This window comes from [Scytonema hofmanni] UTEX 2349 (genome assembly GCF_000582685.1).
Classification (GTDB): Bacteria; Cyanobacteriota; Cyanobacteriia; order Cyanobacteriales; family Nostocaceae; genus Hassallia; species Hassallia hofmanni.
On sequence record NZ_KK073766.1, the window covers coordinates 110736 to 168406 of the forward strand.

The following is a 57671-nucleotide window of genomic DNA, read 5'->3' on the forward strand; positions in this document are numbered from 1 at the left end:
ACCTGACTCAAAGATTAGAAGTATTTACTCGCGTCTTGAATACACACCAGAACAAATTATTCAAGAGGATCTCCTAATTGAAAAAAGGCGAGCATCTCGTTTGCAAGAAATTATACTTAGAGAGTCACTCACGACAGCAGAGATTTTAGAAAGGGTAAATACCCTTGAAAGAGATTTACCATACAACTGTGAGCATGTAGTTCCACAGTCGTGGTTTAAAGATGTATCACCCAAACCGATGAAAGGCGATTTGCATCATTTGTTCGCGTGTGAGATGGCGTGTAACTCCTTCCGAGGAAGTAGTCCCTTCACTGACTTTGATGACTTTGATAACTTTGAAGAAGCAACTCGTAACAATTGCGGTAAATCTGAAGGTAACAGGTTTGAACCGGGTTTTGGTAAAGGGGAAGCCGCGCGTGCTACTCTTTACTTTTTGTTGCGTTACCCAGGCGTTATCAATAACTTAAATAAGGAGTACAAACCAGAACATTTAAAAACTTTACTTGATTGGCATAAGCAATATCCTGTCACCGAGCATGAGAAACATAGAAATATGGCTATTGCCAGTAAGCAGAAGCAGGGCAACCGTAACCCATTGATTGACTTTCCAGAATGGACAGATTTAATCGATTTTAGCCTAGGCATTGGGTAAATTCTAGACGCAGCAGCATTGGCTCAATGTTTGATAACTGAAGAATGCAAACCACGACTTCCCAAAACTGTTACCAAGCATTGCCCACCCATAAGTGCTTGTAGTAAATCGGTTGCAATGCATGATACGACAAGCACTTTCTTTCTTCTTGATTTCTTGGTACTGAGGCAACATGAAAAGCGCATTGCCTCTTCATGTTGGAATTAATCTATGAACTTGGTAGGGTTTCTGGCGCGGCAACACTCACATCTTGTGTAACATCTTTCTGCTTCTTCTCGAAAATCTGAACCCCGGCATCAACCACTTCAAATCCATTATCTGTTCGTTGACCGAGCTTACCTGACACAGCCCCAGCCCAGTCTGCAAACTCCGAGGTGTTAGTTTCAGCCTTGCGCCAGCTTTTGGCATTGATTATGGCAGTGAAAATTATACCGTTTTGGTCGGTTAGCTCAACTTCGACTTTTTTGTTCGGTGCAGGTTTGGCTGTTGGTAGTGAGCCACTGAATTTGATTGTAATCTCGCTTCTTGCTTCCATAGCTAACCCCTTAATCATCAGAAAATAAGATTTTTCGCTCCTGATTTTATCAAGCTTGGTATTAACGGGAGCATTTTAGCCACAAATAAAGCTCGCATCATTATTGTGCGTGGGTGTGCGATGGCGTAACCGCGATTTCACTTGGGCGATCGCCGCTTTTGTCTTTCTTCGGTCAGCCTGCTATATCTACCCCTGATTGTTTTATTCTTCTAAACTTGGGGTGTTCCCTGTGGCGATCAGACTGCGAGTGTTTAACCTGTGAAAAAGTTCATACTTGGCTTTACTATCGTTTTCTATCAACAAAATATTGACATCTATTTTAGTTTATTCCAAAAGAAGCCTCTCGCTCTAAGTGTATCTGCTTGTTCTCCGATGTTCATTTCCAATGTGTAATTGCTACCCGCATGAATAATTGATACAAACTAAAAAAAAGCACCCTTAGCCAATTAATCCTTTTCACAATCCCAATGACTTTCTTACCTCTGTCACCAGAGAAGTGAGAGTTTGAGGTAAGTTAATGACTTCTTGCAGCAAATCTTGGGGAGTAAAGCCAAAAACCATTAAGATGACGACGATTACAACAAGGGCAACTGCTGTACTTATGAATGTTTTCAGCAGACTCAACAAAGCTCTAAAGACCAGCAATGCAACAATTAATGCAGCTATAAGGACGATTAAATTAGTTGGCATAATTTCATTCAATAGATATCGGCAATTAGCACTAAGGCTCTATTCCTTCATCAATCCAAGCATCAATTGTTGTTTTCACTTCTGATTCGGTGACAGCAGACCACTCTTTTTCGTTAATAATTGTTTGAAATGCCGCCCTTTTCCCGTGACCAACTTTTTCTATTGCGTGTCCGCGATATACATTATTTTTAGGCTTAACCATTTTTATTAACTCTTTTTTTCCAAAATACCATAAGCAAAACTGAACGCAGTGAAGCCACAGTCCTAGAGAAAGCGATCGCTCAAGTGAAATCGCGGGTACGCCATCGCACTTCATGTAGAACTACAGTTCTCACGGGTGAAATTAGCTTTTGATCAACTACGTATGCGTAATTTTATACATTCTGCACAGGCGATCGCTCTCCCGCCAAGAAGTTGCGATACAATTATGCGCCATAAGCGATCGCCCTGTTATCAGGTAAGTCATTGGATTTACTAAGAATGAATAAACTTCCATCGCCTCCACGTCCAATTCTTAAGGTTTCATCCAAGTAAGTAATGTCCAGGGTCGCAATTCTGCCAGTAGGATTATTAGCTGGAACAACCTTAAATGGGTTAAGTTGGGGGGTATCAATGCCAACAATCTTTTCAATTGATAGGTAGCGTTTGTCAAAATAAACGTTAATACGTTGATTTGGTGGAAGTGATGAATCAACTGTTGCTACTTCAAAGCTAGCTGTTACTTTTACATATCCCGATATTAGCCCCAGAGGATGTTTAACTTTAGCTAAATTGAAAAACAATTTATTGGCAACATTAATTACCTGATATACTTTACCCAGCTTTAATCCCAACGGCAGGGAGTCTAAAGAACGGATTTCTCTAGCAGTAGAGTATTGCAATTGCCAAGCCCCCTCTAGTAAAGCAGGGCTGTTTCATCCCCTAAAAGATGTAAAATTACAAGCATCTTGGGGATGAAAAATTATGGGTGCGAATCTGATTGAACAACTGCGGCAAGTTAAAGACTTTCGGACAAAGGATGGGCAAAGACACCAACTGTGGCTGGTATTACTGTTTGTGATTATGGGAACAATGAGCGGGTACGTGGGATATCGTGCATGGGGAGACTTTGTTTCATCGGCATCGTCTTGTACTGATTGATCAATTTGGAATTCAAAAACATGGCGTGCCTTCGTACTCAACGATACGACGAATACTAATGGGAGTAGACTTTGACAATCTTGCCAAAATATTCAATCAGTGGGCAGAACAATATGTGAGTTTAGATACATCTGAGTGGGTTGGAGTTGACGGTAAAAGTATCAAAGGAACTGTAAAAAACTACGCTCATGAGTATCAAAATTTTGTGAGTGTTGTTTCTGTATATGCTGGGAAAAGAGGTCTGGTCTTTGGTTTGGATAAGTTGGAGAATAAGAAAGGTAGCGAAATTACCACAGTTCAAAATTTGATTGCAACACTGGATATCGAGGGTGTTGTGTTTAGCTTGGATGCTTTGCATTGCCAAAAAAAACTTGCAAGTTAATAATTGATGGTGGCAATGATTACGCGATCGCTGTGAAAGCAAACCAAAAAAACTTGCATCGCCAAATTCGACAGACTACGGATAATTCCAAGCCAACAAGTAGGCACATCGCAGTCGAAAGAACACGAAACAGAGTTACAACACGTAGTGTAGAAGTTTTTCATGATTTAACGGGTATCAGCCAAGAATGGACTGGCTTAAAATCATTGATTAAGGTTGAAAGAAGCGGTACTCGTGCGGGTAAAGCATATCACCAAGTTGCATACTACATTAGCAGCCTCGTCAAATCTGCGGCTGATTTTGCTAAGGGGATTCGTGGACATTGGGGGATTGAGAATCGTCTTCATTGGGTTAAGGATGTAATTTTTGATGAAGACCATTCGACCATACGTATGGGTAACGCTCCTGCAAATGTGTCAGTGATGCGAACGATCGCACTCAATATTTTGCGCCGAAATGGTTATTCATCCATTACCCAAGCCCAGAGATTTACCTCTAATGATATTGACAAACTCTTATCCCTTGTGGAATGAAACAGCCCTGCTCTAGTAAAGAAGTAGCATAGAGTAGTGGGTTGGGATTGGGATTGAGGCTTTCTAGTTGAGTCGTCAATTGTTCAATTTCTTGGGCTAAAGCTTTGTCTAGCTTCAAATCGGTAACAGGAGAGCCATCACTTTTAGTTTGAATCTGCTCAAGCGAGGCAAGTAATTTTTCCTTTAATAAGAGTTGATTGTTCAAGGGTCGAATATTTTCCATAACAGAGCCTATAGCTTTTATTAACCCTCATCTCGTTGCTAAGAAGGGCATTAAATTTTTTGGGGGGTTCGGCAGGGCAAACGCCCCAAAACCAAAAAACCCAGTCGGGACGATTGGGCTTTTGATGGGGTTATATTCCCCAAGGGCTATTTATAGAAGTTCTGTATAAGTCGCTGTTCTAATAAGGACTACACCGCCTAGATGGAGAATTCCAGAAACAAGAGTGCCATTGTGCTGTTATCACTCGCTTTGAAACGGCGATCGCCGGACTGCGGGCGGGTACTTCAAAAGCACTTCATAGTGAAATCGCGGGTACTTCAAAAGCACCTTTCCCTCAACTCCCTTTCTCAATCCACTCCCGTCCCGCTTTTTCCGCCGCTTCAGCCGAGTAATAAATCTTGCGTTCTCCAAACACTGCACCGCCAGGACTAATCACCCGAAACTGCCAGCACTGGGCAGAGCGTGTAGAACACCACGCTTAGTAACATTCTGGATGCTGACGACTAAGTGAACTGTGGTTTTAGTCATGGTGCTTGGCAGGATGAATATTTTTCTACTTTTTTTTCTGCTGTTCAAGCTTTTTCTCTTGTTCTTCGCACCAGGCACCAATTAAATCTCTAGCAACACTGCTCATATCCGTTTCTGCTTGTACGCACAGCGACTTAAAACGGATTTTTAATTCTTTGCTAATAACCAGCTTTACAGTGTCTTCGGGTTTTGCCATCCCATCATTCTGGCATGGCATAGGGGGAATATCAGCAATATTCCCATATTCCCATATTCCCCCATTCCCCCCAGTTTGATATAATTTACTTTATACAAGAAAGCGATCGCTCAATTCTTGCCGGAACCAGTGCGATCGCCTTCATGTAGTAAACCCCCCATATCGGGAGATAAAAACAATGATGACACAATCACAAATTCTCTGCGATTCGCTTGCTCTTGCCCAATTGGAACTTGAGTTGTATATAGTTCAACAAGCTTCTTCGACAGCACTCGAAGAGGGCGGAAATTATGCCGTGCAGCCCACAAAGAAAGGCTTTTTACCTGACGCTGATGCTCAAAACGTACCTATCCTCAGCCAGGGAAGTTCTCAAACAGAGCCAAACCGGGAACCACTTAAACACCTGCTGATTGGTACGGCGAGAACTGTAACCAGTACAATACACTACTTACAAGTCATTGGCTATGCAGATGTCGGTGACTGGAGTCCACTGCTGCCTAGTCCTAATCCGGGCGAGGTCATGAGTATTTTAAGCCGCTCAATTTTGGTGCAGTAAAAAACATGATAAAGATAGCAACAATTCGACGCAGTACGAAAATTGACTCCTTGAACAATAATGAAACAATCAACTGCAAGCGCTTTACTAGCAGCGTATAACTCGTTACAAGAAATAGTTGTAAAGCTTTACAACGAATTTCAAAAAGCGATAGAAAATAAAGATGATGCCGATGCTAGCCTACTTGAGGCAAGAGCCGAAATTTTGTTTGAACAAGCAGAGGCAATAATAGCTGTTTTGGAGGAGCAACAAAATGGATAGAGAGCAAGCACTTGCCTTAGCTAACGATGCTAAGGACTTAAGCAGTCAAGGCTTACAGCTAATTCAGCAAGGAAAATATCGTGAAGGACATAGCTTAATCCGTCGGGCTGTTGAAGCTGGTAGACAGTGCCGACAGTTTTTAAAACAGCCAAAAATAGAACGAGGTTTAGCAATGCTCGAACAAATGCATCAGCAGTAGTTGCTGTATTCCTGCAATCACCAAACGCCCCCAACCTGATTGGGGGTTATTTTGTGCCATCCAACATAAGCACTTCTTATAATTCACATCCACTATTATTTGTCAAGCTGTATTGACTATTTGTAACAATATTGTTAAATTTATTTACATAAAGTAACACACACCAAAAAAACCTATGTATACAACAGTTAACGAAGACGGCATTTTAAATAACTACGCAAATGAACCCCAGATGTACTATGCAGAGTACCCAGCAATTTGGGAACAACGCAAATATGTTGTACAGGGTGTGTTCGCCGCTTTGATTGTTACCACTCTAGTTTTGGTTGGCTTGAGCGTTAGCTAAGACTTATTGATTTTGGTATCGGTATCTCATTGACATATGGACTTCTCCCAATCACCTCGGTATTTAACGCCGGGGTTTTTTGTTGTTGATGGGTGCGATCGCGCAACCCCAAAGTTTCGGTCAAACATCCACCAAAAGAAAAAATGTCGTACTACAATATCACTAAGTATTACTTAGTCAAACAGGATTAAAAGTTAATGTAGTTTTTAATTCTCAATATACCAGTATGAGCAAGCCGCAAATCGCCATCAGAATTCCCCCATCTCTCCTAGAAGAACTCAACAGCCACGTTGAGCGAACTGGCACGTCGAAGACAGATGTGATAGTCAGTGCGATCGCCACTTATCTGGGCTGTGGTTCAGATGTGCCATTGAGTCAGAGGGTGGCTGAATTGGAAACTAAAGTTGAAGCCCTGCAAGTATTAATAAAAAAATAAAACTTTTAGAGGTGTAAATGAGCGAAATTCCTCTAGTTAGCATAGTGATTTCATCCCAACTGCCGCCAGATGAAATAGCGTCTTTGGAAACATCACTAACGATGAGTTCAATAAATGTGCAGAAGTCATTAAATCGTGTGTTTGGTGCAGATGACATAGTTTTTGTGGCTACAATACTTGGAGGGGCAGCCGCAACAGCCAATTTGATAGATTACAGTATCAAAGTCGCTAAGGCAATCAATAATTGGCGGCGAGAATTACGAGAAAAAGGGATAGAACCAGAAGGAAAGTTAGAATACCCAAAACGTCCTTCCCTAGACATAAGTAAGGCTACTGATGAGGAGATAGAGGAATGGTTGTCTCAAAAGTAGTTTCAAAAGTTCCCATTAATCCAGGGATAGAAGAAGTTACTAAAAAAGATAATTCCTTCAGTAATCAAATTCTCATCTTGTTCTCAGCCCCTCTACTCAATGAAGACTTATCACCAGTAGAAAATTTATCAATCCAGAAAGAAATTGATGCGATCGCTTCAGTATTAGAGAATATATCTCATCCGATAGCAGTGGAAATAGTGGTTAAAGTAGCCACCTCACAGACTTTACAAGATGTGTTGTCTCATCATGTCAAACCACTGATTATTCATTTTATCGGTCATGGGATGAGAAAGGGGGATAGCACAGCCTTGGTGTTAGAAGATAAAGCGGGAATTACTCGTTATTTTAGTGAAGAAGAACTGGCGATTGCTTTATCAAATCAAAAGCAAGCACCCTGTCAATTAGCATTATTAAATGCCTGTCATTCAGAAAAGTTAACTCAAGCTTTTGTAAAAGCCGGAGTATCTCATGTAATTGCGGTTAACGCTGAAGATAAAATTCTAGATGTGGCAGCCCGATGTTTTTCTCGACGACTTTATCAGGCATTATTCAATCAAGACTCAGTTGTGAATGCTTTTTTATCGGGTCGTAATGCAGTTAAACTTGATGATGATTTAAAAAAGCTGTTTAACTCTCTGACCTTTCAGCAAGGAGTTAATTTCGATGAAGCCTTCAAATTTCGATTACTACCCCAAGCTTCCCATCATCAATCGCTGATTATAGAACCAGCCGATTCTCACTCCTGTATCTATCCCCAGTGGTCAAATACTAATATTCCCCGTGACGATCCAAACTTTGTTGGACGCAGACAAGAAATACATCAGGTAATTAAAGTACTCGTAGAGTCTGATAAACGTTGTATTGCTCTTCATGGTATGGGGGGAATAGGCAAAACTGCCTTAGCTTATGCCATTGGTCAGTGGTTACATGAGCGATCTCGCTATAAAGATGGAGTTTGGTTTATTAGTTTGCGCGATACTGATTCTGTGGGAACGCTGATTACCAAAGTTCAACAGAGTCTTGAATTAAGGAGTTTTGGCTTAGAAAGAGAGTTAAAGAATAGCCGATTGTTGTTGATTTTCGATGATTTGGATAAATTGATTGAGAAAGAATCCAATGAACTAATTGAACTTTTAAACTCAGTTTTAGAACAATGTCCTAATTTAAGACTGTTGTTAACTTCCCGTGATTCTCTGGCAGGGGATATTCTTTATTGCCATCAAGAAGAAGTTTGCAGCATGGGAGCATCAGAAACAAGAGAGATATTTAAAAGGTATGCTCCACCACAAATACAATGGGGGGAGAATGATGATTTACTAGAAAACTTTAATCTTTTAGTCAAGTTTCTTGATGGTTATCCCTTACCTATTAAGCTAGCAGCATCTTATATGGCAGAAACTAAATCTACTCTCAAGATGCTGCGTGAAGACTTGATAGATGAACCACTGTCCGTTCTTGATTCTTATTCTAGTGAACAAAGAAAAGAAAGAAGTCTGCGGATAACTTTAGAGCGTTCTTTTGAGATTCTATCGGTAGAAGGGCAAGATATATTTCCTTTATTGGCTTTTTTTCCTAGTGGGTTGAATCGGGATTTAGCTAAGGCTATTTGGGACAGACGCGGGAATAAAGCTTTGTTAGAATTGTTTAAGTTTTCTATGGCAGAAAAGTCTCCTACTGCATCTGATTGGAGAGTAACTTTACCCGAACCTGCCCGTACTTACGCAGAAAGTAAATTGCAGAAAGGAAGAGGAGTTGACTATCTTGCTCCCCAAGTTTTGGATTTTTATTATATAAATTTCTGTAACACAGTTATCAAGCTTTTTGGTGACAGAGACGATAATAAGGGACGGCAATTGCTTTTGCAAGAAAACTCAAACTTACTCTTGTTTCTGGAATGGGGTTATGAGCATGAATTGAGTTCAGATAAAATCTGTCGCAGTGCTAGGATGACAGCTTCATTAAGTCCTTATTGGCGTTGGATTGAAGCAAATAAAGACCCTTTGGCTAGATTGGATTTAGCAATACAGGCAGCCCAAAGAAACCAAGATCCAGTGGGAGAAGATTTAGTTAGAAGTGCGTTAGCTGCTCTTTCTTCTAAAGAAGAATTTAAAGATGTTCAATCTTTGGGACGCTCCCGTGATGAACTAAAGCCTTTTGAGTTTGAAACCGTCACCGTCAACCGTGTCAACCGTCGCGGCGAAATCATCGAGCGAGAAACAATACTTGCCCAATACTTTAACGAAGATTTGGGTGAGGGTATCACCTTACAAATGGTCGTTATTCCCGGTGGTACTTTTATGATGGGTTCGCCTGAAGGGGAAGGATATAACTTAGAAAAGCCCCAGCACGAAGTAACTGTTCCACCTTTCTTCATGGGCAAGTACCCCGTCACTCAGGTACAATGGCGGACTGTAGCCGCTTTAGAACAAGTAAACCGCCCACTTGACCCCGATCCATCACGCTTTAAAGGGGATAATCTACCAGTAGTGCAAATTTCTTGGTATGAAGCGGTAGAGTTTTGTGCTAGACTATCAGAACATACCGGACAACACTACCGGCTTCCTAGCGAAGCGGAGTGGGAGTATGCTTGTAGAGCAAGCACGACAACTCGATTTCACTTTGGCGAAACTATCACATCGGATTTAGCAAACTACAATGCTGAATACAATTACGGTGATGCCCCAAAAGGTCAGTGTAGGAAACAAACAACACCAGTAGGCACTTTTAAAGTAGCTAATGTATTTGGGTTGTATGATATGCACGGTAATGTCTGGGAATGGTGCGCTGACCACTGGCACGGTGATTACAAAGGCGCTCCTACAGACGGTAATGCTTGGATAGATGAAGCTATTGATCCTAATGAGAATGAGAATCAAAAAATTCGTGTGGTGCGCGGTGGCTCCTGGAACAACGCTCCGAGGAATTGCCGTTCAGCGTGTCGTGGCTACTACGAGCAGAACCACTGGTACTACCTCATCGGGTTTCGGGTTGTGGTTTCCGCCGCGAGGACTTAATTCTTTACACTCTTGCGCTTTAGCCCTCTAAGGTTTTTCTTTTTCCCTTATCCCCGCCGAACGCGGTCGATTTTTTAATATTTAGCACGAATATAATATACTATCCAAGAAGTGGTAGATTTTGTCAAGGGGGTTGTGCAGACTAAAAATTTATTTTTGACCAAATGCAAGATTTACCAATTATTCAAAAAACCTATGACCTGATTAAATGGTACGTGCCTATTTTAAATCGTCTGCCTAGAAAACATAAATTTGCTTTAGGGGACAGGACGATAGCCGGACTTTACGACCTGCTGGAAGGCTTAATATTAGCACGGTACGCTCAAGAAAAGTTGGCTCAGTTAGAACTATTAAATGCTAAGTTAAATATTCTGCGTCATCAAACCAGATTGTTATTTGATTTTCAGCAAACAGCTGCCCAATTCTACAAACAAATTGCCAGCAATCTGGCATTGCATAGAGATATTTCTAAGTGCGTAGGCGCAGCCCGTCGTAGACATCGCCTTTATGTGGATCTTACAGCAATTTTCAAGCGAGGAAAAAGCGGTTTGGGGGTGCGATCGCCTTTATGTTTAAGTCAAGCGATCGCATCTGCACCCAACTAACAATTTTCAAGCGAGGAAAAAGCGGTTTGGGGGTGCGATCGCCTTTATGTTGAAGTTCATGGGAAGCGATCGCTCAACTTTTCTCCTGAGTTTAGACACGACTTTTTAAAGGCAGATGAAATTTGCATGGATGGAACCATCAATTTTAATAACCCTTGAGACAGCCAATAAGTCTTGTAGTTGCAACACTTTTGTTGCGTCCCCCACTGCTACATCTATTGTGTATGTGCTTTACGCTATATGTAGTTTTAAAAATGCCAGTTGTATAAAGTCACTCCCTCCGATAAAATAACCGCTTAATTATTGCATTAACTTCACTTCAAAAATTGTGAGCCAAACCCGCATCATTGCGTTATTCAACCAAAGTGGCGGCGTTGCCAAAACTACACTCACCCAAAATTTGGGCTATCATCTGGCACAAAAAAAGAAAAATCGCGTGCTGCTGGTGGATATCGACCCACAGGCTAGCTTAACTACTTTTATGGGACTCGAACCCGACGAACTAGAGACAAGCATCCACGCTTCTATTGTTGAAGGCAAACCATTGCCCGTAATGCCCGAACTGATTCACGGCATGGCGTTAGTGCCGGCTGATATCAACCTTGCCGCAAGTGAAATGCAACTAGCGGGTGCGATCGCACGGGAATATCGACTAAAAAATGCCCTTGTGACAGTCCAAGAAAATTACGATTTTATTTTGATTGATTGTCCGCCATCGTTGGGGTTACTCAGCATTATTAGCCTCACCGCTGCCACACACATTTTAGTTCCCGTCCAGTGTCAATTTAAATCGTTTAAGGGGACAGAGTTATTGCTTAATACCGTCGCCCAAATCCACCAAAATACTAACCCCGCATTACAATTTGCTGGCTTTATCCCGACAATGTTCGACGGTCGCACGGCACAAGAATCTCGCACTGTTAAAGCAGTCCAAGAACAACTGTCATCTATTGCCACCGTTTTTCCACCAATCCCTAAAACCATTGCTTTCGCCGATGCATCAGAGCGTAGGCTACCATTAGCACTATTCGACAAAAATCACCCCGCCGTTAGTATCCTTAAAAAAATAGCGAGTAGTCTAGAAAAACTGGAAGTCAAACCGTGAGTAGTAAAAAAGACGCACCCTACACCGCTATTAAAAAGCCCGTCTCTTTGTTGTTTGGAACTCAACCAACTGCGACTGCCGAAATCGAACAGCCAGCATTGTCTATTGCGATCGCTCAAATTAAGCTGCCCAACTCTCAACCGAGGCGCTACTTTGACGAACACAAACTAGAAGAACTCTCGCGATCGATTAAAGAATTGGGTATACTTGAACCCTTGTTAGTCCGCCCCCTAAGTGGTGGTGATTATGAACTCGTCGCGGGGGAACGTCGTTTAAGAGCTGCCCAACTAGCCAAACTAACTGACGTGCCTGTTGTCATCCGCGAGATGGATGATACCGTTACGGCGACTGTGCGTTTGGTCGAAAATCTCCAACGCGAAGACCTTAACCCCATCGAGGAAACTGAGGGTATTTTAGAACTGCTGGCAATGCGTCTGGAGATAACTACCCAGAAAGTAATCAGCCACCTTAACAAAATGCGTAACGTATGCGATCGCTATAAAGAGGAAAATTCTGAGTTGAGACATAACGTTATGTCTCACGAACATACTCGTGTAATTGAAGAATTGTTTAGCTCGTTGGGGCGGATGTGTTGGGAGTCGTTTGTTAAGAACCGCTTGCCACTGCTTAATCTTCCTGTTGATGTGTTAGAAGTACTGCGTTCTGGGAAACTTGAATACACTAAAGCGCGGGCGATCGCTCGCATGAAAGATGAGCAAGAGCGAAAGGAACTGACAGAAGTAGCAATTGCAGAAAACTTGTCTCTTTCTCAGATTAGCGATCGCATTAAAGCAACCAAAGAATTAGCAGCAACAGAAAATTCGCTCAAAGAGCGCTACAAGCAAGCACTGCCAAGGTTGCAAAAGTCGCAAGTGTGGGACAATCCCAAAAAGCAGAAAATGCTGGAAAAATTACTTGCAACTATTGAAACGCTGATAGAGGAAGTGACATAGAAAGATAGTTTTAATCGCTTTTCTCTCCAAAAGTCGTTGCCCGGATTTCACCTTAACTGATTTTAAGACCCAACCACCTCAAATGCGATCGCCATTGCTGCCAGTTTCTTGACATCAATACCACGAACTCCGCTTGGCAGTGCTATCCCTTCAATATTATTATTGCTACGAGTCCCTGCATCCAAATCATCAAGCAGACTGTTCGTAACGTCCAAAACCTCATCTGTAACAGCAATTGGAGTATTGCGATTTCCAACACCTCTCGACTTGGCAATTTGTTGCAATGCTTTGAGAGAAGTTCGCAGAGGTGTTGTACTAGTAATAATTAACGCTTCTGAAAATCCCAAGGGTTTGCCGATAGTCAGTTTGAATCCATCATCAGCTTGCGGAATCACACGCTTCTGCTTTGCCTCTATCAATGCAGCATTTTCTGAACCTGACCAATTATTCGGAAAGATTACCGTCATTTCTCCTTCGGCATCAATCACCAAAATGCTAACGTAGAGAGGTTGAGACTCGTTATTTTGAACTTGAAAAGTAATTTCAGTCGATAGGGGTAATTGAATCACGCCAGAGTTAGAAAACTTTACAGACGAAGCTGGTGCTTGATTAGACCCAACAGTATTTTTGATTGTACCACGAATTGGGAAAGTTTCACCAACTACTTCTTTGTTGCCAGCAATATTCATCGAAACACGCAGATTTATCTGTGATGAATTAGTATTACCCAGCACCTGATTGACAATTCTCGCTGCGAGTAAAGACTTGAGCTTAGGTTGCAAACGCTTCACCGCAGCACTCACCGTTTCCCCACTATTACCAAAAGATGCGGGGATTATTTGCTCTAAACTAGGTAAAAATAAACCAAAACTATTCACCGCTGGCAGATTCGATATCTTTTGTTTCTGTAATTTCTGATATCTATCTTCAGTCATGCGACCAAAAATATATTGTACCTCAACAGTTCCCAACGGTTTGGGTTCGATGCGATTGAGTGCTTGTAAAGCTTGTGTTGCAAGCTTTGCGGTGTTATTATCAAAGGCATTATCAACACCAATTTTTAAACTTAGATTATTGGGAATACTGCGAACCCGTTCTTGTAATAGCGTTCCTGGCTGTAGTTGTACTCGTTGAGTTGGAGTATTTTGTAGCGTCCCTTTGCCAATTAATCCAGTACGAGATTCTAGTTTCACAAGTCCTCTTTCACCACCTTTTGCATCCACAACTGTGAAAATGGCATCTTTATCGAAGGCTTCCAGAGTTTGTGAATCTAGCCCACCCAACCATAATTCTACTTGATTGCCTGTAACTTGAGTTATGACAGCTTCAGCAGAAAGAGCAGGCGATCGCGTAAAATAAATAGGTGAGTTGTCATTTTCTTTGCTAAACCTAACTTCTATTTCTGGTTCTTGAGTGTTTCCCCTCTGTCTAGCTACCTCTTTAGTATTTCGACCAACATTAGCGATCGCTGTAGTTACAGGTTCATCCGCAGTTTGCTGCCAAAGATATTGCGTCAACTCATAAGTAAAAGCACCTGCATAAAATTTACTAAAAGATGCATCGGATGCAAGCTGTTCCCGTTTGGCAGCAGCGATAACAACTCCTTTCGCAACACCTTTTCTACGAAGTTCGATAAACTTTTCTTTTGAAAGTCCTAGTCGTCCCAGCCATTGTTTTTGATACTCAAGTTCCTCATTACTGGGTTGCAGAATGGAACCACCTTCAAGGGAACGCACTCGAAAATTTCCTCGTGTACCACCCCCAGAATGACAACTATCTAACACCACAGTAACATTATCTGTCTTCAACGCATACATGAGTAAAAACAGCGTATGTCCCATAATATGTTGTACGGGACCACCAGTAACAGGAAATCCTGGGGGAAACTGGCTATCTATAGGAACAAAAGTACTGTTAAGTCCATCTGGTGAATCGCGATCTGGATCTACAACTCGTGAACCATGTCCACTGAAGTGGAACACAACTACATCCCCACGTTTGGCTTGTTTGATTAAATGGTCTTCAAAAGCTGTGAGAATACCTTTGCGGGTAGCTTGCTTGTCGGTCAAAGTGAGAATATCATTATCTTTAAAACCAAAGCGGTGAATTAATAACTCTTTTTGTAACCTGACATCATTTACACAACCTTTTAAAGCCAAGTTGCCAGGATATTCATTGATTCCCACCAATAGCGCTAGTTTGCGGGGTGCATTTTGTGCCAGCACTTGCCCATAGCGCTTACCTTGTGAGATAATATCAAATTGGTTTAAACCCACTGTTGCGAGAGTTGAAGCAGAAAATTGCAGAAATTGACGGCGTTTGATAAAAGACATAGGATTTTATATCTTGGCTGAAGTCGCTTTAAAGGATTATATTTCTAGGCTTGGTGAGGTTATGCAAAAACAATGTAAGTTTTTCCACCTCAAAATTGAAGCGATCGCATTTCTGGTGCGAAACTTTGCGCTTACCTCAGCGTCACGAGTGCGTTAAAAATACATATCACTGGGGAAGGCTAAGTACAGCATGAGTGTAAAAGCATAGCGTTTTTTTAACGCAGAGGAGCGCAAAGGTAAGCGCAGAGTGACGCAGAGTTTTTGTGATAAATTTTCGTCAGGGATTTATGCTCTTGTTGTACTAAGTACAGCATGAGCGTAAAAGCGTAGCGTTTTTAAATGCAGGGGGTTGCGATCGCATTATAGGGTTTCCTAGTCTGCTGAGGTACAAATTTATCAAACAGAATACAGGAGTCAGGAGCCAGAATTCAGTATGAATTCTGTGCGACTGGCGGATGAATAAACGGGTTTAAAACCCCCTCCAAATCGTAGATTTGGTGGTCAACTTTCGTAGTGGCGGGTCTGAATCCCCTACTTTCTTGTTCTGACTCCTGACTCCTGACTTCTGGATTCTTCTTCAACTGCGTCCATCGGCGTTTATCTATCGGACGAAGCGGTTAATTCTTTTTTTCTGTACCCCATGAATGTGAGAATCGCTATAATATCAATACAAGCGAATTTACTTGAGTTTTATGACTGTTGCTCAGTCAGCGAAACCTTCCAGCAGCAATATTACGGTGACATTGAAGCGGCTCGTTGCTCTTTTAGAAGAGGATGAGACGGATGAGTACGGGATTTTACAACCAAGTCAATCCGCCTTTAAGCTGGCGATGCGATTGGTCGTAGATGCCTATGAAGCAATGGGCGATCGCTTTCCGAGGGCATCGGCTTCGACGGATGAGCAAGGCAGCATACGACTAACATGGAGCAAACAGTCACCGGAACGTGAAGTCCGGTTGATTTGCCCAGCGGAGGCTGAACAACAAGCTTATCTATACCATGAATTGGGAGACAATTACGCTGTCGAACGGGATGTGACAGCATCTATCTTGGTGCAGTGGTTGGAGTGGCTGAACTAAGCATGAGTCAGTTTGAGCCATTACCAGAGGATGCAATTGTTTATCGGGCATTGCTGCGTAAACAGTGGATCGATGAGGACACAGGGAAGGTGAAAGCAGATGCCTATTTCCTGCGAACTAATGAGCCTGGGCTTTCGGTCAATTTGGCTAGTGTGTGTTCTCCAGAACAGTGTGCCGGGTTGTTTCGCAAGTGTTATGGAGTTGCCAGTCTTGAGGTTGAGCGTATTCGGGAAATTGGGTTGGATGTAGAACAGGATTCAGTAAACCATGCCAATATTGTTGGTTTACCTCATCGAGAAGATGATTTAGCTTTATCAGAACGATTGGCGGGATTATTGGCAAAGCGATCGCACATCGTATGGCAACCAAATTAATAATAAAATGCTTTCAGAGGGTTGCAAGTTTAGGGTTGCAAGTTTAAAAACGTGGGATTGAAGCAATGACGCTTTGTCGGAACGCGGCACTTTCCGCTCGATACAATTCTTTTTTTTTAAACTGAGCTTTGAACTCACAAAGTAAGTTTTTTCTTTCTTCTTTTCTACACCCCACACCCCACACCCTACACCCTTTTCTTTGTAATCCCTGTGTACAAAATTCACTCCGCTTCCCCAATGAGAGTAAAAGCTGCCCAATCAACGGGATTCGGACTTTTTTTCATCGTCGTCAGCATTGCCTGTCGCAGTGCTTGCGCCTTATCCTTGCTCTTTTGAAGATTTTGATAAAACTCCGTCATTAACTGTGCTGTAGGCGCATCTGGAACCGACCAGAGCGATACTAAGACACTGGGTACACCAGCACTAATTAAGGAACGCGATAAACCAATTACCCCATCCCCAGTTAAGCGTCCACGTCCAGTGTCGCAAGCGCTTAAAACGACTAATTCGGCATTTAGCTTCAGGTCGAGGATTTCCGAGGCAGTTAATAAACCGTCACTTTTATCAGATGGTGCGAGGGCAATACTGCTATTTAATCCTTGGATATCATCAAATATGCCGTGGGTTGCTAAATGAATAAATCGCGCTTGGGGTAAACGTTGGAGTACTGCGATTTTTGTTGCTTGGTTGCCGATGAGGGGTTGGGTTTTTAGGAGGGATGCGATCGCATTTGCTTCTTTTTCCGCACCGGGTAAAGGTTGTAACTGTTGCGGAGTATCGCCGATTTTTGGTGCGACAAAAGGCATCGTCGGATTACCCACAATTAATATTCCCCCCTTCTCCCCCCTTCTCCCCCTCTCCCTTTGCCGACGGGTTAAATCTAAAACCTGAATTGATGGGGATGTGAGAATAGTGTGTTTTTCAATCAGGTATTTACCGTTTGCGTCTTGTAGTGCGGGGAAGGGAACGAGGAATAAACTACTTTGGGGAATGAAGATAACTCTGTCGCTGGGGTTTTTGGGCAATAAGTCAGCGATGGGGTTGATTAATAATTCATGTAAACGTTTCAGCTTGTTTGTTGCTTTGGGTGCATCGGGGTTGTAAACTACATTGATGCCGCGAAAAGCCGCACCTCTTGCACCGATAGAGTTACGACTGGTGGTAACGAAGTCGTTTAAAGTTGTATTTTCTTTTTGCCACAGGGGTTTCAGGTCAGTTTTGCGGAATGTGACTTCACCTGTGGGTTTAATTACCCAAATATAGAGTTCTGATTCCTTTGCTTCTTGTTTACTCTGAATCTTGAAGCCATCATTAATAATCGAATATTCAACGAAAGTCGCATTTTGCTCTTTAGCGGTTTGTTGCAGTAGCGATAGTGTCGGTTTAGCAACAGTAGGTTCTGGGGTTTGACCTGTAGTTTTGCTCTCCAAGCGTGAAGTTAATAACTCTACAAATGCCCTACTACGTCCACGTTCAGAAATTTCTAAAGCTAATGAAGTTTTATTCTGAGCAATTAGGACTTCTTGCAGTATGTGGTAAGTACGAGCTTGTTGTTCAAAAATTGAAACTTTGTAGCTATCATTATTACCCAATAATTCCCTGAGAGATTCCCATGTTTCAATGCCAGTGCGGAGAATTTTTTCAGCTTCTGCAAGATTACCAGATTTATAGAGAGCTAATCCTAAATTATTTAGGCTTATTCCTTCTCCATTGAGGTCTTTAATTTTTCTTGCTATAGCTAAACTCTGTTGCTGGTATTCAATGGCTTTAACATAGTTTCCTAAAGATTGGTAAGCATTTCCCAAATTTGCAAGAGATCGACCCTCACCATTACGGTCTTTAATTTCGCGTGCTATAGCTAAACTCTGTTGCTGGTATTCAATGGCTTTAACATAGTTTCCCAAAGAATCGTAAGCATTTCCCAAATTTCCAAAAGCTGTACTCTCTCCTAAACGGTCTTTAATTTCTCGTGCGATCGCTAAACTTGAGGAGTGGTATTCAATGGCTTTAACATAGTTTCCTAAAGAAAAGTAAGCAACTCCCAAATTTGCAAGAGCTGCACCCTCCATATAACGGTTTTTAATTTCTCGTGCTATAGCTAAACTCTGTTGTTGGTATTCAATGGCTTTAATATAGTTTCCCAAAGAAAAGTAAGCAGCTCCCAAATTTACAAGAGATGCACCCTCACCTTGACGGTCTTTAATTTCGCGTGCGATAGCTAAACTCTGTTGTTGGTAATCAATGGCTTTAACATAGTTTCCTAAAGAATCGTAAGCATTTCCCAAATTTCCAAGAGATTGACCCTCACTATAACGGTCTTTAATTTCGCGTGCGATAGCTAAACTCTGTTGTTGGTAATCAATGGCTTTAACATAGTTTCCCAAAGATTTGTAAGCAATTCCCAAACTTCTTAGAGCATTACCCTCCCCATTACGGTCTTTAATTTCGCGTGCGATAGCTAAACTCTGTTGTTGGTAATCAATGGCTTTAACATAGTTTCCTAAAGATTTGTAAGCAATTCCCAAACTTCTTAGAGCATTACCCTCTCCTTGACGGTCTTTAATTTCTCGATAGATAATTAATGCTTGTTCCCAAGATTTTAATGCAGCTTCAAATTGACTTGTTTGATACTGCTCATAACCTTGCTGCAACAGTCTATCTGCTTCGGCTTTGCGGGGATTACTTTGATTTTGAGCTAACTGTAGATATTCCTGAGCAATTTTCTCCAAATCCTGATTATTGATTTCCTTGGCAATGACTAAACCTTGATTTAAAGAAGCGATCCCGCGAACTTTATCTTCCAATCCAATGTAAGCAACACCTTGAAGCATTAAAGTACGTGCCTCACCATTACGGTCCTTGATTTCACGATAGATAATTAGCGCTTTTTGGCAAGATTTTAATGCAGCTTCAAATTGACTTGTTTTAGCCTGCTCAATACCTTGCTTCAACAGTCTATCTGCTTCAGCTTTCCGTGCATCTGTTGTTTGTGCTAACACTTGCGATGCTGTAAAAACCATCGACAAATTAGTAACAGAAGAAGTCGAGAAAACAACCAACAGACAAACAAACGCACTCAATCCAAATTTGCGGAAACGCATAGTTAAAACTCCATTAGATTATAGTTAATCAGCATCAAAGCAGCCGATAAAAAAACAGTTCGTTCCAAGTACATGATTTATTAATAAAATAAATCATGTAGAAAACTGGAGGAAAATTGTGGCTTTCGATAACGTTTGTAAAATATTAGCTGAAAAATATCCTGTTGAATTTGCTCGTTGGCTGTTACCAGTAGAACCACAAAAAATCAAAGTCTTAAAAACTGAATTAAGCATAGAACCAATTCGGGCAGATTCGGTTACATTTTTGCAAACAGAAAATCGGATTTTACATATCGAATTTCAAACCCTAACAAAATCTCATCCTCCAATTCCCTTCCGCATGTTGGATTATTCTGTCAGACTCAAGCGGCAATATGACGTTCCTGTAACGCAAGTAGTCATTTTCTTACAACAAACAGACGACGAAATTGCCTTCACCGAAGAGTATGTAGACGAAACTACAATCCATCGCTATCGAGTCATCCGAATGTGGGAGCAAGATTCAGCGCTATTTCTCAATAATGAAGCATTACTTGCATTGGCACCATTAACACAAACAACCTCACCGCAAGCGTTGTTATTCCAGGTTGCCCAAAGGGTTGCTACAATTTCAGATAGAGATACAAAGCAGAATATTGCCGGATATACAGAGATATTAGCAGGTTTGCGGTTTGAGAAAAACCTGATTCGTCGATTATTAAGTGAGGACATTATGCAAGAGTCAGTCATTTATCAAGATATATTACAGAAGGGCAACAAACAAGGTGAAGAACGGGTGATTATACTTCAGCTTAATGGAAGATTCAACCCAATAGATGAATCATTGATTGAACGAGTGCGGGGATTATCTACTGAACAGTTAGAAAATTTAGCACAAGCATTGTTAGATTTTACAGAAGTTGCTGATTTAGAAAAGTGGTTGAATCAGCAAGAAAATAATTAGGAGATATTAAAACTGTTTAGTCGGAGTTATAGCGTTTCCTAGTCTGCTGAGGTACAAATTTATCTGCGTTCATCAGCGTTTATCTATCTTCATCTGCGGTTAATTCAATGTGGAAATCGCTATAAGCGTAAGGTACAGCGATTACCTCACCCCGATAAAGCTGCGCTTTATCTCCCCTCTCCTTACCAAGGAGAGGGGTTGGGGGTGAGGTTTTGAGTACCGCTATATACCCCTTCCCCCATCTCCTTTATCGCTTTTGTTTCACCGCTTTCACTGCTGCATCCGCATTTACCAAACCATTCCCGAAAAAGTACTGTTTATCCTTCGCTAAATCTGACTTCGCACCCTTTGAACGGTATGATTTAGCATCTTCATCAGAAATATTCAACCCTTCGTAACTCGCTGTAGATTTAAGAATACTAACCAAACCTTCTCGATTTAACTTGGAATTTTCCCCTTTCATCAAAGCAACTACCCCCGCTACAGCCGGTGAAGCAAAGGAAGTCCCCTGCACCCACCAATATTTACCTCTAGGGTCAACCACAGAAGACCAGCGCGAGGTAGGATTTGATACACCCTGCCAAAAGGCATCTCGCCAAGTGCCGCCTGTAGTGGGGATTCCACCCACCATTCCCGGTGTATTTAAATCGCCTCCGGGTGCAACTAAATCTAATCCTTTACCGTAGTTGCTGTAAGGCGCACGATCGCCCATAATATTGATTGCACCCACTGCAACCACTCCTGGATAAGCAGCAGGAAACGCTACTTGCTTAGAGTTTTCATTGCCAGCAGCAGCCACAATTACTAACTTCGGATGTGCTTTGAGAACGGATGCGATCGCTTCTTCTTCTCCCTCACTTGGTAAACTTGAACCCAAGCTGAGATTAATCACATCAGCACCCCGATCTGCCGCATAACCTATAGCTTCGATATAAGCAGAGGTAACTATACTACCATCTAACCCGAACACCCGCACAGGTAAAATTTGAGCATTAGGAGCCACACCTACGACTCCTTGACCATTTTCCGGTTTAGCAGCAATTACCCCACTCACCCAAGTACCGTGAAATTCTCCACCTATTTTATGACGAATATAGCCACGTAAAGCATTAGCGATTTCTTCGAGTGAGTAATCTGGATTTTTTTTCTTGATTTTGATCGCATATGTGGAATATTGCTCGACTAATTTCGCGTCAGATAGTTGGAAAGTATCCTGAAATTTTGAACCCAAAATCGCCAGTTCCAAGGTCGAAATCCGAGTATCTGCATCACCATTTTCGCATGGATTGGCGCTATCACCACCAGCGGAAAAATCCCAACCGTGAACTTCTCCCGGACATTTATCAGCAGCTTTCACAGTATACAAACTATTCGCCAAATCGGGATGCTCCCATTCAATTAAGCTATCTATAACTGCCACAACTACACCGCGTCCGCCGTTGCTACGTTTCCAGGCATCTGTTACTCTGATATCTGTGCGGGATGGAGTCGATTTTGTCGCTTTTGCTTGTTGCAGGCAGCTTTGTAATGTTTCTAAATTAAATACTGATTGTTGCAGACATTGTTTTAGTGGTATGCTATTTAATTGCCACGCCAATCCTAATAAGTTGGATTTCGGCGAAATGCTTCTGGTGGATTGAGTCGCCATATTGCCTTGAGTGAAGTTGGCAAATGGTTGGGAGTTTTTCAAACTTGCTTGTTTGGCAGTTGTTTGGAGATTTTGGTGAGTAACAGTTTGAATGAAATTGGGTGCAGCAGAAGTTACACCTTTCACTTGATTTAACTGGTTAGAAATGCTGAGAATTTTGGTGCCGTCAGCAGATGTGGATTTGACGATATAGCGATCGCGATTAAAGCGCAACGGACGCACCATCGCTAAATTATTTTGCTGCAAAATCGTTTGTCTCTGGCTCTCGTCAAGTTGCGGCTCAAAGCTGATAATAATTTCGTTGGGTAAAACGATAACTTCTTGACGTTCGCTGCGACTCAGTACTGGTAAAGTAGTTTGGACGTAAGGTTGCTGTTGGATTTGAGAAACAAAAGCATTGCCCACATCTCGAACTCCCGATGGTAGACTAACTAAAGCATAATTTGCACCCAAAGGACTGACCTTTGGTGGAGTAGTTCCACGAGTACCACCTTGTAAAGCTTGCTGGAGTTGCAGGTAAAGCGGTTGAGCTGTGCGATCGCGTGTCCCACCAACTTTTTTAAAGGCAACAGCGATCGCATCCGGTCGTTGATTTAAGGGAATGCGTTGTCCTTTATACAGGTAAAATAAATCGCTATTTTCTTGAGTTTGAGCGATCGCGCTCGTGTTTGTTACTAGGGGGACGCTGCTTAATGACCAAATACCAGCAGCTAATAAAATGGAGAAGATACGTTTCATGATGTTGACTCCAATAGTTTTCTAGTTGAATTTACGTAAGAATTGTAGATTTTGACCTCTCTCCAAACCTCTCCCCTACAAGGCTACGGTGTATACACAAGTCCAACTACCCCCCTTAATCCCCCCTTGGAAAGGGGGGAAACAAGAGATTCTTGTCCCCTCCCCTTTACAAGGGGAGGGTTAGGGTGGGGTAATTCGAGGACTGGTAGTGATTCGATAACTTGTGTGTACACCGTAGCTTCCCTGCGAGGGAAGGGGGTTGGGGGGTTAGGTCACTCCGATTCTCCAATCAGGGTGAAAGCTGCCCAATCTCTAGGACTGGGGTGGGTTTTCATCGTCGTTAACATCGCTTGACGCAAGGCTTGTGCTTTATCCATGCGGCGTTGTTGCAGATTGGTGTAAAATTGAGACATTAACTCTGCGGTGGGGGAATCGGGAACTGACCATAGAGACACCAAGACGCTGGGAACTCCCGCAGAGATGAGCGATCGCGATAAACCAATTACCCCATCCCCGGTAATTTTTCCCCTACCAGTGTCGCAAGCGCTGAGGACGACTAACTCAGCTTGCAGTTTCAGATCCAGGATTTCTTCAGCTGTAAGTAAACCGTTGATTTCCCCTGGTTTTGGGGAAAATGATGCATCGGGAGCAAGAGCGATCGCACTCCCCAATCCTCGGTTATCATCGAATATGCCATGTGTCGCTAGATGAATGATTCTTGCAGAAGGCATTTTTTGGACAACAGATGCTTTTGTACCCTGAGAACCTATAATTGGTTTGGTGTTGAGTAGGGATGCGATCGCTCTTGCTTCTTTTTCTGCACCTGGTAATGATGCTAACTGCTCCGGTTTCTCTCCTGGCTCCGGTGGTACACTAGGCATCGTCGGATTACCTACAATTAATATTCCCCCCTTCTCCTTGTCCCCCCCTCTCCCCCTCTCCCTTTGCTGGTGGGTTAAATCTAATACTTGAATCGATGGTGCAGTGAGGATAGTGTGTTTTTCAATCAGGTATTTACCGTTTGCGTCTTGTAGTGCGGGGAAGGGAACGAGGAATAATGCATCTTGAGGAATGAAGATAACTCTGTCGCTAGGGTTTTTGGGTAATAAGTCAGCGATCGGGTTGATTAATAATTCGTGTAAACGCTTTAATTGGTTTTTTGGTTTAGCTGCATTAGGATTTTCGCTAACTACAATACCACCTGCTCTAACACCAATAGAATCACGGCTGATACTAACGAGTTTTGCTAAATTTGTATTTTCTTTTTGCCACAGGGGTTTCAGGTCGATTTTGCGGAATGTAACTTCACCTGTGGGTTTGATGACCCAAATATAAAGTTCTGATTCCTTAGCTTCTTGTTTACCCTGAATCTTGAAGTCATTATAAACAATCGAATACTCAACAAATGTTGCATTTTGCTCTTTAGCGATTTGTTGCAGCAGCGATAGTGTCGGTTTAGCAACAGTAGGTTCTGGGGTTTGACCTGTAGTTTTGCTCTCCAAGCGTGAAGTTAATAACTCTACAAACGCTCTACTACGTCCCCGCTCAGAAATTTCTAGAGCCAATGAAGGTTTATTCTGAGCAATCAGGACTTCTTGCAGTATGCGGTAAATATTAGCTTGTTGTTCAAAAATTGAAACTTTGTAGCTATCATTATTACCCAATAATTCTCTGAGAGATTCATATCTCTCAATGCCAGTGCGGAGAATTTTTTCAGCTTCTGCAAGCTTGCCAGATTTATAGAGAGCTAATCCTAAATTATTTAGGCTTTGCCCTTCTCCATTGAGGTCTTTAATTTCGCGTGCTATGGCTAATGTCTGTTCCAGGTAATCAATGGCTTTAGCGTAGTTTCCTAAAGAAAAGTAAGCATTTCCCAAATTTCCTAAAGATTGACTCTCTCCTAAACGGTCTTTAATTTCCCGTTTAATAGCTAAACTCTGTTCGTAGTATTCAATGGCTTTAGCATAGTTTCCCAAAGCACGGTAAGCAATTCCCAAATTTCCTAGAGCTTTACCCTCACCATTACGGTCTTTAATTTCCCGTGCGATCGCTAAATACTGTTCGTAGTATTCAATGGCTTTAACATAGTTTCCTAAAAAATTGTAAGCAAGTCCCAAATTTCCTAGAGATTCACCCTCACCATTACGGTCTTTAATTTTCCGTGCTATAGCTAAACTCTGTTCTTGGTATTCAATGGCTTTAACATAGTTTCCCAAAAGAAAGTAAGCATTTCCCAAATTTCCTAGAGATGCACCCTCCCCTAAACGGTCTTTAATTTGCCGTGCTATAGCTAAACCCTGTTGGTAGTATTCAATGGCTTTAACATAGTTTCCCAAAGATTTGTAAGCAACTCCCAAATTTCCTAGAGCATTACCCTCACCATTACGGTCTTTAATTTCCCGTGCGATGGCTAAACTCTGTTGCTGGTAATCAATGGCTTTAACATAGTTTCCTAAAAAAAAGTAAGCATTTCCCAAATTTCCAAGAGCTGCACCCTCACCTTTACGGTCTTTAATTTCGCGTAATATAGCTAATGTCTGTTCCAAGTAATCAATGGCTTTAACGTAATTTCCCAAAGAAGAGTAAGCATTTCCCAAATTTCCTAGAGATTGACCCTCACCTTGACGGTCTTTAATTTCTCGATAAATAATTAATGCTTGTTCCCAAGATTTGAATGCAGCTTCAAATTGGCTTGTTTTATACTGCTCAATACCTTGCTGCAACAGTCTATCTGCTTCGGTTTTCCGTGCATCTGGTGTTTGCGCTACTACCGCAGATTCCCCAAATGTTAACGGATTTAGCCAAACAGACTGTAAACCGGTAAGTAGCAAAGTGCTAAATACTATCAGTAAAAATTTATTGATTCGCATATTCGTTGCCATAACTATAACTATTTTCCATATATTTCTGACGACTAAGAGCTTATGCAAAAAACGCCGCAGTGTACACACAAGTATGACCAGCATAGGTTTCAACTCTTCTAGTAGTTTCGTAGTAGCGCGTTTTAGCGAGATATCCTGCATTCGGTGTAGATTGGGTTTGGTTACGTCAACCCAACCCACACTTTTTTTGCTACATATTATACCAAGTCATGATAATTAGTTATGATTCCCAAAGTCACTGCACCCCACCCCTTAATCCCCTCCCCGCTTGCGGGGAGGGGAGACAAAGCATAGCTTTGGCGGGGTGGGGTTCTGCGGAGAAGCGTAAGTAATCTACCGGTGATATTAGTCTAGACACCCCAGTATGGTGCGTTATCGACAAGCCGAATTCAATAAACGGCTTCCCGAATTCAATAAACGGACTCCCGAATTCAATAAACGGACGCCCGAATTCAATAAACGGACGCCCGAATTCAATAAACGGACTCCCGAATTCAATAAACGGACTCCCGAATTCAATAAACGGCTTCCCGAATTCAATAAACGGCTTCCCGAATTCAATAAACGGCTTCCCGAATTCAATAATTTAGCTTTGGGGTGCATCCCAGTTTTTATTATTCGATGAAAAATAAAAATTAATATGTCATTGCGTTCACGTTGACGGAAGATTGTTAGATTTTGCATTAGTATCATGTCCGGTTGATTACTTAATGCGGTGTGCAACTTTCTCTCAAACCTAACCCCCAACCCCTTCCCTACGAGGGAAGGGGAGCAAGAGTCCCTCTCCGCGTCGGAGAGGGACAGCTTTGAACACAGTTCAAAGCAGGGAGAGGTTTCCCGAAATCGTGAAAGGGCAATGTTAAAGCGCACCAATCAGGGTAAAACCCGCCCAATCAAAAGGATTTGGATACTTTTTCATCGTTGTTAACATCGCTTGACGCAAGGCATAAGCTTTATCCGGCTTTTTACTTAGATTCTCATAAAACGTAGTCATGAGCAACACAATTTTTTCATCCCACGGACTCCACAAAGTACCAACCACGCTAGGCACCCCTGCGGCAAAGAAAGACCGAGATAATCCAATCACACCATCCCCCGTAATTCTCCCTAAAGCTGTATCATCACTACTTAAAACAACTAGCTCTGCATTCAAATTCAAATTCATCACTTCTTCCGATTTCAGCCAACCATCATCTTGACTCGACGGTGCAAAAGCCAGTTGACCAGGGATATTCATTCCCTCAAACTCAAGACAACCCTGTGTTGCAAAGTGAATAATTCTGGCTTGAGACATTCGCTGCTTAACTGTGGTTTCCGTTGCTACATCACCCGTGAACGCTTGAGTATTGAAAAGACGAGCAATTTCCTTTGCTTCTTTTTCCGCACCCGGTAGCGAAGGTAGTTGCTGCGGCTTTTCTCCAGGTTTCGCCGATACGCTAGGCATAGTAGGATTACCGACTATCAAAATATCCTTGGCTACCCCTTTAATTTGCTGCTGTCGTTGATAAAGTAAATCCAGCACTTGAATCGAAGGAGCGGTAGAAATGGTATGCTTTTCAATTAGGTATTTACCATTTGCATCGGGTAACGCCACGAAGGGAACAAGAAACAGCGAACCTTGAGGGATAAAAACTATTTTATCATCCGGTTGAGTCGGTAAAGTGTCTGCAATGGGTTGAATTAACAGTTGATGTAATTTCTGTAATTTTTCTTTTGAGTTAGACTTTCCTGTTGGTTTTACCTTAATCATGCCTTTAACATTTCCACCCCTAGCACCAATCGACTGACGACTCTGGGAAATTAAATCAGTCAAAGATGTCTTTTCTTTCTGCCACAGTGCTTTTAAGTCAACGCTGCGAAATGTAATTTCACCTGTCGGTTTAATCACCCAAATATACAATTCTGATTCCTTAGCTTCCCGTTTCCCCTCAACATTAAACTCATCCGTTATAATTGAATATTCTACAAGTGTGACATTTTGTTGTTTCGCAACTTGTTTAATCTTATCAATCGATAAAGGAACGGATAAATCATCTTTTGTCGATAAGCGCTTTGCCAATAAATCCACCAATGCACGGGTACGTCCTCGTTCAGAAATTACGAGCGCTGCTTCCGTTGGATTCTGAGCGATGAGGTTTTTTTGTAATTGCTGGGAAGTTTGCGCTAATACTTTATTTGCCTTAAATAAATTTAAAGGCATTGAGATAGTAGCCACAATCATAAAAGTCAAAGCAACCGTCGTAGAGACGTTCCACCGGAACGTCTGGACATAGTGTAAAAGGTTCATTTTTGAATTAATTTTTGTGGTAGTTTGTGCCGTTTTTCTACGAAGATGCATATAATCAGCCTGCGAAGGCAGGCTTTGTTCGTGTAGCCCCAGGCTTCCAGCCTGAGGGCTGTTTTCGGAAGAGTCACAAACCCGACTTATCAAATAAGTCGGGTTTCTATCTAACATTTAGCCCTCTTGTATCTTCTGAATAACGGTATCTGTTTTTTGCGCTAAGTCCTGCTTTCCTTCTTTTTTAAACAGCGTGGATGCTTTGCGTAAATCAGCGAGCGCACTCGGTTTATCTTTCAAAAAATAGCTGGTTAAACCCCGAAAATAATAGGCATAAGCTATATCAGGAGTAATTTCTATAGCTTTGTCAAAATCTGTCTTCGCTACTTGATATTGATCTAATGAATAATTGGCTATTCCTCTACCAAAGTAAGCATAAGCATTGTTAGGTTCAATTTTCAATACTTGGTTAAAAACTTCAATTGCTCCTTTATAATCGTCCTTCTCAATCCGCTTAAATCCTTGTTCTAAGTAGGTATTAGCATCGTTTGTAGTCTCCTTCTCTGAGTTGGGAACTTGCGCTATTACTTGCGATGTGGATACTTGTTGAGCGTTAAATAAGCTTTTTGCATCAGCTTTAGGGCTAATGACGATTGTTCCTAATGCTAAGATTGCTACGGCTAGTTTTAGACCTTTCATTGTTCCGTCTCCTAAAATTTATTTGCTTGCTTACGTATATATATTTCTGAGGGGGTAGGAGGTTATGCAAAAATTCGGCAAGAATTATTTTTTTTGTTAGAGGATATTTGTAAAGTCTCAATTCATACCAGCCCTGGCGAATATAAGTCGCGGCTATACAAGCAAAACCCGCCTACGCGCGTTTAAAAACGCTGATTTTTCATTAGTCCGCGTAGGCGGACTTTGTTTGTGTAGCCGCGATTTTAATCGTCGGGGCTTCTTAACGACTTCGAGAATTACTACCTACCATTTGTTCTTGATTACACAGCTTATCGGGAATATCTTTAAGAATCTGAGCCAATTCTCTAGAGGGGTTTTCCACAGAGTAAGCTTGCTGCAAGGCATCTGACCACAACTGATTTTGGATGAAGTAATTGGCTTTGGCAAGAGCGATCGCTTCACTGTTAGCTTTTTTTGCTTTGATTAAATTATTCAAATCACTGGTAATGCGTTTACTTTGTTGTGCATCCATGACCTGAAACGGAACAAATTTACTAGGAAACTCACCAATAAACACCAGCCATTCATAGGTTTGACCTGGTTGTAGCGCCATACCAGTATAATTTGCATTCTGCGCTCCAGCTACATTTTGACTCCATAAGTATTCATTACTACCTCTTGTCCGCACGGCTATTTTCTGCACCGCACCTTTCCAGATAAATATAGGGCGATCGCTCCAAACAATTCTGCGTACACTTGGAGCATCTGGAGAAATCATGCAGATATCATCAGTAGGTAGCCGGGAACCACCTTTGCGTGGTCGTATGGGAGGTTTCTTGCTAAACAAAGCCTGAGAAATATTTATCCAAGAAAAGCCTTGCATTGTCGCAGTTTTTTTAGCACTTTGAGCTTGATTCGGTAAAATAGGCAAAGTACTTAATGAAGCTGATAACACTAAAATAGGCAGTAAAAATTTATTCATGAACTTTTCTCCTCAACATAGATGGTAGAACATAAATCCACAAGATTGCAGACGGTAAAAACCAAGGTAAAAGCACCGCAGTTGATGAAATGTAAATCTGTAAACTAATCAAGCCGTAAATAGTTGTGATTATACTTACTAGTATTAAACCTGAAAAGCGATGATGTTTTCTTTGTCGCAACAAATACATCGTTTTCCCCAACAATATCGCTAACCCAATCATCCACAAATCCGGAATCGGCACAACCAATCTTTTATTCAGTAAATGATGTACCATGTATGCATGATATTCACCACCAGTAAAAACTTCATTCTGGTTAACAGGATTTTCTTGACTTCGCCAATAAGCAACTGCTGCTGGTAACTCAAAATTGTCTTCATCATCTTTTGACACACCTGCTTCACCATATCCCCCAGGTGCAACAATTACAACTTGTTTTTCCAAGCTTTGAGGAAAAAAACAACTGCGACTACCATAAACACAAAAAGAATTACCCTTACTTGTCCCCCTTGTCTCCCTTGTCCCCCTTGTCTCCTTGTCCCCTTGTCCCCCCCTCTCCCCCTCCCCCTCCAACAACTGCCAAGCGGGAATGGAACTATACACCCGATTAGGGGGAATGGAAAAGTCTATAATTGGGTGCAACCACATTTGACCAATCCAATAACTCAAAGCTGTAAGTGGTTGAACATGGGTTTCCTGAGATGTTAAAATCGTTTTATTATTTTTGTTACTTTCGAGAAAAGAGGTCATCTGTTGTAACAAATCGCTCTGACTGTTCAATTGCGGTTGTGGTGAATTGGGTAATTGCTGTAACTCCTGGGAAATAGCCAGCACGGTAGAGAAAAATAAAGGTTCAGAATCGGACTTGACAACCGGCAACAGTTGCATATATCCAGGTAAAACATCGATTTCCCCTTGCAAACTCCAGTTTAAACTGGCAATATTGGGTAAAGTATCTAGCCGTTCCTTAGTTTTAGTGAGAGTTGTAGCGAATACAAATGTTGTCGGGTTTGGACTTTTTACCGCTGTTTGCAGAGATTGTGCAAGGATTTTGTCGCTTTCTCCTTGATATCGATCTAAAGAATAATCTATACCAACTACCCTAGCTTTTGCAGCAGTAAGTTTATCCACCAGACGCGCTAAATATTTGCGCTCCATTGGCTTGGGATTCGATATCTTGGCATCTTTAATTGACTTTTCATCGATTTGCACCAACAAGACTGGGGGAGTTGCTGTTTTATCAATTTGACCCGTAACTTGACGATATATAGCTTGTGTGAGCGATCGCCTTTCTAATAAAAATTGCTGCACGGGTAGTTGTAAACTAATTAATATCAGAGATGAGAGAGCGATCGCTTCAGTCCGACTTGGTATCAACTTTTTGAGTTTTTGCTTGATTCCAAAAGGTTCGAGACGAAATAATCCCGCTTCTGGATGCCGAAACAAAGAAGGTATTAAGTAAGAACTTGGATAAGTCAGATTTTTTTCTAACTTGAGATATTCGCAAGCAGCTAATATTGATTCGTGAACATCTTTATATTGTGTCAAAGCTTGCAAAAACAAAACGAAAAATTCTTCAGCAACGCGATTGTGAATTGGTTCTCGCATAACTGCAACTTGACTTAAACCCAAGTCAATCAGTTTATTTGCGATACTCAAACCGCTGCAAGAATTGAATATTGCAAACTGCAATCCGCGTTCTTTGGCAACAGTCAAAGATGGGACTATTTCGCTGAGTGATAAAACTACATTTGGGGCTATAGATAATTCTCCTCCTGTTAAACTAGTTTCATTACTATGTCCAGCAAAAAATAAAATATCCCATCCGCTTTTCGATGCGATCGCTTCAACTATTTCCCTTTTTAATTCAGCAATATCTTTTCCGGGTTGCCAACCGATAAATTTAACTTCGGCGATTTTTTCTAAAGAACGAATTGCAGACTTTTCCGAATTAAAATTTAAACCAGTATCATCACCTAAAATAGCCAAAACTCTCGCTTGACGATTACAGGGATGATTTGATGTCACCTTTTCGCGGATATTCAGAGGTGCGCGGACAATATGAATTTTATCAGCAGCAAATTCCGTATTAATTTCCCAAGCTTCCCAAGGTAAACGCGCTAAATCTAAAGGACTGCAACTAAGAAAGACTTCAATCGCTGGTGATGTTGTTGCTAATTCCCTATTTTGATTGGCAATGACTGCCCGAATTTCATATAATTCACCACTGCGTAACCAATTATGAAACTCATATAATAGTTGTGCTTCCGCTTGCACTAATTTTGCGTGCCAATCAAGCGTTGGTGCAGCTATAATTCCAGCATCTGCGACTCTTCCCCGCAAGTAAGTTTTATAAAAATTTAAATAAGTTCGCTGCCATTCTTGATATAGTAAAGTGATTTTTTCAGGATAGGGAAGTGTCGCATTAATTTGTTGTCCTTTTCCCCATGAAAGTTCAAATAAACAAACTTTGTCGATTTGTTGAACTTTGAGATATAAAGCAGAAGCGTTCATTAATTTATTGTTCTCCTATTATTCCTCGTTTGTTAATTATAGAAATGGTATAACGATTCCCACATTCATGAGGTACAGAATATTGAATTAACCGCTTCGGAAGATAGATAAACGCAGATGGACGCAGATAAATTTGTACCTCAGCAGACTAGGAAACGCTATAAACGCACCCTACAATACTTAAATTTTTTCATAAATCAAATATGATTCCTATATTATTCCTCATTTGTTAATTATTTCGTCTCACCAATTAACGTGAACGCTGCCCAATATATCGGACTGGAATGTTTCTTCATTGTGTTCAGCATCGCTTGACGCAATGCAACAGCTTTATCGGGATTTTGCTGCAACCTGCCATAAAAATCGCTCATTAATTCTGATGTGGAAGAATCGGGAATCGACCACAGTGAGACAATTACACTAGACGCACCAGCAGTAATTAAAGAACGAGATAAACCAACTACACCATCACCAGTAATTTTACCTCTGCCGGTGTCGCAAGCGCTTAAAACAACTAATTCTGCATTAATTTGTAAATTGATAATTTCCGCAGGAGTGAGTAAACCGTCATCGTTGCCAGATGGTGCCAGAGCGATCGCATTCGGTATACTTTTATCAGCGTCATCTAACAACCCATGCGTTGCGAGATGAATAATCCTGGCAGATGGTAATTTTTGTTTGAAAGCTGCTTTAGTTGCGTTGCTACCGATGATTGCTGTAGTATTTTCCAGCTTGGCAATTTCCTTCGCTTCCATCTCTGCATATTCAAGTTGACGTAGTTGCACCGGTGGAACACCGACACTCGGCATTGTCGGGTTGCCCATAACTAACACATCTTTGCCTCTAGTTTTTTGACGCTGTTGATGCGTCAGTTCTAATACCTGAATTGCCGGGGAAGTTAGAATAGTGTGTTTTTCAATGAGGTATTTGCCGTCTTTGTCTTGCAGCGCAACAAAGGGAACTAAGAACAAAGATTCATGGGGGATGAAGATGACGTGTGCATCTGGGTTGCTGGGTAGAAGGGATGCGATCGGTTCAATTAATACTTGATAGAGTTTTTGGAAGTTTTCTTTTTGAACGGGTTTACCTGTGGGTTCCACGTTAATACCCCGACCACCTGCACCGATGGATAGACGGCTTTTGTCTACTAAGTCTTTTAGTGGTGTGTTTAAAGATTTGAGGTCTACTTGTTTAAATGCAATTTCCCCAGTGGGTTTGACTACCCATATATAGAGTTGAGATTCAATAATTGAATATTCCACAAAGGTGGCATTTTGCTGTTTGGCTATTTGCTTAATTTGCTCGATACTCGGTGGTTTAATATTGATTTGATTGTTGAAGTTAGGGGATTGTTTTGAGGCTAATAACTCAACAAAAGCTCTAGCTCTACCCCTTTCCGAAACTTCCAAAGCTTTGTCATTTTTATTCTGAGCGATTAAGGCTATTTGTAGGAAGCGATAAGTAAAAGTTTGCTGTTCAAAGATAGAAATTTTATCAGCATCTTTTAAGTCAACTCGTAGAGACTCCCAAACTTTAATTGCATCTAATAAAGTGGTTTCCGCTTTGGGATATTGACCCAGACTGATGTAAACTGCCCCAATATTATTGAGAGTTCTTCCTTCCCCTGCTTTGTCACCGATTTGTTTACGAATAACTAAAGATTGTTGATAGAATTCTAAGGCTTTGGGATATTGACCCAGGTTGCGGTAAACTGCCCCAATATTATTGAGAGTTCTTCCTTCCTGTGCTTTGTCACCGATTTGTTTACTAATAACTAAAGATTGTTGATAGAATTCCAAGGCTTTGGGATATTGACCCAGGTTGCGGTAAACTGCCCCAATATTATTGAGAGTTCTTCCTTCCTGTGCTTTGTCACCGATTTGTTTACTAATAACTAAAGATTGTTGATAGAATTCCAAGGCTTTGGGATATTGACCCAGACTGATGTAAACTGCCCCAATATTATTGAGAGTTCTTCCTTCGGTTGCTTTGTCACCGATTTGTTTACTAATAACTAAAGATTGTTGATAGAATTCCAAGGCTTTGGGATATTGACCCAGGTTGCGGTATACTTCCCCAATATTATTGAGAGTTATTCCTTCGGTTGCTTTGTCGCTGATTTCTTTACGAATAACTAAAGATTGTTGATAGAATTCCAAGGCTTTGGGGTACTGCCCTAGATTATTGTAAACTGCCCCAATATTATTGAGAATTGTTCCTTCCCCTGCTTTGTCACCGATTTCTTTACGAATAACTAAAGATAGTTGATAGAATTCCAAGGCTTTGGGATATTGACCCAGGTTGTCGTAAACTCCCCCAATATTAGTGAGAGTTGTCCCTTCCCCTGCTTTGTCGTTGATTTGTTTATGAATGACTAAAGATTGTTGATAGAATTCCAATGCTTTGGGATACTCACCCAGATTGTTGTAAACTAACCCAATATTGTTGAGAGTTGTCCCTTCCCCTGCTTTGTCGTTGATTTGTTTAACAATGGCTAAAGATTGTTGAAATGTCTCTAACGCTTCTCGAAATTGACCTTTCTCAAGCTGCTGAAGACCAACTTTGTTCAGACGAATTGCCTCGTCTCTTCGTTGTTGTGTGGTTTGCGTCTGTGCAGTCCGAGGTACTTGCACAATCTCCCCTGTCCTCGATTCGGCAGCACCTATCGGCAATATCAGTGAAAACACTAGAGTCGCAAGGGTGAGAGATTTGAGACGGTAGAACATTGGCAACTCCTCCAGATGGGTACAAGTAGATTGACGCTTCAATCTCTTATATTTCTGAGGGTAAATAGGTTATGCAAAAATTTGCCTTTAAATAAATACACCTCAGCGCATTTACGTATTGTAAGGCTTTAGTACACTTCGTCGTGTGTACCGACATCAAGCAGCACAATAATTTCCTGCTCGGTTTCTTCGTCTTTCTCTATCGAAAACACAATCCTACAATCGTAACCACACGAACAAGCTCTTAAACCAACTAATTTTCCTTCGAGCTTATGTGTACCCAAGTCAGCAGCAAACACATCTAACTGCATTTGTACCAAGGTTTCTTCAATGCGCTCCTGTAAATTGCTATTGCGCTTGACAAATTTCCGATAAGCTCTTTTAAATTTGGGACTGAGAACTAGTTCTCTCATTCTTCCGTCGCTGTATCTATTGACTGACGCAATTCTGATATAATTTCTTCTACAGGTTGCGGTTTCAATTTGCCAGCATGAAAAGACGCGATCGCTTCACGAGCATCTCTAGCAATTTCCTCACGACGACTTTCAATATGACGCTTGTGGATAATATCAATCAGCATCTCTCGTTGTTCGAGAGGCAGTTGCATCACAATGTCCAGAGCTTGTTCAAGAGTAACCATTTCAATTATTGTTGTAGAAAGTTCTTTAACTTGAGCAAGATTGCAAAATTATTCTTTAGCCTCGCAATGACGGAAATACGTAGTCCGTGCGTAAGTCCTGCTTATATTTAAAATTATAGATGAATAAAATAGACGTTTATCTTCCCAAATCAAACGCAAACGGTGGCAAAGTCACCTCAACCCCATCCATTAATCTCACACTCACAAGAAACTTCTCATCCCAATTACCAATTACACGAGTGAAAATATAAACATCTCCATTTTCTGGCTCTAATCCTCGTTCCACTAAAATGCCTGTTTGGTCACTGACGCGAAGTTTCACATTATGCGGTAAACTATTTGAATTAGGTGCGCCTAAAATTAACAACAAAGTCCATTCAGAGCGATTTGATTCTGATACTAAATGCCATGTTACAGCATACAATCGTAGTTGAATTCCTGCCAACAACAAATCTTTAAAAGCTGCACGCGCTTCTAGAGGAATTTCTGAATCTGTTTGCTGTAGTTGTGTAATAATTGCGGCAAATTCTTCGGTGGGACTTCGCATTTCTCCAATCGGTGCAAAACCCGGTAACAGCACCCAAGAAAGTTCCTGCGCTAAATTATCCAATTCATCCCACAACCAACGTCCCACATTTAAAGCAGGTTGTGTCAATAATTTGAATAAATCTGATAAATGGGGAATTGATAATTGTTGGATTTGCAAATTATATACCCAATTGAGTAATTCTGGACTGGTGAGAATTGCTGTTCCTTGTTCCCAATTTAAAACTTGCCATAATTCGCGTTCAGGTGAATGCAATTGGGGTAATAATGCTGTTAATTCATTTTGCATTCCGGAAAGATTATAAGCCCGTGGCGGTACAGCGGGTAAAGGAATTGCCTGTGGTTCTAAGCAACGCAGATATAGCAATAAACGGTCTGAATTATCTTCAAACCAAGTTAAAGGTAGCTGATATGTCCAATCTTCTTCAGCTACTAAGTTACTATTTGCCAATCTTTCTGTTAGTTGCTGATAAGATAAAAATCCCTGAATAACAGCACATTCTTGTTCTTCTAAAACTTCTACTAATATGTAAAAATGAGCTACATATTCTGCTATATCTACAACTGCTCTAGATAAAGTTACTTCTTCATCCGTCAGGCTACCAGTGGCAATCAAACATAGTTTAAATTCCCCAACTTGCAAATTGCTAACACTATAAATTGCATTGGCAACTGCTGGCTGAAAAAGTGTACATTTTTCTCGATTAATAGTTAGCGATGTATCTCGTGATTCTAACCATTCTTCCAAGGCAAATAAAGCTAAACTATTCAAATAAACTTGCCATTGCCGATTTGTATTGATGATTTGATTGCTAAGTTCTATTGCTTGATTAATTTGGTCAGGTGATAAAGTAATTGCTGATGTCGGCAATCGTTCAAAGTCAAACCACGTTGGTTGAGGATTAATTGATAAATTAGTCATAGTAAGTGATAAAATAGTGGTGATTAATTGTCGTAGACATTAGCCCGACAAATTAGAGATTTTTAACTGCTTGCAAAGTCTTTCTGTAAAATGGCTTTGAGAAGATGTCTTTTTCGGACTTTGAGCTTCGGCTTCTGCTTGGGAAATTAAGCTGGTAATTTGTTCATTAAGAGCGAGTGTAATTTCACCTTCTAAAGTGGCAAGACGTTCTGTGGTAGAATAATTTTTGGCTAATTCTATGACACGCGATCGCAATATCACTAAAAGCTTCTGTTGAACATCAGTGCGAAATTCCTTAAGTTTCAGCAAGCGAGTGACTGCATCTTGTGCCCGTAGTCCTAAAAACTTGGCGATTTCAGACATTGATATTTTCTCACAGTGAGATAAGTGCAGTGCTGTTAGGAACATTCTTGCCTTTTCTTCGCTCTTACGTTGTAGTTGTCTCACTCGCGATGAAATCACCATCGTCAATGCTCGATCTAAAGAAGCTTGAAACTGCGGACGATAAAACTGTAAAAACTCAGCTTGTTCCTCTTGTTCCCCCAGGTGAGAATCAGGAGTAATTAAGTTATTATACTCCTTGACAGCATCCAAAGATTTTGTAGGCAAAGAACCACCCCGGACATGAATCCGGTACTGTCGCAGACGGTTAGCGAGGTTTTGCAGTTGTCGCATAACATCATTTAAGAGCATCTGGTTAGTTTTACCTTCAACACGCTGGCAGATTTGTTGTAGTTGTTGAGTTGTGGGTGTAATACATTGTCCTCGATTGCGTTTTTCTAGGCGATCGCTACGGTAGATAGCGTGATATGCTTCTAAAAGTTGTTGCGATCGCTTAATTTCCCCAGGTGTAAGAAAGTGAAATTCCCCCAAAATTCGCTGTAGCTGTTTTGGTTGAGTATCGTTGAGAATTGCCCAATCACTGATGAGATAAACTCCGCACTCCAATAAAAACCGATTTAGTGCTGGATGCTGTTTTACTTTTCTGCTTGTCCAAGTTGTGAGACTGCTTTGTTGTGGGTCAAAATCCTGTAAAATTTCTCTAGAAAAGCAATTATAGGATGTTAGCGGTTGTAAACTACCATCATCATCAAGGACATATGGCAGTAAGTCCCGACAAGTGAACCCATGAACAGCACCAAACTGGGTTTCTAGTTGCAGACAGACTTGCTCAATTTGCCAAGAAATAAAGCAAAGTAAACAACGTTGTGCGAGTAAGCGTCTTTCATTATTGCTAGCATCCCTTAACCATGTTAATAGCTGCTGCTGGATATTGGCAGAAGACACGTCATTATATGGGATCTCGGTGAACGAATTAGCGAAAAAAGTCATAGCTGGTGCAATTTCCAAGATTTGACGATTTCCCGCTGCATCGATTCTCACGCATTTCCAGTATTTTGATTTAGTCATTAACTTTGGATAAATGACTCATTCCTTGTGACACAACGAGAAGTTGGGGGGAAATGTTCTTCCCTCAAACTTTGGTTCAAATTTTTTACCTCCTACTATGGTCTGAATTCCTCATTATCTTTTAAATCTAGACTAATTGAGCTTATGCAATTTTTAGTATTCATTTCAGCATCCCCATAATTTCTTTGAATAGCCGCTCATATTCTCGTGCTGACTCAGCAGCCAATCGCCCTGGTAAATCCCAAATTGTCGCAGCCTGACCGAACGTGTCAGCAATTACCTGCTTCTCAACCCCAAAAGGGGGTGAAGGGCTGCCCCCCTTCACCCCCGATCTGGTAATCCGGTGTTTGTATTAAAATCTTTATTCAACAAGCATTTAAGCAATTTGCAAGAGAGAGTTTGATAGATTTGTATTCATTTTGTAGCAACAAATGAAAATTATCTGATTAATTTCCCTGGTATACGCGTGAAAAGAGTGATATATAAGCTTTTTTGGGAAATTGGGTTGAAGAAGAGTGTGTATTCAATTTGTACCAAATCAGTCGTACAAAACACAAAATATTGGTTATGTCAATAGTATTAGGGTGTATCACTGTATGGCTGGACGTTTTGAAGGACTGAGTGACGAAGAAATGGAAGTTGTTTGAAGATATATTTTCTGAGGAGGCATCCAAACGTGGGTCATGTATGCCTCATGCACCATGAGGCTAAAAACTCCAATAAGGAGCGAAAAAGTCAGCGTGGGTAAGCATAATTCCTCATGTTTACCAGCTGGCACGAGCCAAGCTTTTAAATTTAGTAAATTGGCTATCAAACAGTAGTTTTATTGTTCCCGTCGGACCGTCGCGGTGTTTAGCTATAATTACTTCGCATATACCTCGCTCTGGTGAATCTAAGTTGTAGTAGTCATCGCGGTATAGCATCAGCACCTTGTCCCCGTCTTGCTCAATTGAGCCGCTGTCTCTCAAATCTGAAAGTATGGGGCGTTTATTCGGACGTGTCTCAACTGCACGCGAAAGCTGGGATAAACAAATTACGGGTACAGAAAGCTTCATTGCCAGTCGTTTCAACCCCCGTGTAATTGCGCCTATCTCGTTGTTGCGGTTGCCGCCATCACCGTCCATCAATTGCAAATAATCAATTACCACAAGCCCTAAATCGCAGCGCTCGGTTGCCATAACTTTGCGGCATTCAGCTTCAAAATAACTTAGGGATGGTGTAGCGCACTCGTTAAGATATATCGGTAGTGTTGATATATCTGATACTGCTTGCGCTAATGGTTGCCATTGACTATCGCTAATGCGCCCAGTTTTGAGAAAGCCGCTTTCAATATTTGCCTCTGCACAAAGCATCCGCATCGCAATTTGAGTTTTACTCATCTCCAAACTAAACAAAACCACTGGCAGATTTTGCAATTGGGCAACATTGAAGGCAATTTGAGCAGCGATCGCCGACTTTCCCATTGATGGGCGACCGGCAATAACAATCAACTCACCGCGATTTATACCACCGCTCATTAATGCGTCAAGGTCATAAAATCCGGTCGGGATACTGGGTAAAGTTAACCCCAAATTGCACGACTCTATCTGTTGGTAGGTATCAATCATCACAAGAGATATATGGCTTGTGTTATGCGCGGGGTTTTGTCCAAGTTGCAAATTGTAAATCTGGGTTTGTAACTGTTCAAATGCCTGTTCTAGTGGTACTTCGTCGTCTGATTTGTGTTGCAATTCCATTGCAATAGTACCCAGTCGCCCTAGTTCGCGGCGCTTCCACTTGCTTATAACCAAATCAGCTAGCGCGTCAATGTTGACCGCGCTAACGCATTTTTCCAGCAAATTAAATAGCTTGGTGCGACCGCCTACAATTTGCAGTAAATTGTTATCCGATAAATAGGACGTAACCACAAGCATATCTGTAGGTTTTTCAAGGGCATTAAGCCTAATCGCTGCTTGATAAATATCCCGGTGGGCGCTGATATAAAAGTGGTGCGCTTTCAATTGGTCACGCACGCGCATTATTGCATTAGGGTCGAGCATTATGCCCCCTAGTATCGCCTCTTCAGCTTCTAAGCACTGCGGTGGTATCTTGCTTGCAGCCGAGGCAAATTGAAGCACGTTATCTTGGTTTGCGTACATAAGTTTATGAAAGTATAAATTTTGGCAGCAGAGTCAGTGTTTATGATTTTTGTCACTCAGGAACTTCGATAAACCTTTCTGGATGTTTGGCTCTAGCCCACTCATACCAAGCTTTGGAAATGGCGTTTTCACAAAACTTAACTAAACCAAGATTCATCAATGTGTGGTATTGCCCCTCATGAGTGCTGCCATCCCAACTTTCAAAGTTCTGTACATTTGTACTACCCGCCGCCCCGCAATGTGTTGGTGCATTTGTACTATTGTGTTTTTCCCACTGCGACCGCAACTCTTCAAAATGGACTTCAATCCATTTGAGGGGTAATTGCACTGGGGGGTTTTTAAGTTCTTCTGCTTTCTTGTTACCAAATTCTAAAAAACTCTCTCTCTCGCCTTCTGAGAGAGTCTTTATTAAGTCTGAATAAGTCTGAATAGTCTGAGGAGTGCTGGAATCGTTATTTGGCAAGGGTTCCGGCTCATCAGGTGTCATCTTTTTTCGACACGGTGTCGATTTTTTTTGACACGGTGTCATCTTTTTTCGACACCTGGTGTCATCTTTTTTCGACACCTGGTGTCATCTTTTTTCGACACCGTGTCATCTTTTTTCGACACCTGTCGATTTTTTTTGACACCTTCTGAATCCGAAACACCATAGCCTTTGAGATTTCTGCCTTTCCATTTGTCAGCCCAAAAATCCCAAAGACCGGCGGCTTGAATTTCAGCGGCAGCGATATTAATAGCTTGTCTAGATACGCCCAAGCGTATGCCTAATTCTGTTTGACTTGGTAATTCAACATCACAATCGCCAAATGGATAGTTAGCAGACAAGTAAATCCAGAGGCGGTAAGCTGTTTTGGATAAGTCAGCGTCAATAGCTTCTAACGCAGTACCATAAGGAAGCCTAAAAAACTTTTCTTTATTTGAATCTAAAACCTTTGATTCCACAACTTGAAATCTTGTTTTGACGGATTCTATTTTTTCTTGACTTGGCTTTTTAGCAGGCATGGCTACTGCACCCCTTCAAAGGCAGCTTGAGCCAACGCCAGTCTTGCGTGGGCAAAACCCTTGGGAATTGACAAAAGCTTTCCCTGAATCTTTGTGTCTGTCATAATGGAATTAAAATGAGTTTCTGTTCTTAGAGTGCATATGCAAGCAAGGTTAGTCTTTTGTTGTAAAGTTGCTAAAACTTCACAAAACTGTCACCCCAACGTCACCAAGCAAGTGTGATTCTTTGCTAGATTGTATTTCCGGGATACATTTGATAATATTCAATAACTTGAAAGAAAGCAAGTAGTTTCAATATGGATAAGCATCAAGAAATATTAATTACAGCAATTAATGACAGTGGTCTAACAGCAAGAGAGATTTCTGTTAGAGCTGGTGTTCATGAGAGTACTATCAGTAAGTTTCTTGATGGCAAAAACGACCTAAAAGCTGGCAATTACTTCAAAATCCTTCATGCCCTGCCAGAAAGTTGTAGAATTCCGGCACTAGCGAGAATAGGAGTGGTTGAGTTAACGCCTATTCAATTAATTGAATCTGCAACACCCAAAGAAAAGGCTGAGATACTGCAAGCGATCGCAGCATGGGTATTACAACCAGGAGCCATGTCCAGGAAAAACACGGATAATAGTGACCTGCAAGTAGCCGTATGATTGCCTAAGAAACTTGTTAATATACGGTTAGGCGCTTATTGTGGTAGATAAAGGTGAGGTTGATTTAGGAAAATTGCGATCGCTTGGATGCTGAGGGAAAAGCCAAATTAATCAAGCATCTGTTGGGCGGATCTGGATTACAAGTGGTGATAGGTAGTAATCAAGTTCATGCTACGACTGTATATCAAGTGAGTTTATCTAGCCCTGACCAGATATCAACAATATTGGATGCGATCGCCAAAAAATTTCCTCCCAAGATTCTTCTGAAGAACCTTAGAGCAAGACACATGGAGCGACTTTCAGAAATATTGCAGGCGATACCTGCGGCACACGAGTACGCTGATAAAATTTCCTCGCTTGTATTCTTGAGATAAAAGCGAGGAAAAGTAAACGGCAATGCCAACTCGCCCCGCATATCGATCACCAGGTGGACAAGCTCAGTGCATAGCGATCGCATCCCGTGCTGGGGTGTGGTCAAGTCCAAATTTAGACTTATCCGTGGGAATATAGACGTAGATACAAGTAGCCAAATTTAGCTTCATGCGGCGCAGTGATTACAGCGGATATCGACCGCTTTATCGACTTCTATACTGATGTATTCGAGATGCCAGTAATCTTTCAAGAGACGACCCCAGCCTTTCGTCACGCACTTCTACGGGCTGGACCACAGAGCGTGCTTCATGCAGCAGAGATGCCTGATAATGTCCATAGTTCTGGGTCTAAGGACATGTTTGGACGGGGACACATCGACCACTTAGCTTTGAATGTCCCAACAGAATCGGCATTTCAGATTATCCGTCGCTTTCCTTATAGATCGGGGTGTGAGTGATGGCGCGATCGCCGTATCCTCGCTTATCGCAGATTTTTAATGGAAACCTGGATCAGCGATCGCGTTTAGCTGAACGGCGCGAGCCTGGTTTCTTCGTACCAGATTTCTGACCACCGACTACGGTTCGCGCTGCCGATTTTTTAGCCGATGTTTGTGGTGACGATTTCGCACTTATTAGAGCGGTTTGTTGATTACGTCCGGTTTTTGGTCTGTGTTTACTTATATCTTGAATTGGTTCGGACGATTCGGGTGGGTTGGGTCTAAAGCCTGCGATCGTTTCTCTCGGCAACCTAATAGCAATCAGTTTTTCAATATCCGCCAATATTTGATATTCATCAACGCACACCAGCGATACAGCTTCACCTAAAGCACCAGCACGACCAGTGCGACCAATACGATGAACATAATCCTCCGGTACATTGGGCAGATCGAAGTTGACCACATGGGGCAACCCAGTGATGTCAAGACCCCGCGCAGCAATGTCTGTTGCCACCAGTACCTGTAAAGTACCATTCTTGAACTTTGTTAGAGCGAAGGTACGTGCCGATTGGCTCTTATTGCCATGAATTGCCAGCGCTTGAATGCGGTCTTGTGTCAACTGCTTAACCAAACGGTCAGCCCCATGCTTAGTGCGGGTAAACACCAGCACTTGATACCACTTATCTTGCTTAATCAGATGAGCAAGTAATTGGGGCTTCTTGCCGTACTCCACCTGGTATACTTTCTGTGCTACCGTGTCGGCTGTAACGTTGCGGCGTGCCACCTCGATCATTGTCGGGCGATCGAGCAGCCCTGCGGCAAGTGCCTTAATTTTGTCCGAGAATGTGGCGAAAAATAGCAAATTCTGCCGCTGTTTGGGCAGGAGCGAAACTATGCGACGTATATCACGAATAAAGCCCATGTCTAGCATTCGGTCAGCTTCATCTAACACCAAAACCTCAATACCTGACAGGTTCACTGTACCCTGCTGCACATGGTCTAGAAGCCGTCCTGGCGTAGCAACCAGAATATCTACGCCATTTCTCAAACGCTGTTTTTGCGGATTAATGCTGACACCACCGAACATCGCCATCGATCTCAACTTCAGGTATTTACCATACTCATACACACTTTCGTGTACCTGTGCGGCGAGTTCGCGAGTTGGGGTCAGAATTAGCGCCCGGATCGGTGCGTATCCACTCTTGTTGTTTTTGAAGCTATTGTCGGACGACGACAACTGATGCAGGAGCGGCAGGGTAAAACTCGCAGTTTTTCCAGTACCCGTTTGGGCACCAGCTAGTAGATCGCCACCTGATAATACAGCAGGAATTGCCTGCACCTGGATTGGCGTGGGTTTGGTGTATCCCCGCTCGGTGACAGCACGGATAATTTCATTGGACAAGCCGAGTGTAGAAAAAGACATAGGACTCCAGAAATAACATCAGCCTGTCGCTAATGGCGGCATCAGTCTGAGGCGGACGCTTGCATGTTTGAAGGGCTGGATAGGCAGTAACGCAAAGACAGTTCAGCGAATGCCGCAGTTCTGAATCATAACAAAGTTCAGTCCGTTATGCTGTTAAAGTTCCTTTGTTGAGAATCAAACGGGAATTTAGGCGATCGCACAATTTCAAGCAGACAGGGTGCGATCGCACCTTTATTCTGGGTGGAGTCAGTCAACTATTCGGTCAAACGGCATTTGAGCAAAGTGGTCTTGGAGCAGTTTATGGATGAAGCGATAGCGACCACCGACACGTTGAAGGAATAAGCGATCAGTGCAGTAGTCGAGGAAGCGGGCGTAGTTCCAAGGGATGTAGCCTTTACTTTTTAGGAGGATACGAAGTGCTAAATGTTGAATACAAGCTTTACCACCACCATTTAATCCAGCCCTGTGTCCAGTATCTAGTCCAAAGAACAAACCAGCTATCAGACCATTAATTAGCGCACCAATTAACGCGCCAATTAACGCACCAATTAACGTACTCATAACCCCATAACTTAACCAGATAGTTCCGTAGTTTATTGCTGATTTCCAAATACCTTGATTTGGAATAACCTTGTTTTCAATATCTCTTCCATCAAGCGCCTCAATCAACGCTGCACTCAACCCCTCTGTCAACCAAATATACATCCATGTTCCTACAATTGGTAATGAAATCAGGAGCAAATTTGGGTCTAACACAGAAAATGGTAATAATAGCAATAAAAAAAATAGCCCAATTTTTGCCACACTAATTAACTTTTTAATTAACTTTTTCCAAGACCATTGAAGAATTTCTATCGGTTGAATTTTTTCTTCCAGTCCCACAAGTAAGTAAATAAGTATACCAAGACTTGACCAGAAGATAATCAGAGCAAGACTCAGCCAAAAGATTGATGAGATATCTAGTATAATTCCCCAGGTTTGGAGAAAGCCAAGACTGGATATCAGCAACCAATTCAGCCCAGCAAGCAACCCAGTGAGTAGTCCAGCGATCAGCGCAGCAAGCTGCTTAGATTTAGTTGTCAGTAGCCAAGTAGATTGTATTTCTTCCAGGGCAAATTCTGTTTTTGACTCTTTTCCTAACTGCGATGCCAAAAATATCAACCAATTCTGCGTTTGTCTTTTACTTGGAACCTGGTGTTTCTTATAAGCTCGACTCTCTACCTTCGGCTTCAACATTTGCCGTATATAGGCATTCAGTAAGCCTTCCAATCGATTTTCTCTAGACACCAGTTTCCAGTTCTTGAATGATAGCTCTTGCTCTGATAGCACTAAAATATTTAACCAAAAAGGTGTTTTACACAAATCCAATAATGTTTCATCATCTTGTAAAACCTTCCATAAGTCCTCACGGTTTATTTGCAACAAGTAATTCTGTACGTGTTTATCATCTAAATTCCACAGGCAAATTGCTCTAGATAATTGCAGCTTCGTCTGATAGTTACTGTACTCTTCCTGCCGACAACAAACTACTAAGTACTGCGGACGAGACTCGCTCTGCAACAATTGATTAATCGCTTGCACACAAGCTTCCTGTCGCCTACTCTCCAACTCATCCAACCCATCTAACAAGGGCAGGAGTTGATAATTTCTTATCCACTCTTTCCCTAAATTAACCCAAATGCCATATTTAGATTTCAGTTCAACTACCAACCACTCACTCATTGATTGCTGATCGCTCTTCCAAGAAGATAAGTTGAACAACACCGGGATGGGGTAATTGGGGTCATCTTCAGCACGGCTAACTAATACTTGAGCAAGTTCGAGCATGGTAGTTGTTTTACCAGAACCGGGCGCACCAAGGATGAGTAATTTGCCTGCGATCACACTATCGTCAAAAACATCTTTAATGCTGGTGGTTTCTGCAAGTGATTCGGGTGGTTTTAATCCTATTTTGATTTCTGCATCCCAAGGGCGCTTTACTTGTTGCGGTTGTGACTCCTTCCCTAAATTAATCAGTACGGCATTATGTAGAGATTGCCTTAACCGTGCTGTTACTTCTAACTTGACTGCGGCTAGTAGTATCCGTTGATTCTTTGGTCGAGCCGGGTTACCTACTGGTGCTGCTTGTTGCCCCAAGAAAAAATTCCAAATGTCGCCGCCTATACGTTGGGCGTTAACGTTCTCAGCATTTATAAACCCACCACCAAATTGGGCATTCCGTAAGTCGTTATTAGAAACTTTTTTGGGGTCGTCTGACTCTGGCATGGGCTTAATCGGGGTGTTCTTGGTTGTCTGTATTATAAATGTCTCCCCCAATCTGCTGGCTTTGAACTGCTCGGCATCCACAATCCCACCAGCTATCTGGAATCCATGACTTGTGGAAGTTTTTTTGATACAGCAAATAATTCAACATAAGGCGTAAATTGCTAAAAGGGAAAGGAATTTGGCTCGAGAAAGCGAACGTTTACACTCCTTCCTGCCAGACAAAAATTGCTAAAACTGGGGGTTTTCTGCAAATCAACTTTGATTCGCACTGTCGCTACCCGTATTGGTAGCTGACGGCGGGCAATTTCTGGCGGTGGTTCTACAACATATTGCCCAACTTGAATGCGACCTGTACCAGCTCTAATTGTCTCTACTCGTCCTTTCCATTGAGTATTACTTAACCCACTAAAAACAACTTCTGCTGCTTGTCCAATAACAAGTTTATTCGCATCCGTCTCCGAAACAAATGCTTCTACCCAAAGATTATTACAGTTAAGTAACTGAATAATTGATTTGTTAGCTTCAACTTTCTCCTGTGGCTGAGTATCAATTGACCAAATCACACCTGTTGTCGGTGCTAACACTGAGACTATTTGCTGAACCTGTAATTCTTTACTAGTACTGACGAGTTGTGATTGAATGCTTTGCAGTTGTTTTTCTAGGTTTTTTTCTTGTTGCTTAAGGTCTGTCAACTCTACCTCAAGCTCGTAAACGCGCGTTTCAGGATAACTTAAGGTGCGAGTTCCCTCTAATTGAAGTCCGGCTTTCGTTGCCTCTAAAGCAAGTTTGGCTTGTTCAATTTGTGATTGAATTTCCTTGACTTTACCTTCGGCTTGCTTTGCTGTTGCGGTTTCGCTTTCAGCCCTGCTCCCGGAAACTGCCCCCTCTTTACTTAAGAAAGTATAGCGTTTAGCTTCAGCAAGCGCTAGTTTTTCTACAGCTTGTGATTGAATCTGTTGCCCTTCATACTGCTTTATCTGTTGACGAGCATAGTTACGCTGAAGATTTTTTTGGATGTTAGTTTGTTGTTTAAACAACTTCATCAATTTCAAACGATTCCTAATTTGCTGTTTTACACCAGAGATTTGCTGTTGAACATCCTGTAGGCGAGTTTTCAATTGTGAAGAGTCAATTTTAAGGACTGATACTCGTGGATTTTCGACACTAGATTTAATTGTACCGATTAGTGCACCTTTCTCAAGTTGGTTGCTCAACTTAATTTTCTCACTTTTCAACTCTAGCTCACCTGGAATGGCTGCCCGCACAAAAATGATTTCACCGTTAACAAAAGCTTGTACACTACGAATTTGAGAAAAGTTGCGTCTCAGCCTAACTCCAATAACAGCTACACAGCTGAGAACTAGAATTGAAAGGATAATTTTCTGTGAAGATGTTTTAATTAATTTCATGAAAAACGTAATTTCATGTCTTAAGCAGCAAACTATTCTTGCGGCAGCTTTATGAATCCCATGTAGCTCCATAAGCTGGAATACCTTTCCCCAAACAAGTCTTGACCACCTTTTCAGTAACCGCTTTGTTGGATACACAAAATACAGCTTGCGCCCTAAAATCTCGAACGGCGTCAAGAGCTAGCTGCTCTACATTTGGTCTACCATGTATTGCTGTATCGAAAATATTGCACCTCGGATGAGAGTCAAGCAAAGACCAAATCTTTTTGCCGTAAGTTTGTTCATGTTCGTTAGCAATCCACACAATACAAAGTTTATGACCATTTTTTATAACATGAGGTATTACTGGTGCAATTCCGGCACCAGTTGCGATTACAACTACTCGTGAATAAGCGTTAATTGAGAACATAAAACCGGGAGGCTTAACTCGACGAACCCATAACCGTTTGGGCAAATTTCCTTTTTCAACTTGCCGAATCAAATTTTTAGTCCAGTCGCCTACCGCACCGATTATTAAATTAATTTCTAATTTGCCCGTTTGTTTGCTCTTACTCGTTTCTGCTACAGAAAAGGAATGCCATTCAACACCATCTAGACTAATTCGAGCAAATGTCCCTACATCAGCGCTTCCTGGAAAAGTTACAACTAAAACCCCTTCAGAAGGATAATGCATCTTAAAATTATGGAAACACTGTACGCTTATCCAGGGCAAAAATATACTGAAGACCATCACCGCTACCATGAGTAAAACTGGATTAATTAATAAAGTTTCTAAAGGATAAGCTTGGTTGAGAGCGATGATAAATTGAAATCTAATTTGATGAAAGACAAGAATCGATAAACAAGACCATCCAAGATAGCGATGGTTTATTTCAAACGTGTCATGGAACTTATGGCGGAATGGGGGGGTAGCGGTGAGGATAATAATAAATAAAAGTGTTAACAATATACTAGATGTAGCGATTGATATGGGGTCGCTCTCTGTTGCAATTGATAGAGGGTCGCTTGGGTTTCCCAACTGCTGGAATTGATCAACAAGTAGCCATATAAAACCCCAAGTAGCGCATGAGGCGTGAATGCCACCGATGTAATGAACGCTACTATTAAAATAGTATTTGCCATAAACAATCTTTACCGAAGTCCATACTGCCAAACGATATAAGAAATGTAGAATTAGTTCATTACGGACTATAACCGCTACTAGTATATTGCTGACACTAAAAATTGCCGTTGAAATATCAGTCAAATATATTGTGTCATAAAAAGTAACCAAAAATAAAATATTGACGCTAGAAACTAAAATCCACCAAAAAAGATGCATTGCTTAATTTTTGCTTGAACATAATTCAAAATAATCTTACATAACCTGCCATCAAAAATTTCGTTGAAGAGAGCAATTATTATAAAAATATCTCTAAAGATAGATTATGAAATTTTGATTTTTACTGAATTAAATTAATATATATGGGTGTGTAAAGAAGCTACTTATGCAGTTTGCGCGCAAATCTTTAACAAATTTTAAATTCTATCTCTAACCTACCGAGCGTCATCGTGTCGCACCCAAAACGGGAAGATTGTACGCTAAGGCTGAAAGCATTGCCCAACAAGCATCTTAAACATTCATTTTTCAAGAGTACCCGCTCTGTGGCTGTTTACCCTCAGTTGCTTGTGTTTCAACCTCATACACAGTCTCCAACACGCTCAACAGCTTTTCTTCCAGCGGTGTTAAATATGGGCGTTTAATCTGACCAATATGTTGTAAAACGCTCATCGCCGCCTCTTCCAACTTGCCGCTGTTACGCAGTTTGGCATTTGCGATCGCACACCGAATTCATTAGACCTGTCCAAAATATAATCTAGGCACAAAAAAGTGGTAAAAATTAAAATTGGAAATCTACCACTCTGATTTAAAATGTGTATTGTCTTCGATTATATCCAAAAATACCCATCGAGAACAAAACAGATTTTGGGCATTAGTTACGAACAGTTTCAAGCGTTACTTCAATCAGCTTTAAAAGAACATCTTCAAATCCAGAAGGAAAAAGAAAAGCAAAAAGTCAGGATTAATTATCCTGGGGGAGGCCGGAAAGAAATATTATCAATTTCCGAGCAAATATGTCTATGCCTGTTTTATTTAAGACAGATACCCACCTTTGAAATACTAGGGATGTTGTTTGGTGTATCTAAAAGTGAAGCTCATGTTACTTTTCATTACTGGATAAAAATCATCCGAGAAATTCTGCCATCAAGTTTACTAGAACAGATGGAGGATTCAGAAGGAGATTTCATGATTGTACAAGAAATATTGACAAATTTTCAACTCTTAGTAGATAGCTTAGAACAGCCTATTGATAGACCGTCTGACAATGAAGAACAAAAAAAGTTTTATTCAGGGAAGAAAAAACAACATACTTTAAAAAGTCAATTAGTAGGTCTGCCAAATGGCAAAGATATTGTTGATGTAGCAGTAGGATTTCCTGGGCCAACATCAGACATCAATTTATTTAGGGAACAACAGAAAAAATTTGATTATGAACAAAAATTTGAGGGGGATAAAGGATATCAAGGTGGTAAAAATATTACGACTCCCCATAAGAAAAAACGAAAACAGCAACTAACCGAGCAACAAAAAACAGAAAATAAAATTCTGTCAAGCAAACGGATATTTATAGAACATTTAATCAGGCTTGTGAGAATTTTTAAAATAACTTCACAAAAATTTTGCCTGCACTCAAATATCTATAAAGAAATAATTTTAACAGTTTGCGGTTTGGTTAGGCTACGAATTGGTACTTTAGTTTTAACGAGGTAATTATCATTAATAACAATTAGCGATCGCCTCGAATGCATAACTTCATTTTTTGGCTCTAAACTATCAGTAACGATATCAAACCCTAATTGTTACGTTTAAAGAGAATCTGCAAGGATTGGTCTCAAAGCCTTGTAAATATTGGCTTGCAAGTTTTAGGACGGGTCTAGTGCCAAACTACAACAGCACCCCAAGTTAATCGAGGCGATCGCCCTTCGTGGCGAAGTGGCGTGGCTGGAAACTTGCGAGCATACCGTGGAGTAACAGCTATTGGGAAGGCATTGGGCGTAACTCGACCTTCATTGCCTGCCTTATTGCAGCTCCCATCGCTCTTACTCAGTTGCAATGGTCATCTACAGCAGCGCAGATTATGGAGAAATTCGCGCTCGTATTAATGAAACGCTGTACTTAGTGCAACGTTTTATTACAAAATTTCTTCAAAATTGCATAAGTTACGGTGACTTAGAACTACATACATTATTTGATTAATTGAATATCATAAAATTTGTTATCTATCTTTAGATAGAACTTTTATAGCTTTTACTTTTTTTTGGTAGATTTTGATAATAAATTATGCAAGAATTTAAACGTCAAGTGAGAGACTCGCAACCTAATAATGTACTAATCAAAATTAATATTACTCTTCTTAATTGTGAAAAAAACATCTACACAACAAAAAACAGCGATAATTAAGTATCTCGGCACAATTAATTTTCGGCGTATAGTTAGAGAGTCAAGAGCCATTAAACCTCTTGTTGGGTATAGCTTATTCTTCTATCTTGCATTAGGAGTTGTGGCTTCTCCTAAAGCCAATGCGAGAGCATTTTGTACACTAAATTCTGGTAAAAGTGCTGCTATATTTAATCATTTAGGACAAACGATTGCGATAGTTAACGGTCCCCGAGATATTGATCTCGAGGAGGAGGGTGACATATCTCCGAGAATAAAAGTGTACCGAATATATATCCGAAGAGATGCGTGGCTTACAGTGTATAGGATAGAGAATACTGACTATTATATTGATATAAATACCTTTAGGAATCCCTTTACTTGTAAGCAGGTATCACCCCAAGCCGGACCAAACGACATCATAAGAAGACCTCGTAATAGGTAAGCTAATTGGCGATAAACTTGCATAATAAGAAGATATAGCTGTTTAAAAGCAATTATGCCTCTACCAGCCAAAAACTCTTTAACGCCGTCACAAATCGCCCAGCTACAGAAAGCAACTAGGACAGGTCGAAATGGCAGGAACACCGCAATATGACCTATTCATTTCTTATGCCCAAGCAGACTACGAATGGGTCGAAGGTTATTTGCAAAATGCGCTGCTCCAATCGGGTGTGCATTTTCATTCTGAACGAGCATTTGCGCTGGGGGTTCCTCGAATCAAGGAATTTGAAAACGCAATTCAACGCAGTCATCGTACGCTGTTAGTCATTTCTCCAGCATATTTGTTAGATGGTTTTAATCTGTTCGTGGATTTATTAAGTCAGTCGTATGGATTAGAATCACAGACCTGGCCTGTGATTCCACTTGTGTACCAGTCGGTTCAATTGCCACCACGATTGAATGCATTGGTAAAGCTGGATGCAACGAATCCAGACCAATGGGAATCAGTAATCGTGCGCCTTTGCACCGATTTGCAACACCCAGTACCAACAGTTTCAACTAAGCCAGCCTGCCCTTATCCAGGTATGGTGCCTTTCTCTGAAGCAGATGGGGATCGCTTCTTTGGACGAGATCAGGAAATTGAAGAACTTTTAGACAAACTTCGACTACAAGGCTTTGTCACAGTTATTGGACCATCTGGCAGCGGCAAATCTTCCCTCGTGTTTGCTGGGCTAGTTCCGGCGCTGTACCGAACTGGGCTATTTAACTCCGACATCTGGAAAATCTGCTCAATACGTCCTGGCGAAACTCCTCTAACTCAACTAAAAACCCTTCTAAACACTGACCTAGAGAATCCTGCCCAAGCGCTATCGCAAGCACTAGCAACTCAAGCTAACGCCAAACGGTTACTACTGATTGTAGACCAATTTGAGGAAGTGTTCACTTTTACTAGTGCTGAAGCAATTCAATTCCAGCAAGCCCTGCTTAAACTTGCTGGAATTCCCGATATTTATCTAATTTTGACCGTTCGAGCAGACTTTTATGCTGATTTGATGACATCACCCCTTTGGCGCAAAATTCAGACTAACCGAGTAGAGGTAACACCTCTAGATGAAGTCAGGTTGCGGCAAGCCATCCTAAAACCAGCCGAAAATGTCGGAGTCTTAGTGGAACCTGCTTTATTAGAACGGCTAGTGACAGATGCCGTTGGAGAACCGGGCGTATTGCCATTAGTGCAGGAGACCCTTGTACTGTTGTGGGAACGGGTAGAACGCCGCTTTTTGCCGCTGAGAGCCTACGAAGCTCTGATGCTAACGCGGAAAGCTTATGGTACATTGGGAAGTGGCCGCCGGACGGGATTACAGGTAGCGATCGCTCGCCGAGCTGATGCTGCTCTAGCTAATCTAGATGTCGATCCAGAAAACATTCCCCGCCGTATCTTTCTGCGATTGATCCAGTTCGGAGAAGGACGGGCGGATACTCGCCGTCAGCAACCTGTAGAAGCCTTACGTATAACTAACGATGATCCAACGCTGTTTAACAATATTTTGAATCATCTGGCAGAGTGCCGTCTATTGACATTAACCAGTGATGAGAAAAAACAGACCGTCCAGGTAGACATTGCCCATGAAGCCTTGATTAGTGGCTGGCCAACCTTGCAGCAGTGGATTGCTGAGCGCAAAGAGGCAGAACAAACTCGTCGTCGCCTAGAAGCCAAAGCTCAGGATTGGATTAAGCTTAATAAGAAAGGAGGATTGTTAGATACAGCAGAGCTAGAAGAGGTTAAACGACTCAAGAGTTCTAATGCTACCGAATTTGAACTTAGTTTACCCTCATATGAATTAATAAAAGCTAGTCGGCAAGCGGCTCAAGTAAGAAAAATAATTTTAGGGGCTTACATAGTATTTATAACTGGATTTGCAATCATTGCTGGGGTTCAGTGGAGAAATGCAGAAATTGGTCAAATTAAAGCTTTGAGCGAATCTTCAAAAGCAAAATTTACGTCAAATCGGTTTTCTTTTGACGCGCTGCTTGATGCGTTAAAAGCTAGTACACGTTTGAAGCACCCACTTTTACAGGTAGGATTGCCTTGGAGCAACGCAGAGACCCAACTTAAGGCTGACGTCATGACGGCTTTGACTGAGTCAGTATTCTGGGTCAAGGAAAAAAATCGCTTAGAGGGGCATGATGGCGTGATAAGTAGCCTCAGCTTTAGTCCCGATCAACAGACAATTGCCTCAGCCGGTGGGGATGGCACTATTAAGCTTTGGAAGCATGATGGTGAACTAATTGGCACATTATTGGAAGGTCATAAAGATACTGTACGCAGTGTTAGCTTTAATAGCGATGGGCAAATTTTAGCTTCTGGCGGCAATGACGGGATAGTGAGACTCTGGAAAAAAAAAGATGGTACTTGGAAGGAAGATGAAAATTGGCGAAAAACCTTGAGTGTTTCTAAAGAAAAAGTTAAACAAGTGTTCGTCGTTAGCTTCAGTCGAGATGGTAAACTTCTTGCGGCGGCTGGTGAGGGTGGTACTGTGAAGATCTGGCAGTTAGATGGCGAATTAATAGCCAGCCTAACTGATCCTAACGACCCCTATGAAGTTTATAGCATCAGTTTTAACCCTATTAGTCCAATTATTGCCACAAGCTATGGCAGAAAGGTTAAACTGTGGCGGTGGAAAGATGGTAAAGGCGAAGTAATCCAAGTTTTTGATGAACATAAGGATGAAGTTACTAGCGTTGACTTCAGTCCTGATGGTCAAATTTTAGCTTCTGGTAGCCTCGACGGAACAGTTAAACTTTGGCAACTAAATGGCAATCAAAAAGCTTTAATAACAACGTTAACGGATGAGCTTTGTGATGAACAGAATCAAAATGTATGTGGGGTTAGAAGTGTTAGCTTCAGTCGAGATGGTAACCTTGCCTCTGGTGGTCAGAACAACACCGTAAAACTTTGGCAACATGATGGCGATTGGAAGAAGAAAAAGTCACCAACGACATTAGTTGGACATAGCAACTATGTTACGAGCGTTACCTTTAGTAAAGATGGGCAAACTCTTGGCTCGGCTAGCAATGATAATACTATCAAGCTCTGGGAATTAAAAAACCAACGGTTGACTGTCTTAAATAACGATACCCCAACCAATAGTGTCAGTTTTTGTCCTAATATTAATACTCCGATACTTGCTGCTGCTAACAGCGATACTGTAAAGCTTTGGAGACTAGATCAGTCGCTGATGAATACTTTGTCTGTAAAGGAAAAGAAGGGGCATCCTCAAAGTACAATCCAAAAAGTCACCTTTAGCCAAGAAGAAAATTGTCGATTACTTGCCTCTGCCAGTTCCAATGAAGATCAAACAGGTGAGATTAATGTCTGGCAATTAAATGAGGATGGCACGCCTCTCCCCTCCCCCCCAATTTTCGGAAAAGGAGAAAAAGATTTTACGGATGTCAGTTTTAGTCCAAATAACTCGATGATTGCGACCGCTGATCGTGATGAAATAAAACTCTGGCAACTAGATCGTAATCGACTAAAGGCCACTCTAATAACAGAACCAATGCTCAAGCGACACAAGGGAATTGCTTATGCCGTTAGCTTTAGTCCAAACGGGCAGATGCTTGCTAGTAGTGGTATTGATGGCTTTGTGAACCTCTATAAAACAGATGGGACTCTGATTAAATTCTTTAAAGAACTTCAAGAAAATCCTTATCCCCTTCTTGATGTAAAATTTAGCCCTGATAATAAAATGATTGCTGCTACTAGTAAAGACGGTTCAGTGAAGCTTTGGAAGATTGATGGAACCTCAGTAAAATTAATAAAAAGCCTAAGTCAAAATAGCTCTCCAGTTACTAAGGTAAGCTTTAACCCCAAGAAGTCATATCTTGCCTCTGGTAATGAGAGAGGTCAAATATTCCTCTGGAAGCTAGATGGAACATTCATTTCTGAACTTCCTGGACACAGTAAATATGTAATGAGCTTGAGTTTCAGTCCCAATGGCACAATTTTGGCATCTGGTAGTGACGATAACAGCACAATTCTCTGGAACCTAGACGATCCGAGTGACGATGATCTGAGCTTAGATCACTGGCTGACATTAGGCTGTAATTGGATGCAGGATTATCTAAAAACTCATCCCCATACCCCAGATACAAGCGATTTGCATATCTGTAGAGAGTAACGCGATTTTCTGAAGTCGGACAAAAACGAGTGATAATGCTCCGACCTGCGGGAGGCGATCGCCTGTTTTATCAGTTGTTCTAGTTGCTCATACTTTACACCTACTAATCGCTGTGTTTCTTGGGCGTTGTTTTGAATGTAACGCGCGTATGTCAGTCATATTCTTGTGATAAAAAAGATAATTTTATACTCTTTTACCACAGAACGTTTCTATTTTGGAGATGTCTAATAAATAGGTCATACTCTTTGTTCATGGTGGTTCTCGATTACATCTGCGGTAATGATTCGCCTAATGCATGGATTAATCGTTCAAATTCACGCTCAGCTCGACGAGGATGAGCAAGATCAAGAGTTGTCAGCATACTCAAACGTGTAGGTAACTGACTGGAATCAAATGGTAGGGCTTTTACAGGCAGCAGACGGTAAGTTCCTTCTTGAATCCCAATGGTTTGCCCAAGGATGTTTTCAAACGTCGCTTCGTAGTTCGCTAAATATGCCGGAGACAAAACAATAATTGTTCGCTTCGCTTGCCTAATTCCCTGCTCAATATTGACGACACGAGCCACACCGGGGCTTTCTATATCACCAGATACTGCAATTCGTAAGTTAGCCTGCTCTAAACGAGGTAGTAATACATCCCAAACCCAAGTAGTATCAGGCTTTTGATCTACATAGCTGATATAGATATCATATTGAAAATTTTTCTGGTTTTGGTCGGGTACGTTTTGTCGATGATTTACTTCGTCAAACCGAGGGGCTAATTCCTCAGTTTTATATTTAAGAACTGGTATGGAAGATTCTGGAATACCCTGCAAATCAATGGCATTACAGCCAAATTCAAAAGCATCTGCGTAGGACTTGCTCCTGCCGATTGCCTGATAAAAGCCTTTAGCAAACTTAACGGCAGCCCGATCACCAATCGCCTGATTCATTCCCACCACGCAATTGATGTGCTGATAAATTGCTTTTGCTTGTTCCTCGGAATAGCAGGCGTTCAAAAAAACGCACTCCACATTCGCCTTAAATAACTTAAACAGCCCTGCTAACGCTGTAGCACTGACCAACTGTATCTGCCCCAGTTCATTTTCCAGCGCTAATCCTTGGCTCCCCCCACCATGCCCGGAGAAATGAACGATATCAGGAATGTGATCCAACAGCATCGGCTGTAGATCATCCACTCGAACGGCCCAACGAGTCATGATTTCAAACTGGTCTCGATTTTTGGACTGGTTCAACGCCGCCTGAATTTCCCGTACCTCTTCATCCAGGCGCAGTCGGTCTGTATTCTTTGGGTTCGCAGTCAGAATTAATATCTTTTTCACGGCAATATAGCGTTTCCTAATCTAGTGAG

General features: G+C 41.5%; 48 protein-coding genes and 4 pseudogenes. 21 read left to right on the forward strand and 31 right to left on the reverse strand.

Features of this window, described 5'->3' with window-relative positions; all coding sequences use genetic code 11:
* On the forward strand, positions 1 to 652 hold a 652-nt coding region (locus TOL9009_RS38065), incomplete at its 5' end, for an endonuclease I family protein (protein WP_186227476.1).
* A gap of 208 nt (positions 653 to 860) precedes the next feature.
* On the opposite strand, the gene TOL9009_RS0104460 is transcribed toward TOL9009_RS38065, so the two are convergent.
* The 4 genes and pseudogenes from TOL9009_RS0104460 to TOL9009_RS38075 form a co-directional block, all read right to left on the reverse strand.
* The gene (locus tag TOL9009_RS0104460; protein WP_260675841.1) at positions 861 to 1205 is read right to left on the reverse strand and encodes a hypothetical protein; all 345 of its coding nucleotides are present in this window, start codon (positions 1203 to 1205) and stop codon (positions 861 to 863) included.
* Between the two features lie 438 nt (positions 1206 to 1643).
* Positions 1644 to 1877 (reverse strand): hypothetical protein, encoded by a 234-nt coding sequence (locus tag TOL9009_RS0104465; RefSeq protein ID WP_029631464.1) that lies wholly within the window; start codon positions 1875 to 1877, stop codon positions 1644 to 1646.
* Between the two features lie 31 nt (positions 1878 to 1908).
* The gene (locus tag TOL9009_RS46875) at positions 1909 to 2079 is read right to left on the reverse strand and encodes a hypothetical protein (protein ID WP_186227477.1); all 171 of its coding nucleotides are present in this window, start codon (positions 2077 to 2079) and stop codon (positions 1909 to 1911) included.
* 223 nt (positions 2080 to 2302) lie between these two features.
* Positions 2303 to 2788: pseudogene (locus tag TOL9009_RS38075) on the reverse strand (PAP/fibrillin family protein); the annotation flags it as partial.
* 52 nt (positions 2789 to 2840) lie between these two features.
* On the opposite strand from TOL9009_RS38075, the gene TOL9009_RS50305 reads away from it, so the two are divergent.
* Positions 2841 to 3017 (forward strand): transposase family protein, encoded by a 177-nt coding sequence (locus TOL9009_RS50305; protein ID WP_398344046.1) that lies wholly within the window; start codon positions 2841 to 2843, stop codon positions 3015 to 3017.
* Positions 3018 to 3042: 25 nt separating this feature from the next.
* Positions 3043 to 3932, forward strand: a pseudogene (locus tag TOL9009_RS43040) (ISAs1 family transposase).
* Positions 3933 to 3942: 10 nt separating this feature from the next.
* Here the strand turns inward: TOL9009_RS43040 and TOL9009_RS0104490 are convergent.
* The 3 genes and pseudogenes from TOL9009_RS0104490 to TOL9009_RS46880 all read right to left on the reverse strand — a co-directional run.
* Positions 3943 to 4137: pseudogene (locus tag TOL9009_RS0104490) on the reverse strand (PAP/fibrillin family protein); the annotation flags it as partial.
* Positions 4138 to 4489: 352 nt separating this feature from the next.
* A pseudogene (locus TOL9009_RS50310) lies at positions 4490 to 4683 on the reverse strand (hypothetical protein).
* 25 nt (positions 4684 to 4708) lie between these two features.
* Positions 4709 to 4879, reverse strand: coding sequence for a plasmid partition protein ParG (locus tag TOL9009_RS46880; protein WP_186227478.1), 171 nt, complete (start codon positions 4877 to 4879; stop codon positions 4709 to 4711).
* Positions 4880 to 5228: 349 nt separating this feature from the next.
* On the opposite strand from TOL9009_RS46880, the gene TOL9009_RS0104505 reads away from it, so the two are divergent.
* From TOL9009_RS0104505 to TOL9009_RS0104550, 10 genes are all read left to right on the forward strand, one after another.
* Positions 5229 to 5435 (forward strand): hypothetical protein, encoded by a 207-nt coding sequence (locus TOL9009_RS0104505; protein ID WP_051502802.1) that lies wholly within the window; start codon positions 5229 to 5231, stop codon positions 5433 to 5435.
* A gap of 60 nt (positions 5436 to 5495) precedes the next feature.
* Entirely contained in the window at positions 5496 to 5696 is a 201-nt protein-coding gene (locus tag TOL9009_RS0104510) for a hypothetical protein (protein WP_029631473.1), read from the forward strand.
* Positions 5689 to 5895 (forward strand): hypothetical protein, encoded by a 207-nt coding sequence (locus tag TOL9009_RS0104515; protein WP_029631475.1) that lies wholly within the window; start codon positions 5689 to 5691, stop codon positions 5893 to 5895. Before TOL9009_RS0104510 ends, TOL9009_RS0104515 begins: the two co-directional genes overlap by 8 nt.
* A gap of 175 nt (positions 5896 to 6070) precedes the next feature.
* Entirely contained in the window at positions 6071 to 6241 is a 171-nt protein-coding gene (gene psb34, locus TOL9009_RS45130) for a photosystem II assembly protein Psb34 (RefSeq protein WP_029631477.1), read from the forward strand.
* Between the two features lie 226 nt (positions 6242 to 6467).
* A complete protein-coding gene (locus TOL9009_RS0104525; protein ID WP_029631478.1) occupies positions 6468 to 6677 on the forward strand; it encodes a ribbon-helix-helix protein, CopG family in 210 nt (69 codons plus the stop codon).
* Positions 6678 to 6694: 17 nt separating this feature from the next.
* The gene (locus TOL9009_RS0104530) at positions 6695 to 7048 is read left to right on the forward strand and encodes a hypothetical protein (RefSeq protein WP_029631480.1); all 354 of its coding nucleotides are present in this window, start codon (positions 6695 to 6697) and stop codon (positions 7046 to 7048) included.
* Entirely contained in the window at positions 7030 to 10065 is a 3036-nt protein-coding gene (locus TOL9009_RS0104535; protein ID WP_029631482.1) for an SUMF1/EgtB/PvdO family nonheme iron enzyme, read from the forward strand. The genes TOL9009_RS0104530 and TOL9009_RS0104535 overlap by 19 nt, the downstream gene beginning before the upstream one ends.
* A gap of 164 nt (positions 10066 to 10229) precedes the next feature.
* Complete coding sequence (avd, locus tag TOL9009_RS50700) at positions 10230 to 10670, forward strand: diversity-generating retroelement protein Avd (protein ID WP_144238151.1); 441 nt, start codon at positions 10230 to 10232, stop codon at positions 10668 to 10670.
* Between the two features lie 328 nt (positions 10671 to 10998).
* Complete coding sequence (locus tag TOL9009_RS0104545; RefSeq protein WP_029631484.1) at positions 10999 to 11775, forward strand: ParA family protein; 777 nt, start codon at positions 10999 to 11001, stop codon at positions 11773 to 11775.
* Entirely contained in the window at positions 11772 to 12728 is a 957-nt protein-coding gene (locus TOL9009_RS0104550; protein WP_029631486.1) for a ParB/RepB/Spo0J family partition protein, read from the forward strand. Before TOL9009_RS0104545 ends, TOL9009_RS0104550 begins: the two co-directional genes overlap by 4 nt.
* A 62-nt stretch (positions 12729 to 12790) precedes the next feature.
* On the opposite strand, the gene TOL9009_RS0104555 is transcribed toward TOL9009_RS0104550, so the two are convergent.
* Positions 12791 to 15061, reverse strand: coding sequence for a caspase family protein (locus tag TOL9009_RS0104555; protein ID WP_038296026.1), 2271 nt, complete (start codon positions 15059 to 15061; stop codon positions 12791 to 12793).
* 692 nt (positions 15062 to 15753) lie between these two features.
* On the opposite strand from TOL9009_RS0104555, the gene TOL9009_RS0104565 reads away from it, so the two are divergent.
* A complete protein-coding gene (locus TOL9009_RS0104565) occupies positions 15754 to 16140 on the forward strand; it encodes a hypothetical protein (protein ID WP_029631489.1) in 387 nt (128 codons plus the stop codon).
* Positions 16128 to 16514, forward strand: coding sequence for a hypothetical protein (locus tag TOL9009_RS38095; RefSeq protein ID WP_029631490.1), 387 nt, complete (start codon positions 16128 to 16130; stop codon positions 16512 to 16514). The genes TOL9009_RS0104565 and TOL9009_RS38095 overlap by 13 nt, the downstream gene beginning before the upstream one ends.
* Before the next feature lie 221 nt (positions 16515 to 16735).
* Here TOL9009_RS38095 and TOL9009_RS0104575 read toward each other — a convergent pair whose 3' ends face one another.
* Entirely contained in the window at positions 16736 to 19615 is a 2880-nt protein-coding gene (locus TOL9009_RS0104575; protein WP_029631491.1) for a CHAT domain-containing protein, read from the reverse strand.
* Between the two features lie 118 nt (positions 19616 to 19733).
* Between TOL9009_RS0104575 and TOL9009_RS0104580 the strand changes: the two genes are divergently transcribed.
* Entirely contained in the window at positions 19734 to 20558 is an 825-nt protein-coding gene (locus TOL9009_RS0104580) for a DUF4351 domain-containing protein (RefSeq protein WP_029631492.1), read from the forward strand.
* A gap of 247 nt (positions 20559 to 20805) precedes the next feature.
* Here TOL9009_RS0104580 and TOL9009_RS0104585 read toward each other — a convergent pair whose 3' ends face one another.
* The 15 genes from TOL9009_RS0104585 to TOL9009_RS0104660 all read right to left on the reverse strand — a co-directional run bounded on the left by TOL9009_RS0104585 (position 20806) and on the right by TOL9009_RS0104660 (position 41663).
* Positions 20806 to 22944, reverse strand: a complete 2139-nt coding sequence (locus TOL9009_RS0104585; RefSeq protein WP_029631493.1) for a S8 family serine peptidase — start codon at positions 22942 to 22944, stop codon at positions 20806 to 20808.
* A 272-nt stretch (positions 22945 to 23216) separates the two neighbouring features.
* Positions 23217 to 25814 carry a tetratricopeptide repeat protein gene (locus tag TOL9009_RS0104590; protein ID WP_029631494.1) on the reverse strand — a complete coding sequence of 866 codons (2598 nt, stop codon included), beginning with the start codon at positions 25812 to 25814 and terminating at the stop codon, positions 23217 to 23219.
* An 871-nt stretch (positions 25815 to 26685) separates the two neighbouring features.
* Positions 26686 to 28113: a CHAT domain-containing protein gene (locus tag TOL9009_RS0104600; RefSeq protein ID WP_051502803.1), complete on the reverse strand. Its 1428-nt coding sequence runs from the start codon at positions 28111 to 28113 to the stop codon at positions 26686 to 26688.
* A 168-nt stretch (positions 28114 to 28281) separates the two neighbouring features.
* On the reverse strand, positions 28282 to 28803 hold the full coding sequence (locus TOL9009_RS0104605) for a tetratricopeptide repeat protein (protein WP_029631497.1): 522 nt from the start codon (positions 28801 to 28803) through the stop codon (positions 28282 to 28284).
* A gap of 259 nt (positions 28804 to 29062) precedes the next feature.
* Entirely contained in the window at positions 29063 to 29764 is a 702-nt protein-coding gene (locus TOL9009_RS0104610; RefSeq protein WP_029631498.1) for a hypothetical protein, read from the reverse strand.
* On the reverse strand, positions 29757 to 32279 hold the full coding sequence (locus tag TOL9009_RS0104615; RefSeq protein WP_029631499.1) for a CHASE2 domain-containing protein: 2523 nt from the start codon (positions 32277 to 32279) through the stop codon (positions 29757 to 29759). Before TOL9009_RS0104615 ends, TOL9009_RS0104610 begins: the two co-directional genes overlap by 8 nt.
* Positions 32280 to 32512: 233 nt before the next feature.
* A complete protein-coding gene (locus TOL9009_RS0104620) occupies positions 32513 to 35005 on the reverse strand; it encodes a CHAT domain-containing protein (RefSeq protein ID WP_029631500.1) in 2493 nt (830 codons plus the stop codon).
* 128 nt (positions 35006 to 35133) lie between these two features.
* Entirely contained in the window at positions 35134 to 35418 is a 285-nt protein-coding gene (locus tag TOL9009_RS0104625; RefSeq protein ID WP_029631501.1) for a type II toxin-antitoxin system RelE/ParE family toxin, read from the reverse strand.
* Entirely contained in the window at positions 35415 to 35645 is a 231-nt protein-coding gene (locus tag TOL9009_RS0104630) for a hypothetical protein (protein WP_029631502.1), read from the reverse strand. Before TOL9009_RS0104630 ends, TOL9009_RS0104625 begins: the two co-directional genes overlap by 4 nt.
* A 136-nt stretch (positions 35646 to 35781) precedes the next feature.
* Positions 35782 to 37113: a DUF1822 family protein gene (locus TOL9009_RS0104635; RefSeq protein ID WP_029631503.1), complete on the reverse strand. Its 1332-nt coding sequence runs from the start codon at positions 37111 to 37113 to the stop codon at positions 35782 to 35784.
* A gap of 39 nt (positions 37114 to 37152) precedes the next feature.
* Positions 37153 to 38523 carry a hypothetical protein gene (locus TOL9009_RS0104640; protein WP_029631504.1) on the reverse strand — a complete coding sequence of 457 codons (1371 nt, stop codon included), beginning with the start codon at positions 38521 to 38523 and terminating at the stop codon, positions 37153 to 37155.
* A gap of 160 nt (positions 38524 to 38683) precedes the next feature.
* Positions 38684 to 38848, reverse strand: a complete 165-nt coding sequence (locus tag TOL9009_RS43050) for a hypothetical protein (protein ID WP_242055506.1) — start codon at positions 38846 to 38848, stop codon at positions 38684 to 38686.
* A 439-nt stretch (positions 38849 to 39287) separates the two neighbouring features.
* Positions 39288 to 40661 carry a replicative DNA helicase gene (gene dnaB, locus TOL9009_RS0104650; RefSeq protein ID WP_051502795.1) on the reverse strand — a complete coding sequence of 458 codons (1374 nt, stop codon included), beginning with the start codon at positions 40659 to 40661 and terminating at the stop codon, positions 39288 to 39290.
* Between the two features lie 52 nt (positions 40662 to 40713).
* Entirely contained in the window at positions 40714 to 41190 is a 477-nt protein-coding gene (locus TOL9009_RS0104655) for a hypothetical protein (RefSeq protein ID WP_029631508.1), read from the reverse strand.
* Positions 41187 to 41663 (reverse strand): hypothetical protein, encoded by a 477-nt coding sequence (locus TOL9009_RS0104660; protein ID WP_029631509.1) that lies wholly within the window; start codon positions 41661 to 41663, stop codon positions 41187 to 41189. The genes TOL9009_RS0104655 and TOL9009_RS0104660 overlap by 4 nt, the downstream gene beginning before the upstream one ends.
* A 296-nt stretch (positions 41664 to 41959) precedes the next feature.
* Between TOL9009_RS0104660 and TOL9009_RS0104670 the strand changes: the two genes are divergently transcribed.
* From TOL9009_RS0104670 to TOL9009_RS38100, 3 genes are all read left to right on the forward strand, one after another.
* Positions 41960 to 42313, forward strand: a complete 354-nt coding sequence (locus TOL9009_RS0104670; protein ID WP_029631512.1) for a helix-turn-helix domain-containing protein — start codon at positions 41960 to 41962, stop codon at positions 42311 to 42313.
* 83 nt (positions 42314 to 42396) lie between these two features.
* Positions 42397 to 42687 carry a hypothetical protein gene (locus TOL9009_RS0104675; RefSeq protein WP_029631513.1) on the forward strand — a complete coding sequence of 97 codons (291 nt, stop codon included), beginning with the start codon at positions 42397 to 42399 and terminating at the stop codon, positions 42685 to 42687.
* Positions 42688 to 42863: 176 nt separating this feature from the next.
* Positions 42864 to 43142 (forward strand): VOC family protein, encoded by a 279-nt coding sequence (locus TOL9009_RS38100; protein WP_051502796.1) that lies wholly within the window; start codon positions 42864 to 42866, stop codon positions 43140 to 43142.
* Between the two features lie 52 nt (positions 43143 to 43194).
* Here TOL9009_RS38100 and TOL9009_RS0104685 read toward each other — a convergent pair whose 3' ends face one another.
* From TOL9009_RS0104685 to TOL9009_RS46885, 5 genes are all read right to left on the reverse strand, one after another.
* Complete coding sequence (locus TOL9009_RS0104685; RefSeq protein WP_029631515.1) at positions 43195 to 44544, reverse strand: DEAD/DEAH box helicase; 1350 nt, start codon at positions 44542 to 44544, stop codon at positions 43195 to 43197.
* A gap of 246 nt (positions 44545 to 44790) precedes the next feature.
* The gene (locus TOL9009_RS42020; protein WP_051502797.1) at positions 44791 to 46809 is read right to left on the reverse strand and encodes an NACHT domain-containing protein; all 2019 of its coding nucleotides are present in this window, start codon (positions 46807 to 46809) and stop codon (positions 44791 to 44793) included.
* 161 nt (positions 46810 to 46970) lie between these two features.
* Positions 46971 to 48218: an HlyD family secretion protein gene (locus TOL9009_RS0104700; protein ID WP_029631517.1), complete on the reverse strand. Its 1248-nt coding sequence runs from the start codon at positions 48216 to 48218 to the stop codon at positions 46971 to 46973.
* Positions 48219 to 48267: 49 nt separating this feature from the next.
* A complete protein-coding gene (locus tag TOL9009_RS0104705) occupies positions 48268 to 49539 on the reverse strand; it encodes a ferredoxin reductase domain-containing protein (protein WP_029631519.1) in 1272 nt (423 codons plus the stop codon).
* A 306-nt stretch (positions 49540 to 49845) separates the two neighbouring features.
* Complete coding sequence (locus TOL9009_RS46885; RefSeq protein WP_186227480.1) at positions 49846 to 49989, reverse strand: hypothetical protein; 144 nt, start codon at positions 49987 to 49989, stop codon at positions 49846 to 49848.
* A gap of 141 nt (positions 49990 to 50130) precedes the next feature.
* On the opposite strand from TOL9009_RS46885, the gene TOL9009_RS0104715 reads away from it, so the two are divergent.
* Positions 50131 to 51030 (forward strand): transposase family protein, encoded by a 900-nt coding sequence (locus TOL9009_RS0104715; RefSeq protein ID WP_029631521.1) that lies wholly within the window; start codon positions 50131 to 50133, stop codon positions 51028 to 51030.
* A 163-nt stretch (positions 51031 to 51193) separates the two neighbouring features.
* Here TOL9009_RS0104715 and TOL9009_RS45145 read toward each other — a convergent pair whose 3' ends face one another.
* Entirely contained in the window at positions 51194 to 51373 is a 180-nt protein-coding gene (locus TOL9009_RS45145) for a hypothetical protein (RefSeq protein ID WP_144238152.1), read from the reverse strand.
* A gap of 898 nt (positions 51374 to 52271) precedes the next feature.
* Here TOL9009_RS45145 and TOL9009_RS0104725 point away from each other — a divergent pair.
* A complete protein-coding gene (locus tag TOL9009_RS0104725; RefSeq protein WP_029631524.1) occupies positions 52272 to 56321 on the forward strand; it encodes an nSTAND1 domain-containing NTPase in 4050 nt (1349 codons plus the stop codon).
* A 265-nt stretch (positions 56322 to 56586) separates the two neighbouring features.
* Here TOL9009_RS0104725 and TOL9009_RS42025 read toward each other — a convergent pair whose 3' ends face one another.
* Positions 56587 to 57642, reverse strand: coding sequence for a TIR domain-containing protein (locus tag TOL9009_RS42025; protein WP_051502798.1), 1056 nt, complete (start codon positions 57640 to 57642; stop codon positions 56587 to 56589).
* Positions 57643 to 57671: the final 29 nt, after the last annotated feature.

Bases quoted from the DNA above. Each gene is read 5' to 3' on its own strand.
- TOL9009_RS0104460 (WP_260675841.1), bottom strand. From the start codon at position 1,205: ATGATTAAGGGGTTAGCTATGGAAGCAAGAAGCGAGATTACAATCAAA.
- TOL9009_RS0104465 (WP_029631464.1), bottom strand. From the start codon at position 1,877: ATGCCAACTAATTTAATCGTCCTTATAGCTGCATTAATTGTTGCATTG.
- TOL9009_RS46875 (WP_186227477.1), bottom strand. From the start codon at position 2,079: ATGGTTAAGCCTAAAAATAATGTATATCGCGGACACGCAATAGAAAAA.
- TOL9009_RS50305 (WP_398344046.1), top strand. From the start codon at position 2,841: ATGGGTGCGAATCTGATTGAACAACTGCGGCAAGTTAAAGACTTTCGG.
- TOL9009_RS46880 (WP_186227478.1), bottom strand. From the start codon at position 4,879: ATGGCAAAACCCGAAGACACTGTAAAGCTGGTTATTAGCAAAGAATTA.
- TOL9009_RS0104510 (WP_029631473.1), top strand. From the start codon at position 5,496: ATGAAACAATCAACTGCAAGCGCTTTACTAGCAGCGTATAACTCGTTA.
- TOL9009_RS0104515 (WP_029631475.1), top strand. From the start codon at position 5,689: ATGGATAGAGAGCAAGCACTTGCCTTAGCTAACGATGCTAAGGACTTA.
- psb34 (WP_029631477.1), top strand. From the start codon at position 6,071: ATGTATACAACAGTTAACGAAGACGGCATTTTAAATAACTACGCAAAT.
- TOL9009_RS0104525 (WP_029631478.1), top strand. From the start codon at position 6,468: ATGAGCAAGCCGCAAATCGCCATCAGAATTCCCCCATCTCTCCTAGAA.
- TOL9009_RS0104530 (WP_029631480.1), top strand. From the start codon at position 6,695: ATGAGCGAAATTCCTCTAGTTAGCATAGTGATTTCATCCCAACTGCCG.
- TOL9009_RS0104535 (WP_029631482.1), top strand. From the start codon at position 7,030: ATGGTTGTCTCAAAAGTAGTTTCAAAAGTTCCCATTAATCCAGGGATA.
- avd (WP_144238151.1), top strand. From the start codon at position 10,230: ATGCAAGATTTACCAATTATTCAAAAAACCTATGACCTGATTAAATGG.
- TOL9009_RS0104555 (WP_038296026.1), bottom strand. From the start codon at position 15,061: ATGTCTTTTATCAAACGCCGTCAATTTCTGCAATTTTCTGCTTCAACT.
- TOL9009_RS0104565 (WP_029631489.1), top strand. From the start codon at position 15,754: ATGACTGTTGCTCAGTCAGCGAAACCTTCCAGCAGCAATATTACGGTG.
- TOL9009_RS0104575 (WP_029631491.1), bottom strand. From the start codon at position 19,615: ATGCGTTTCCGCAAATTTGGATTGAGTGCGTTTGTTTGTCTGTTGGTT.
- TOL9009_RS0104585 (WP_029631493.1), bottom strand. From the start codon at position 22,944: ATGAAACGTATCTTCTCCATTTTATTAGCTGCTGGTATTTGGTCATTA.
- TOL9009_RS0104590 (WP_029631494.1), bottom strand. From the start codon at position 25,814: ATGCGAATCAATAAATTTTTACTGATAGTATTTAGCACTTTGCTACTT.
- TOL9009_RS0104600 (WP_051502803.1), bottom strand. From the start codon at position 28,113: ATGAACCTTTTACACTATGTCCAGACGTTCCGGTGGAACGTCTCTACG.
- TOL9009_RS0104605 (WP_029631497.1), bottom strand. From the start codon at position 28,803: ATGAAAGGTCTAAAACTAGCCGTAGCAATCTTAGCATTAGGAACAATC.
- TOL9009_RS0104610 (WP_029631498.1), bottom strand. From the start codon at position 29,764: ATGAATAAATTTTTACTGCCTATTTTAGTGTTATCAGCTTCATTAAGT.
- TOL9009_RS0104615 (WP_029631499.1), bottom strand. From the start codon at position 32,279: ATGAACGCTTCTGCTTTATATCTCAAAGTTCAACAAATCGACAAAGTT.
- TOL9009_RS0104620 (WP_029631500.1), bottom strand. From the start codon at position 35,005: ATGTTCTACCGTCTCAAATCTCTCACCCTTGCGACTCTAGTGTTTTCA.
- TOL9009_RS0104625 (WP_029631501.1), bottom strand. From the start codon at position 35,418: ATGAGAGAACTAGTTCTCAGTCCCAAATTTAAAAGAGCTTATCGGAAA.
- TOL9009_RS0104630 (WP_029631502.1), bottom strand. From the start codon at position 35,645: ATGGTTACTCTTGAACAAGCTCTGGACATTGTGATGCAACTGCCTCTC.
- TOL9009_RS0104635 (WP_029631503.1), bottom strand. From the start codon at position 37,113: ATGACTAATTTATCAATTAATCCTCAACCAACGTGGTTTGACTTTGAA.
- TOL9009_RS0104640 (WP_029631504.1), bottom strand. From the start codon at position 38,523: ATGACTAAATCAAAATACTGGAAATGCGTGAGAATCGATGCAGCGGGA.
- dnaB (WP_051502795.1), bottom strand. From the start codon at position 40,661: ATGTACGCAAACCAAGATAACGTGCTTCAATTTGCCTCGGCTGCAAGC.
- TOL9009_RS0104655 (WP_029631508.1), bottom strand. From the start codon at position 41,190: ATGACACCGTGTCAAAAAAAATCGACACCGTGTCGAAAAAAGATGACA.
- TOL9009_RS0104660 (WP_029631509.1), bottom strand. From the start codon at position 41,663: ATGCCTGCTAAAAAGCCAAGTCAAGAAAAAATAGAATCCGTCAAAACA.
- TOL9009_RS0104670 (WP_029631512.1), top strand. From the start codon at position 41,960: ATGGATAAGCATCAAGAAATATTAATTACAGCAATTAATGACAGTGGT.
- TOL9009_RS0104685 (WP_029631515.1), bottom strand. From the start codon at position 44,544: ATGTCTTTTTCTACACTCGGCTTGTCCAATGAAATTATCCGTGCTGTC.
- TOL9009_RS42020 (WP_051502797.1), bottom strand. From the start codon at position 46,809: ATGCCAGAGTCAGACGACCCCAAAAAAGTTTCTAATAACGACTTACGG.
- TOL9009_RS0104700 (WP_029631517.1), bottom strand. From the start codon at position 48,218: ATGAAATTAATTAAAACATCTTCACAGAAAATTATCCTTTCAATTCTA.
- TOL9009_RS0104705 (WP_029631519.1), bottom strand. From the start codon at position 49,539: ATGCATCTTTTTTGGTGGATTTTAGTTTCTAGCGTCAATATTTTATTT.
- TOL9009_RS46885 (WP_186227480.1), bottom strand. From the start codon at position 49,989: ATGAGCGTTTTACAACATATTGGTCAGATTAAACGCCCATATTTAACA.
- TOL9009_RS0104715 (WP_029631521.1), top strand. From the start codon at position 50,131: ATGTGTATTGTCTTCGATTATATCCAAAAATACCCATCGAGAACAAAA.
- TOL9009_RS0104725 (WP_029631524.1), top strand. From the start codon at position 52,272: ATGGCAGGAACACCGCAATATGACCTATTCATTTCTTATGCCCAAGCA.